Origin of the sequence: Rhizomicrobium electricum, assembly GCF_011762045.1 — a bacterium.
Lineage (GTDB): Bacteria > Pseudomonadota > Alphaproteobacteria > Micropepsales > Micropepsaceae > Rhizomicrobium > Rhizomicrobium electricum.
On record NZ_JAASQS010000006.1, the window covers coordinates 54,226 to 109,531 of the forward strand.

General features: G+C 63.9%; 57 protein-coding genes (2 of these 57 running past the window's edge). 30 read left to right on the forward strand and 27 right to left on the reverse strand.

Going from position 1 to position 55,306, the window contains the following annotated elements:
* From FHS84_RS12740 to olsB, 3 genes are all read left to right on the forward strand, one after another.
* Positions 1–2,113, forward strand: partial view of a PAS domain-containing hybrid sensor histidine kinase/response regulator gene (locus FHS84_RS12740; RefSeq protein WP_166934836.1) — the 3' portion only. 65 nt of this gene lie to the left of the window's left edge; 2,113 of the gene's 2,178 nt are visible here — the last part of the coding sequence; its start codon lies off the left edge, out of view; it ends in the stop codon at positions 2,111–2,113.
* Entirely contained in the window at positions 2,110–3,414 is a 1,305-nt protein-coding gene (locus FHS84_RS12745; RefSeq protein ID WP_166934838.1) for an AmpG family muropeptide MFS transporter, read from the forward strand. The genes FHS84_RS12740 and FHS84_RS12745 overlap by 4 nt, the downstream gene beginning before the upstream one ends.
* Positions 3,415–3,501: 87 nt before the next feature.
* Positions 3,502–4,344, forward strand: coding sequence for a l-ornithine N(alpha)-acyltransferase (olsB, locus tag FHS84_RS12750; RefSeq protein ID WP_166934840.1), 843 nt, complete (start codon positions 3,502–3,504; stop codon positions 4,342–4,344).
* A 61-nt stretch (positions 4,345–4,405) separates the two neighbouring features.
* On the opposite strand, the gene gshB is transcribed toward olsB, so the two are convergent.
* From gshB to rsmI, 3 genes are read right to left on the reverse strand one after another with little or no spacing between them, the layout of a single operon-like run.
* Complete coding sequence (gene gshB / locus FHS84_RS12755) at positions 4,406–5,356, reverse strand: glutathione synthase (protein ID WP_166935409.1); 951 nt, start codon at positions 5,354–5,356, stop codon at positions 4,406–4,408.
* A 58-nt stretch (positions 5,357–5,414) separates the two neighbouring features.
* Complete coding sequence (locus FHS84_RS12760; protein ID WP_208393849.1) at positions 5,415–5,786, reverse strand: YraN family protein; 372 nt, start codon at positions 5,784–5,786, stop codon at positions 5,415–5,417.
* A complete protein-coding gene (rsmI, locus tag FHS84_RS12765) occupies positions 5,770–6,687 on the reverse strand; it encodes a 16S rRNA (cytidine(1402)-2'-O)-methyltransferase (RefSeq protein ID WP_166934845.1) in 918 nt (305 codons plus the stop codon). Before rsmI ends, FHS84_RS12760 begins: the two co-directional genes overlap by 17 nt.
* On the opposite strand from rsmI, the gene FHS84_RS12770 reads away from it, so the two are divergent.
* Positions 6,675–7,913, forward strand: a complete 1,239-nt coding sequence (locus FHS84_RS12770) for a penicillin-binding protein activator (RefSeq protein ID WP_166934847.1) — start codon at positions 6,675–6,677, stop codon at positions 7,911–7,913. The genes rsmI and FHS84_RS12770 overlap by 13 nt on opposite strands.
* On the opposite strand, the gene hemW is transcribed toward FHS84_RS12770, so the two are convergent.
* From hemW to rph, 3 genes are read right to left on the reverse strand one after another with little or no spacing between them, the layout of a single operon-like run.
* Positions 7,910–9,052 (reverse strand): radical SAM family heme chaperone HemW, encoded by a 1,143-nt coding sequence (hemW, locus tag FHS84_RS12775; protein WP_166934849.1) that lies wholly within the window; start codon positions 9,050–9,052, stop codon positions 7,910–7,912. The genes FHS84_RS12770 and hemW overlap by 4 nt on opposite strands.
* Entirely contained in the window at positions 9,049–9,648 is a 600-nt protein-coding gene (rdgB, locus tag FHS84_RS12780; protein WP_166934851.1) for an RdgB/HAM1 family non-canonical purine NTP pyrophosphatase, read from the reverse strand. The genes hemW and rdgB overlap by 4 nt, the downstream gene beginning before the upstream one ends.
* A complete protein-coding gene (rph, locus tag FHS84_RS12785) occupies positions 9,645–10,355 on the reverse strand; it encodes a ribonuclease PH (protein WP_166934853.1) in 711 nt (236 codons plus the stop codon). The genes rdgB and rph overlap by 4 nt, the downstream gene beginning before the upstream one ends.
* 111 nt (positions 10,356–10,466) lie before the next feature.
* Here rph and hrcA point away from each other — a divergent pair, with 111 nt between their 5' ends.
* Genes hrcA through dapB form a run of 3 tightly spaced genes read left to right on the forward strand, consistent with a single transcriptional unit; the run spans position 10,467 to position 12,927 of the window.
* A complete protein-coding gene (gene hrcA / locus FHS84_RS12790) occupies positions 10,467–11,525 on the forward strand; it encodes a heat-inducible transcriptional repressor HrcA (RefSeq protein ID WP_208393850.1) in 1,059 nt (352 codons plus the stop codon).
* Positions 11,526–11,534: 9 nt separating this feature from the next.
* Positions 11,535–12,104 carry a nucleotide exchange factor GrpE gene (gene grpE, locus FHS84_RS12795; RefSeq protein WP_166934855.1) on the forward strand — a complete coding sequence of 190 codons (570 nt, stop codon included), beginning with the start codon at positions 11,535–11,537 and terminating at the stop codon, positions 12,102–12,104.
* Position 12,105: 1 nt separating this feature from the next.
* Positions 12,106–12,927, forward strand: coding sequence for a 4-hydroxy-tetrahydrodipicolinate reductase (dapB, locus tag FHS84_RS12800; RefSeq protein WP_166934857.1), 822 nt, complete (start codon positions 12,106–12,108; stop codon positions 12,925–12,927).
* On the opposite strand, the gene FHS84_RS12805 is transcribed toward dapB, so the two are convergent.
* Positions 12,879–13,763 (reverse strand): methylated-DNA--[protein]-cysteine S-methyltransferase, encoded by an 885-nt coding sequence (locus tag FHS84_RS12805; RefSeq protein ID WP_166934859.1) that lies wholly within the window; start codon positions 13,761–13,763, stop codon positions 12,879–12,881. The two genes, dapB and FHS84_RS12805, sit on opposite strands and share 49 nt — an antisense overlap.
* Before the next feature lie 113 nt (positions 13,764–13,876).
* Between FHS84_RS12805 and nth the strand changes: the two genes are divergently transcribed.
* Positions 13,877–14,581 (forward strand): endonuclease III, encoded by a 705-nt coding sequence (nth, locus tag FHS84_RS12810; protein ID WP_166934861.1) that lies wholly within the window; start codon positions 13,877–13,879, stop codon positions 14,579–14,581.
* Here the strand turns inward: nth and FHS84_RS12815 are convergent.
* On the reverse strand, positions 14,541–14,897 hold the full coding sequence (locus tag FHS84_RS12815) for a hypothetical protein (RefSeq protein ID WP_166934863.1): 357 nt from the start codon (positions 14,895–14,897) through the stop codon (positions 14,541–14,543). The genes nth and FHS84_RS12815 overlap by 41 nt on opposite strands.
* Positions 14,898–15,028: 131 nt before the next feature.
* Between FHS84_RS12815 and FHS84_RS12820 the strand changes: the two genes are divergently transcribed.
* Positions 15,029–16,018, forward strand: a complete 990-nt coding sequence (locus FHS84_RS12820) for a PfkB family carbohydrate kinase (RefSeq protein WP_208393851.1) — start codon at positions 15,029–15,031, stop codon at positions 16,016–16,018.
* A gap of 795 nt (positions 16,019–16,813) precedes the next feature.
* On the opposite strand, the gene FHS84_RS12825 is transcribed toward FHS84_RS12820, so the two are convergent.
* Positions 16,814–17,746 (reverse strand): alpha/beta hydrolase, encoded by a 933-nt coding sequence (locus tag FHS84_RS12825; protein ID WP_166934867.1) that lies wholly within the window; start codon positions 17,744–17,746, stop codon positions 16,814–16,816.
* A 563-nt stretch (positions 17,747–18,309) separates the two neighbouring features.
* On the opposite strand from FHS84_RS12825, the gene FHS84_RS12830 reads away from it, so the two are divergent.
* Positions 18,310–19,038, forward strand: a complete 729-nt coding sequence (locus FHS84_RS12830; RefSeq protein WP_166934869.1) for a hypothetical protein — start codon at positions 18,310–18,312, stop codon at positions 19,036–19,038.
* A 24-nt stretch (positions 19,039–19,062) separates the two neighbouring features.
* Here FHS84_RS12830 and FHS84_RS12835 read toward each other — a convergent pair whose 3' ends face one another.
* From FHS84_RS12835 to FHS84_RS12845, 3 genes are read right to left on the reverse strand one after another with little or no spacing between them, the layout of a single operon-like run.
* On the reverse strand, positions 19,063–19,674 hold the full coding sequence (locus FHS84_RS12835; protein WP_166934871.1) for a Smr/MutS family protein: 612 nt from the start codon (positions 19,672–19,674) through the stop codon (positions 19,063–19,065).
* Entirely contained in the window at positions 19,671–20,843 is a 1,173-nt protein-coding gene (gene mltA / locus FHS84_RS12840) for an MltA domain-containing protein (protein WP_166934873.1), read from the reverse strand. The genes FHS84_RS12835 and mltA overlap by 4 nt, the downstream gene beginning before the upstream one ends.
* A gap of 1 nt (position 20,844) precedes the next feature.
* Complete coding sequence (locus FHS84_RS12845) at positions 20,845–21,498, reverse strand: Tim44/TimA family putative adaptor protein (RefSeq protein WP_166934875.1); 654 nt, start codon at positions 21,496–21,498, stop codon at positions 20,845–20,847.
* A 171-nt stretch (positions 21,499–21,669) separates the two neighbouring features.
* Between FHS84_RS12845 and secB the strand changes: the two genes are divergently transcribed.
* Complete coding sequence (gene secB, locus FHS84_RS12850; RefSeq protein ID WP_166934877.1) at positions 21,670–22,152, forward strand: protein-export chaperone SecB; 483 nt, start codon at positions 21,670–21,672, stop codon at positions 22,150–22,152.
* 72 nt (positions 22,153–22,224) lie between these two features.
* On the opposite strand, the gene dnaQ is transcribed toward secB, so the two are convergent.
* Genes dnaQ through FHS84_RS12875 form a run of 5 tightly spaced genes read right to left on the reverse strand, consistent with a single transcriptional unit; the run spans position 22,225 to position 25,803 of the window.
* Positions 22,225–22,926: a DNA polymerase III subunit epsilon gene (gene dnaQ / locus FHS84_RS12855; RefSeq protein WP_166934879.1), complete on the reverse strand. Its 702-nt coding sequence runs from the start codon at positions 22,924–22,926 to the stop codon at positions 22,225–22,227.
* Positions 22,919–23,539, reverse strand: a complete 621-nt coding sequence (gene coaE / locus FHS84_RS12860) for a dephospho-CoA kinase (RefSeq protein ID WP_208393852.1) — start codon at positions 23,537–23,539, stop codon at positions 22,919–22,921. The genes dnaQ and coaE overlap by 8 nt, the downstream gene beginning before the upstream one ends.
* Positions 23,532–24,386: a shikimate dehydrogenase gene (aroE, locus tag FHS84_RS12865; protein ID WP_166934881.1), complete on the reverse strand. Its 855-nt coding sequence runs from the start codon at positions 24,384–24,386 to the stop codon at positions 23,532–23,534. Before aroE ends, coaE begins: the two co-directional genes overlap by 8 nt.
* A complete protein-coding gene (locus tag FHS84_RS12870) occupies positions 24,383–24,979 on the reverse strand; it encodes a Maf family protein (protein ID WP_166934883.1) in 597 nt (198 codons plus the stop codon). The genes aroE and FHS84_RS12870 overlap by 4 nt, the downstream gene beginning before the upstream one ends.
* Entirely contained in the window at positions 24,976–25,803 is an 828-nt protein-coding gene (locus FHS84_RS12875) for a pyruvate, phosphate dikinase/phosphoenolpyruvate synthase regulator (RefSeq protein WP_208393853.1), read from the reverse strand. The genes FHS84_RS12870 and FHS84_RS12875 overlap by 4 nt, the downstream gene beginning before the upstream one ends.
* A 261-nt stretch (positions 25,804–26,064) precedes the next feature.
* Here FHS84_RS12875 and hemE point away from each other — a divergent pair, with 261 nt between their 5' ends.
* From hemE to FHS84_RS12905, 6 genes are all read left to right on the forward strand, one after another.
* The gene (gene hemE / locus FHS84_RS12880; protein WP_166934887.1) at positions 26,065–27,090 is read left to right on the forward strand and encodes a uroporphyrinogen decarboxylase; all 1,026 of its coding nucleotides are present in this window, start codon (positions 26,065–26,067) and stop codon (positions 27,088–27,090) included.
* The gene (hemH, locus tag FHS84_RS12885) at positions 27,087–28,106 is read left to right on the forward strand and encodes a ferrochelatase (protein ID WP_166934889.1); all 1,020 of its coding nucleotides are present in this window, start codon (positions 27,087–27,089) and stop codon (positions 28,104–28,106) included. The genes hemE and hemH overlap by 4 nt, the downstream gene beginning before the upstream one ends.
* Positions 28,103–28,546 carry a protoporphyrinogen oxidase HemJ gene (gene hemJ, locus FHS84_RS12890; RefSeq protein WP_166934891.1) on the forward strand — a complete coding sequence of 148 codons (444 nt, stop codon included), beginning with the start codon at positions 28,103–28,105 and terminating at the stop codon, positions 28,544–28,546. The genes hemH and hemJ overlap by 4 nt, the downstream gene beginning before the upstream one ends.
* 184 nt (positions 28,547–28,730) lie before the next feature.
* Complete coding sequence (rho, locus tag FHS84_RS12895) at positions 28,731–29,987, forward strand: transcription termination factor Rho (RefSeq protein WP_166935415.1); 1,257 nt, start codon at positions 28,731–28,733, stop codon at positions 29,985–29,987.
* Between the two features lie 78 nt (positions 29,988–30,065).
* Positions 30,066–31,448: a M1 family metallopeptidase gene (locus FHS84_RS12900; protein ID WP_166934893.1), complete on the forward strand. Its 1,383-nt coding sequence runs from the start codon at positions 30,066–30,068 to the stop codon at positions 31,446–31,448.
* A 55-nt stretch (positions 31,449–31,503) separates the two neighbouring features.
* Positions 31,504–31,716, forward strand: coding sequence for a hypothetical protein (locus tag FHS84_RS12905; protein WP_166934895.1), 213 nt, complete (start codon positions 31,504–31,506; stop codon positions 31,714–31,716).
* Positions 31,717–31,720: 4 nt separating this feature from the next.
* On the opposite strand, the gene FHS84_RS12910 is transcribed toward FHS84_RS12905, so the two are convergent.
* Both FHS84_RS12910 and FHS84_RS12915 read right to left on the reverse strand, forming a co-directional pair.
* Positions 31,721–32,692, reverse strand: a complete 972-nt coding sequence (locus FHS84_RS12910; RefSeq protein ID WP_166934897.1) for a quinone oxidoreductase family protein — start codon at positions 32,690–32,692, stop codon at positions 31,721–31,723.
* 112 nt (positions 32,693–32,804) lie between these two features.
* Positions 32,805–34,862, reverse strand: coding sequence for a thioredoxin domain-containing protein (locus FHS84_RS12915; RefSeq protein WP_208393854.1), 2,058 nt, complete (start codon positions 34,860–34,862; stop codon positions 32,805–32,807).
* A 144-nt stretch (positions 34,863–35,006) separates the two neighbouring features.
* Here FHS84_RS12915 and mnmE point away from each other — a divergent pair, with 144 nt between their 5' ends.
* The 5 genes from mnmE to FHS84_RS12940 all read left to right on the forward strand — a co-directional run bounded on the left by mnmE (position 35,007) and on the right by FHS84_RS12940 (position 40,600).
* On the forward strand, positions 35,007–36,326 hold the full coding sequence (mnmE, locus tag FHS84_RS12920) for a tRNA uridine-5-carboxymethylaminomethyl(34) synthesis GTPase MnmE (protein WP_166934901.1): 1,320 nt from the start codon (positions 35,007–35,009) through the stop codon (positions 36,324–36,326).
* A 79-nt stretch (positions 36,327–36,405) separates the two neighbouring features.
* On the forward strand, positions 36,406–38,292 hold the full coding sequence (gene mnmG / locus FHS84_RS12925) for a tRNA uridine-5-carboxymethylaminomethyl(34) synthesis enzyme MnmG (RefSeq protein ID WP_166934903.1): 1,887 nt from the start codon (positions 36,406–36,408) through the stop codon (positions 38,290–38,292).
* Positions 38,282–38,911 carry a 16S rRNA (guanine(527)-N(7))-methyltransferase RsmG gene (gene rsmG, locus FHS84_RS12930; protein WP_166934905.1) on the forward strand — a complete coding sequence of 210 codons (630 nt, stop codon included), beginning with the start codon at positions 38,282–38,284 and terminating at the stop codon, positions 38,909–38,911. Before mnmG ends, rsmG begins: the two co-directional genes overlap by 11 nt.
* Entirely contained in the window at positions 38,901–39,725 is an 825-nt protein-coding gene (locus FHS84_RS12935) for a ParA family protein (protein ID WP_166934907.1), read from the forward strand. Before rsmG ends, FHS84_RS12935 begins: the two co-directional genes overlap by 11 nt.
* Positions 39,726–39,742: 17 nt before the next feature.
* Positions 39,743–40,600 (forward strand): ParB/RepB/Spo0J family partition protein, encoded by an 858-nt coding sequence (locus FHS84_RS12940; protein WP_166934909.1) that lies wholly within the window; start codon positions 39,743–39,745, stop codon positions 40,598–40,600.
* Positions 40,601–40,645: 45 nt separating this feature from the next.
* Here the strand turns inward: FHS84_RS12940 and hisA are convergent, their stop codons facing one another.
* On the reverse strand, positions 40,646–41,383 hold the full coding sequence (gene hisA / locus FHS84_RS12945; protein ID WP_166934911.1) for a 1-(5-phosphoribosyl)-5-[(5-phosphoribosylamino)methylideneamino]imidazole-4-carboxamide isomerase: 738 nt from the start codon (positions 41,381–41,383) through the stop codon (positions 40,646–40,648).
* The gene (gene hisH, locus FHS84_RS12950; protein ID WP_166934913.1) at positions 41,380–42,030 is read right to left on the reverse strand and encodes an imidazole glycerol phosphate synthase subunit HisH; all 651 of its coding nucleotides are present in this window, start codon (positions 42,028–42,030) and stop codon (positions 41,380–41,382) included. Before hisH ends, hisA begins: the two co-directional genes overlap by 4 nt.
* A gap of 227 nt (positions 42,031–42,257) precedes the next feature.
* On the opposite strand from hisH, the gene FHS84_RS12955 reads away from it, so the two are divergent.
* Complete coding sequence (locus FHS84_RS12955; RefSeq protein WP_208393856.1) at positions 42,258–42,452, forward strand: type II toxin-antitoxin system RelE/ParE family toxin; 195 nt, start codon at positions 42,258–42,260, stop codon at positions 42,450–42,452.
* A gap of 8 nt (positions 42,453–42,460) precedes the next feature.
* A complete protein-coding gene (locus FHS84_RS12960; RefSeq protein WP_166934917.1) occupies positions 42,461–42,748 on the forward strand; it encodes a HigA family addiction module antitoxin in 288 nt (95 codons plus the stop codon).
* Between the two features lie 136 nt (positions 42,749–42,884).
* On the opposite strand, the gene lepA is transcribed toward FHS84_RS12960, so the two are convergent.
* The gene (gene lepA / locus FHS84_RS12965; protein WP_166934919.1) at positions 42,885–44,687 is read right to left on the reverse strand and encodes a translation elongation factor 4; all 1,803 of its coding nucleotides are present in this window, start codon (positions 44,685–44,687) and stop codon (positions 42,885–42,887) included.
* A 165-nt stretch (positions 44,688–44,852) separates the two neighbouring features.
* Between lepA and FHS84_RS21570 the strand changes: the two genes are divergently transcribed.
* Complete coding sequence (locus FHS84_RS21570) at positions 44,853–45,995, forward strand: hypothetical protein (protein WP_208393857.1); 1,143 nt, start codon at positions 44,853–44,855, stop codon at positions 45,993–45,995.
* A gap of 4 nt (positions 45,996–45,999) precedes the next feature.
* Positions 46,000–46,953, forward strand: a complete 954-nt coding sequence (locus FHS84_RS12975) for a hypothetical protein (protein ID WP_166934921.1) — start codon at positions 46,000–46,002, stop codon at positions 46,951–46,953.
* On the opposite strand, the gene FHS84_RS12980 is transcribed toward FHS84_RS12975, so the two are convergent.
* The 5 genes from FHS84_RS12980 to rpmI all read right to left on the reverse strand — a co-directional run bounded on the left by FHS84_RS12980 (position 46,919) and on the right by rpmI (position 52,347).
* Entirely contained in the window at positions 46,919–48,106 is a 1,188-nt protein-coding gene (locus FHS84_RS12980) for an MFS transporter (protein ID WP_166934923.1), read from the reverse strand. The genes FHS84_RS12975 and FHS84_RS12980 overlap by 35 nt on opposite strands.
* 49 nt (positions 48,107–48,155) lie before the next feature.
* Positions 48,156–50,546, reverse strand: coding sequence for a phenylalanine--tRNA ligase subunit beta (gene pheT, locus FHS84_RS12985; protein WP_166934925.1), 2,391 nt, complete (start codon positions 50,544–50,546; stop codon positions 48,156–48,158).
* Positions 50,543–51,613: a phenylalanine--tRNA ligase subunit alpha gene (gene pheS / locus FHS84_RS12990; protein ID WP_166934927.1), complete on the reverse strand. Its 1,071-nt coding sequence runs from the start codon at positions 51,611–51,613 to the stop codon at positions 50,543–50,545. The genes pheT and pheS overlap by 4 nt, the downstream gene beginning before the upstream one ends.
* Positions 51,614–51,789: 176 nt before the next feature.
* Positions 51,790–52,140, reverse strand: coding sequence for a 50S ribosomal protein L20 (gene rplT, locus FHS84_RS12995; protein ID WP_166934936.1), 351 nt, complete (start codon positions 52,138–52,140; stop codon positions 51,790–51,792).
* The gene (gene rpmI / locus FHS84_RS13000) at positions 52,141–52,347 is read right to left on the reverse strand and encodes a 50S ribosomal protein L35 (RefSeq protein WP_166934938.1); all 207 of its coding nucleotides are present in this window, start codon (positions 52,345–52,347) and stop codon (positions 52,141–52,143) included.
* 200 nt (positions 52,348–52,547) lie between these two features.
* Here rpmI and FHS84_RS13005 point away from each other — a divergent pair, with 200 nt between their 5' ends.
* The 4 genes from FHS84_RS13005 to FHS84_RS13020 all read left to right on the forward strand — a co-directional run.
* Entirely contained in the window at positions 52,548–52,937 is a 390-nt protein-coding gene (locus tag FHS84_RS13005) for a VanZ family protein (RefSeq protein ID WP_166934940.1), read from the forward strand.
* Between the two features lie 39 nt (positions 52,938–52,976).
* Complete coding sequence (gene mscL, locus FHS84_RS13010; RefSeq protein ID WP_166934942.1) at positions 52,977–53,393, forward strand: large conductance mechanosensitive channel protein MscL; 417 nt, start codon at positions 52,977–52,979, stop codon at positions 53,391–53,393.
* 92 nt (positions 53,394–53,485) lie between these two features.
* A complete protein-coding gene (locus FHS84_RS13015; RefSeq protein ID WP_166934943.1) occupies positions 53,486–54,826 on the forward strand; it encodes a hypothetical protein in 1,341 nt (446 codons plus the stop codon).
* Between the two features lie 18 nt (positions 54,827–54,844).
* A protein-coding gene (locus FHS84_RS13020; RefSeq protein WP_166934945.1) for a GAF domain-containing protein crosses the window boundary here: on the forward strand, positions 54,845–55,306 show its 5' portion. It continues 9 nt past the right edge of the window; the window shows 462 of its 471 coding nt (coding positions 1–462); it begins with the start codon at positions 54,845–54,847; the stop codon falls past the right edge of the window.

Genomic DNA, 55,306 nt, shown 5'->3' on the forward strand with positions numbered 1-55,306 from the left:
GTGCGACCTGGTCGTGCACGGCCGCCCGGTCTGGTTCCAGCCCTGGTCGCTCGGGATGCTGGTGGCGGTCGTTCTGGCCTATGTGCTGCACAGTTTCGTCTCGATGCGGACCCATTACGAAACGGCCGAGCGGCAAACGCAGCAGCTTCACGCTACGGCAACCCGGTTGCAGAAATCGCTGGCGGCGGTATCCGCGGCCAACGCCCAGCTCAACCAGAGCGAAATTCGCTACAAAGGTCTGGTCGATGCCCAGGGCGACGCCATTTTCCGCCGGGCGCCGGACTCGACCCTGACCTACGGCAATGATGCCTTCTTCCGGCTGTTCGGTCTCAATCCCCAAACCGCCATCGGCAAACCGTTCGCGCCGGAACTGCACCCGGACAGCCGCGCCCCCTATTTCGGTTCTTTCGGTGGTCTCGAGACCGGCCATGCCCGCGCCCGCTACGACCAATATGTGCGCACGGCCTACGGCTGGCGCTGGCTCGCCTGGGAAGATTACGCTATTCGCGACAGCCTCGGCCGGCTGGTGGAAGTCCAGAGCGTCGGCCGCGACATCACCGACCGCAAGGCGCTGGAAGAGGCCCTGACCGACGCCCGCGACAAGGCGGAAGCCGCCTCGCGCGCCAAATCCGGCTTCCTCGCCACCATGAGCCACGAAATCCGCACGCCGATGAACGGCGTTCTCGGTATGGCGCGGCTGTTGCTCGAAACCGAGCTCAAGCCGGAGCAGAAGACCTATGCCGAGGCGATCAAGCAATCGGGCGAGACCCTCCTCACCCTGATCGGCGACATCCTCGATTTCTCCAAGATCGAGTCCGGCAACCTGAGCCTGGAAGAGGAAGAGACCGAGATCCGGCCGCTGATCGAAGGGGTCACCGAACTGCTCTCGCCCCGCGGTCACGCCAAAGGCATCGAGCTTGTCGCCGTAGCGGCGCCCGACGTGCCGGTTGCCATCCGCTCCGACCGCATGCGGCTCAGGCAAATCCTGATCAATCTCGTCGGCAACGCGGTGAAGTTCACCGAGACCGGCGGCATCAGCATCAGGGTTTCGCGGCTGGTGCGCGACGAACGCGTTTTCCTGCGCTTCGAAGTGCGCGACACCGGCATCGGCGTACCGGAAGCCAAGCGCAAAGAAATTTTCGAGGAATTCGTCCAGGCCGACTCCAGCCACGGCCGCAAGTTCGAAGGCACCGGCCTCGGACTGGCGATTTCGCGGCGGCTGGTCAAGGCCATGGGCGGCGAGATCGGTCTCGATCCGGCTCCCGGCGGCGGCAGCCTGTTCTGGTTCACCGTGCCCGCCATCGGGGCGCCCGCTACGCCCGAATTCGGTCAGGCGCTGGCCGGCAAGCGCGTCGCCGTGCTGTCGCGCAATTCGATCCTGCGCGAAGGCCTGATCGGCCAGCTCGAAGCGGCCGGCGCCGAACCGGTCGCTTTGACCGAAGCCGGCTTGCGCGAGGCCGATGTGCTTCTGATCGACGGCGGCCCCGAACCCGATCCGCGACCCGTTGCCCCACCGATGCCCTCGGTGGCGTCCTATCTTTTGCTGTCGCCGGCCGCCCATGCGGCAAGCGCCGAAGAACACCTCAACGGCTTCGACGGCTTCCTGGTCAAGCCGGTGCGCCAAGGCACTTTGATCGCCCGCATCGCCAATCGCATGCCCGCAGCGGAGCCGGCGCACACCGCACCCAAACCGGAGCCGACGGCCGACGGCAGCGGCTGTCACGTTCTTTTGGCGGAAGACAACCCGATTAATGCGCTCTTGATCAAAGAGCTGCTCAAGCGCCGCGGCCACACCTGCACCCATGTTGCCAACGGCGAAGGCTTGGTCTCGGCGATGCGCGGAGGCGATTTCGACCTCGTCCTCACCGATATTCACATGCCGGGCATGGATGGCGTTGAGGCGACGAAGGCGATCCGCGAGCTGGAAAGCAAGCACGGCCGGGCGCGCACGCCGATCATCGCCCTCACCGCCGATGTGCTCGAAACCGGACGCCGGGCTTGCCGTGAGGCGGGTATGGATGGTTTTCTCACCAAACCCGTCGAACCAACCCAGCTGGACGACATGTTTGCAGCCTTTTTCCCCGATCGCTTCCCCGGACGCTCCGTAGCATGAGCGAAAAATCCCGGCGTCCGCTTGCCGTTTATTTCGAACGGCAGAACCTCATCATGCTCGCGCTCGGCTTTTCGAGCGGCTTGCCGTTCCTCCTCGCGGGCAACACCCTCGGCTATTGGTTGCGCGAAGAAGGCACTTCGCTCGCCGCCATCGGCTTCATTACCTGGGTAGGGCTGGCATACACCTTCAAGTTCCTGTGGGCGCCGCTGATCGACCGGACGTTTGCACCGTTCTTGATGCGCTTCGGCCGCCGTCGTTCCTGGATGCTGTTCACCCAGGCCATCATTCTCGCAGCATTGACCCTGATGGGCTTCTACGGGCTCAGCCACGGGCTGGTGTTTCTCGGCGTTCTGGCGGCGGTGGTGACGTTTACCTCGGCCACGCAGGACATCGTGGTCGACGCCTGGCGCATCGAAACCGCCCGCGATGCCGAAGAACTCGGCATCCTCACATCGGCCTATACGTTCGGCTATCGCTCCGCGCTGCTGGCGGCGGAAGCCGTCATTCTCCTTTTGGCGACGCGCATCGGCTGGAATTCGTCTTATGCGGTCTACGGCCTCCTGATGCTCGTCGGGGTCGTAGCCTGTCTTTGCGCGGCCGAACCGGCCAAGTCGCTGGCGCGCAAGACCCTGCCCGTATTGTGGAGCTGGCGCGGCGCTTTCGATGCGATCGTCGGACCGTTCATCGCTTTCTTCAAGGCCCACGGAGCCGGTGCCGCAATCGTGACGCTGGCCGCCATCAGCCTGTTCCAGCTTCCCAATTTCCTGATGGGGCCGATGGCCAATCCGTTCTATCACGACCTCGGCATGACCAAGGATACGGTCGGCGCGGTGCGCGGCACCTTCGGGCTTGCCGCGGTGTTCGTCGGCGTCGCGACCGGCGGGTTCCTGGTGCTCAAGCTCGGAAAGGTCTGGGCGCTGGTGGTGGGCGGCTCAACCCAGATCCTCGGCACCATTGCCTACGCCGTTCTGCCGTATCACCACGATCCCGTGACCTTCGCGGCGATCATGGCGCTCGATAATTTCGGAATTGCAGTGGCAGGTGTCACACTCGTCACCTATATGTCTAGTCTGACCTCGATCGGCTACACCGCCACCCAGTATGCGTGGCTGAGTTCCGTCTACACGGTGTTCGGCAAGCTTCTGAAAGGTTTCACCGGGGCAATGGTGGACGGGATCGCCGCGCACATCGGCCTCATGCAGGCTTATGCCGTGTTCTTCATCGGCGCCGGTTTGTTGGGCATTCCGGCCATTCTGCTGTTCCTGTGGCTTGCGTCACAGCGCCGCCCGCAGGCAACGTAAACCACGTCGGTAGTTCCCCGGTTTGTCTTGGCCACTGCCCTGAAGTAAAATCCGATTTTCCGCGTCGACGCCCAGGAAGCGCACGTCATGGTGAACATCTACGAAGCTGGTCCCCTCGAAGGACGCATTGCCCATTGGCCGGTTCTTGCCGCCGCGGGCGTGCTGGAAGTCCGCTTGGCCGAAACCGATATGGAAGTCGAGGCCGCCCAACGGCTGCGTTATCACGTCTTCTATCAGGAGATGAGTGCCATCCCGAGCCCGGAGATGGTGCAATCGGGACGCGACTTCGACCATTTCGATGACGTCTGCGATCATCTTCTGGTGGTCGACCGCTCGGTGATCGACGACGACGGCCAGCCGGCCGTGGTCGGCACCTATCGCCTGATGCGCGACGTCGATGCCAAGCGCGCCGGCGGTTTCTACACCGGCAGCGAATACGACATCTCGCCGATGCTCAACGGCTTGCCGGCGAACACCAAGCTGCTCGAACTCGGCCGTTCGTGCGTCTTGAAGGAATACCGCTCGCGGCCCGGCGCCATGCAGCTTCTGTGGCGCGGCATCAGCGTTTATCTCGCCCGCTTCTCGATCGAGGTGATGTTCGGCTGCGCATCGTTCGCCGGCATCGATCCCAAGGCGTTGGCGCTGCCGCTCAGCTATCTCTACCACTTCCATCTGGCGGCGCCCGAAATCCGCGTGCGCGCCAATCCGAGCCTTTACGTCGACATGAACCTGATGCCGAAGGAAGCGATCGATCCCAAGGAAGCGCTGCGCACACTGCCGCCGCTCCTCAAGGGTTATGTGCGCGCCGGTGCGGGTATCGGTGACGGCGCCGTGGTCGACCGCCAGTTCGGCACCACCGACGTGTTCATCTATTTCCCGGTCAAGAGCCTCGAAGGCCGCTACAGCCGCAAATTCGAAGTGAAGCAGTAGAGCCCTTTGCCCGATAGTGTTTGTCATGGCCGGGTCGTTCCCGGCCATGATGCTCTCGGGATTATCCCTTCCGCCGCAGCTCGATCGCATCCCAGATCAGCGCCGCGCCGTCGGGACCGCCAAAGCGTTTGATTTCCTGGATGCCGGTCGGCGAGGTGACGTTGATCTCGGTGAGATAATTGCCGATCACGTCGATGCCGGTGAAGATCAGTCCGCGCGCCCGAAGCTCGGGGCCGATCGCAGCGCAGATTTCAAGGTCGCGTACGGTGGGTTCGACCGGTTCGGGACGGCCGCCGACATGCATGTTGGAGCGCGCCTCGCCCGCTGCCGGAACGCGATTGATGGCGCCCGCATATTCGCCGTCGACGAGGATGATGCGTTTGTCGCCCTGGCGCACCTGAGGCAGATAGCGCTGCACCATGATCGGCTCGCGATAGAAGGCGGTGAACATTTCGAGCAACGAGCCGAGGTTTTCGTCGTCGGGCTTCAAGCGGAACACGCCGGCGCCGCCGTTGCCGTAGAGCGGCTTCAGGATGATGTCGTGATATTCGGCACGGAAAGCCTTGATCTCCGCCGGATCGGAGGTGATCAGCGTCGGCGGCATCAAATCCTTGAACAGGGTGACGAACAGCTTTTCCGGCGCATTGCGCACCTCGCGCGGATCGTTGACCACCAGCGTCTTGGGGTGGATGCGTTCGAGCAGATGGGTGGTGGTGATGTAGCCCATGTCGAACGGCGGGTCCTGCCGCAGCAGCACGACATCGGCATCGGAAAGATCGTAGCGGAAGGGTTCGCCCAATTCGAAATGGTCTCCCGCCACCGGCTGAACCTGTAACGGGCGCACCACGGCCGATACGATCCCGTCGCGGAACGTCAGCGCGCTCGGGTTGTAATAGTAGAGCTTGTGGCCGCGCGCCTGTGCCTCCAGGGCCAGCGCAAAGGTGGAATCGGCCGCGATCTTGACGGTCTCGATCGGGTCCATCTGGATGGCAACGGTGAGCATGGCGGCGATCCTCAGCAAGCGCGTCTTGTATAGATTGGTGCGGCCCCGCTTGGGAACAAGGCCTGAATTAAAGGCAGTCCTCCGGCCGCCAAGCATCCTTAAAATGCCGCGGCAACCGGCCGGGGAGAACGGTCACGACGTCGAACCGCGCCAGCTCGGGCCGGCCGGAAAGCCATAAGGCGGCAGCACGGGCGATGCGGCCGCGCTGGCGCGGGCCGACAGCCTCGGTGGCGAGGAACTGGTCGGGACGCGCTTTCACTTCGACAAAGCAGACAATGCCGGACGGCGTGCGGGCGATCAGGTCGATTTCGCCGGCCCTCGTCTTCACCCGGCGGCCGAGGATGCGATAACCCTTGCAGACCAGAAGCGCGAGCGCGAACAGTTCCGCGGCGCGCCCGCGTTTCTCCGAGGTCCGTCCGGTTTCAGTCCGCTTGCGCATCATCCTTCTTCTTGGCCAGGGCGCGCGAATAAACCTCTTTGCGCGGCGCCTTCAGCATTTCGGAAATCAGATCGACCGCCGCACGCACCGGCATGAAGGCAAGCGCTTTGTCCAGCGCGGCATCGACGGCCGTAAAATCGGTTTCGGCTTCGCCGGCGGGACCCACCAATAGCGTGATCTCGCCTTTGGGCTGATCCTCGGCGGCATAAGCGGCCGCCAGTTCGTTCAAAGATCCGCGCCGCACTTCTTCGTGCAGTTTGGTGAGTTCACGCGCCACCGCGGCAGGACGGTCGCCGAGCACGGCCGCGAGATCGGCGAGCGACTCCGCCAACCGGCCGGGGGACTCGAAAAAGATCAGGGTGGCGCGCAAGGCCTTCCATTCGGCGGCAAAACTGCGCCGCTCGCCGCTTTTGGGCGGCAGGAAGCCGGCGAACAGAAAGCGGTCGGTCGGCAGTCCCGCCAGCGCGAGGCCCGTCAGCGGTGCCGAAGGCCCAGGAATGGCATGGACGGGAAGCCCTTCCGCGAGCGCTTCGCGCACCAGCTTGTAGCCGGGGTCGGACACCAGCGGCATGCCGGCGTCGGAGACCAGAGCGACGCGCATGCCCTGCCGTAGTTTGGCCAGAAGTTTGGGGCGTTCATGGGGGCCGTTATGGTCGTTGTAAGCCACCAGCGGGCGCGAAATCGCGAAGATGGCGAGGAGCTTGGACGTCACTCGGGTGTCTTCGGCGGCGATGACGTCGACACCCTTGAGCACATCCAGCGCCCGCAAGGTGACATCCCGCGCATTGCCGATCGGCGTCGCCACGACATAAAGCCCCGGCGCCAGTTCCGGGGAAGGTTGTTTGGGGGCCTCGGAATGCTTAGGCTCGCCGGCTTGAGGAGCTTTCCATGTTTTCGTCATTGCTCAAATCCTATACCCGCCCGGCCGTCCGGCGCCTTTGTGCCATTGCCGCGTGCCTCACGATAGGCGCCTGTGCCACCCAGTCGGCAAATCCGGTTGCGAAAGTGGTACCCGAGCCGCCGCCGGCACCCCACCAGCTTGCCGCCGAAGCCCCCAATTTCCTCAAGCTCCCCAATCTGCCGGCCGGCACTACCCCGGTGCGGGTCGGCGTCATCCTGCCGTTCGACAATGCCAGCGCCGGTACCCGCACACTCGCCAAAGCCATGATGCAGGCGGCGGAACTGGCCCTTTACGATTCCGGCAACCGCAGCATTGTCTTGATGACGGCGGAAGACAGCGGCGCTCCCGGCGATGCCGCCGCCGCGGCCACCAAGCTCCTCAATGAAGGCGCCGAGATCATCATCGGACCCTTGTTCTCCGGTTCGGTCGAAGCCGTGGCGCCGATCGCGCGCGATCGCGGCGTGCCGGTGCTGGCCTTCTCGACCGATCGCAAGGTAGCGGGAAATGGCGTTTATCTTCTCAGCTTCCAGCCGGAAACCGAGGTCAGACGGATCGTCGCCTACGCCGCGAGCCAGGGCCGCACCAAGATCGGCGCCCTGATCCCGCAAACCGCCTATGGCGATGTGGTCGAGCAGTCCTTCCGCGAAGCGGCGAAAGAAAGCCATGTGTCGGTTTGCGCCGAAGCCCGCTTCTCGCCCAGCGCCGGGGCCTTGACCGAACCGGCCGCCGCCATCGCCAAGGCCGGTTGCGACGCTATTCTGGTGCCGCAAGGCGGTTCGCTGATGCGCGGTCTGGCGCAAACCCTGGCTTATTCCAATGTCGATCTTGCCAAGGTGAAGCTGCTCGGCACCGGGCTGTGGCTCGAGCCCGTCAGCCAGAAAGAAGGTCTGCTTGCGGGTGCGTGGTTCGCAGCACCACAGCCTTCCACCGACGATGCCTTCAACGCCAAATACCGCGCCACGTTCGGCAGCGAACCGCCGCAACTGGCCTCACTCGCTTATGATGCCGTCTCGCTGGTGGCGCTGCTGGCCAGCGGCACGCCCTATCACCGCTTCACCCAGCGCGCCATCACCGATCCCAACGGCTTTGCCGGCGTCAGCGGCATTTTCCGCTTCAAAACCGACGGCAGCATCGATCGCGGCTTGGCGGTTCTGGGCGTCGAACCGGCCGGTTTCACGCTGGTCAATTCGGCACCGGTGACGTTCCAGGCGGGTCCGCGGAGTTAGTCGATAAGCGCAGCGATGACGGCGTTCAGAACCAGCATACCGGCCGGCGTGACGCGGAGGCGCGTGCCATCAAACGCGACCAAGCCGGATGATGTGAGATCGGCGATGCGGGCCGGTGACGGTGCCGTGCCCCAGCGCTTTTCGTAATCGCCGAGATCGAGGCCTTCGACCAGGCGCAAATTCATCAGCAGATGTTCGCGGGCCGCATCGGCGGGCGCGATTTCATTCCATTCGACAAAGCCATGGCCATCGCGCGCGACACGCTCGCGCCAGCGTTCCGGCACCCGCTCGCACGCCGAGGCAAAGCGTTTGCCGCCAAGCTCCAGCCGCCCATGCGCACCGGGACCGAAACCAGCATAAGCGCCATAACGCCAGTAGAGCAGGTTGTGCCGCGCTTCCTCGCCGGGACGGGCATGATTGGAAACTTCGTAGGCGGGAAGCCCGGCGGCCGCAGTGATCTCCTGGGTCGCTTCGTAAAGCGCGGCGGCGAGATCTTCGTCCGGTATCGCAAATTTGCCTTCGCGATAGAGCGTGGCGAAGCGGGTCTTCTCTTCTATGGTGAGCTGGTACAGCGATAGATGCGATGTGTCGAACGCCAAAGCTTCGGCGAGTTCGTTTTTCCACGCCGCTACACTCTGATTGGGACGGGCATAAATCAGATCGAGCGACACCCGGTCGAAGGTCTTTTGCGCCAGCGCCAGTGCCGCTTTGGCTTCGGCAAGATTGTGCAGACGGCCGAGGAATTTCAGGTCGGCATCGTTCAAAGCCTGAATACCAAGCGAAATACGATTGATGCCGGCGGCACGGTAATCGGCAAAGCGCGAGGCGTCGGCGCTCGCCGGATTGGCTTCCAGCGTGATCTCGACATCGTTCGCCCACGGCCATAGCCGCCGGGCTTGTTCGAGAATTTTTGCGATACTCACGCCGTGCGTCAGGCTGGGGGTGCCGCCGCCGAAGAAAATCGTCTCCACGACCGGCCGCGCGTCGCCCTGCAACGCGGCGACATGGGCCATTTCAGTCCGGATCGCGTCGCACCAGCCGGTTTCGTCGATCACCGGACGAACGTGGGAATTGAAATCGCAATACGGGCACTTGGCCGCGCAGAACGGCCAATGGATATAAAGGCCGAAGCCCGTCATGCCAGCACGGCCGCAGCGAATTTCTTGAACGCGTTGGCGCGGTGGCTGATGGAATGCTTCAGCGCGGGATCGATCTCGCCGAAGGTCTCGTGCATGCCGTTGGCAACGAAAATCGGGTCGTAGCCGAAACCGTTCGAACCACGCGGCGGAAATTCGAGATGGCCGTGCACTTCGCCTTCGAACACTTCCACCTTGCCGTCCGGATCGCTGAGCGCCAGCGAACAGACGAACTTGGCGGAACGATCCGTTTTGTTCAGTTCCGTCAGCAGCCGCGCGACCTTGGCCATCGCGAGCGTGAAATCGCGCGTCTCGCCCGCCCAGCGCGCCGAATAAATGCCGGGCGAACCATCGAGCGCGGCCACCGCCAATCCGGAATCGTCGGCCAGCGCATAGGTCTTGGTCGCCAGCGCGGCAGCACGGGCTTTCAGGATCGCATTCTCGGCAAAGGTGGTTCCGGTTTCTTCCGGTTCCGGCAGCCCAAGTTCGCCGGCGCCCTTGACGGTGATCCCGTAGGGGGCGAGCAGATCGAAAATCTCGCGGACCTTGCCTTTGTTGTGGCTGGCGACGACGAGGGTGCAACCCTTCGGCAGTTTCATTCGCCCAAAGCCTCTTTCTGCTTGGCGACCAATTCGCCGATGCCTTTGCGCGCCAGGCCGAGCAGCGTCGCGAACTCTTCGTCGGAGAACGGCGCGCCTTCGGCGGTGCCCTGAATCTCAACCAATCCACCGGCGCCGGTCATGACGAAATTGGCATCGGTCAACGCCGTCGAATCCTCGGAATAATCGAGGTCCAGAACCGGTTTACCGGCGACGATCCCGCAGGAAATCGCCGCGACATGATCCTTCAGCACCGGCTTGGTCACGGCGCCGGTCATTTTCATGAATTTGACCGCCTGGGCGAGGGCGACATAGCCGCCGGTGATCGAGGCGGTGCGGGTGCCGCCATCGGCCTGCAGCACGTCGCAATCGATGATGATCTGGCGTTCGCCCAAGGCGGCGAGATCGACCACCGCCCGTAAGGAACGGCCGATCAGGCGCTGGATTTCCTGGGTGCGGCCCGACTGTTTGCCGGCGGCGGCCTCGCGGCGCATGCGGGTGTTGGTGGCGCGGGGCAGCATACCGTATTCGGCCGTCACCCAGCCCTTGCCCGATCCGCGCAGGAAGGATGGCGTGGTTTCCTCAAGCGACGCGGTAACCAAGACATGGGTGTCACCGCATTTGACCAGACAGGAACCCTCGGCGTGCTTGGCAAAGCCCGGAACCAGAGTGATGTCACGGAGTTGGTCGGGAGCCCGTTCACGCATATGCACACCTTGAAAGTTCGATTGCAGGCCGTTACCTAGCGACTTGCAGCGGTAAAGTGCAACCGCGCCCGGTCACTGCGGCAATTTGCAGTCGATTCAAGGACTTAAACCATGAGTTCGCCGATGATGAGTGCCTCCCAACTGGCGGACCGCCAGCGCGAGGTCTTTCGCCATCTGGTGGAAGCCTTCCTGAACACCGGCGAACCGGTTGGATCGCGCACCCTGTCGCAGATCCTGCCGATCGCCCTGTCGCCGGCCTCGATCCGCAATGTCATGGCCGATCTGGAGAGTTTGGGCCTGCTTTATGCCCCCCACACCTCGGCCGGACGGGTGCCGACCGAGCGCGGTTTGCGCCTGTTCGTCGACGGCCTGCTGCAGGTCGGCGACATGGGGACCACCGAGCGCGACGATATCGAAGCCAAGCTGGCCGGATCGGACCGCGGCGTCGAGGAGCTGCTGACCCAGGCGACCACGTTGTTGTCGGGCCTGTCGCGCTGCGCCGGCGTGGTAGTGGCAGCCAAGCAGGACGCCGCCCTCAAGCACATCGAATTCGTCGCCCTGGCGCCAGGCAAGGCCATGGTCATCATGGTCACCGAGGACGGCCAGGTCGAAAACCGGATCATCAACACCCCGCCGGGTCTGCCGGTATCGGCGCTGGCGGAAGCGAGCAACTACCTGTCGGCGCGTCTGGCCGGACGCACCATCGACGATGCCCGCAGCGGCATCCTCACCGAACTCGAAACCGAACGGGCCGAGCTTGACGTCCTGACCGCCAAGATCGTGGCGGAGGGTCTTGCCACCCTGTCGGATCCGGCCGAAGGCGACGAGAAAGTTCTCATCGTCCGCGGCCAGTCGCATTTGCTGGAATCCCTAGAAGCGCAGAGCGATCTCGAACGCATCCGCACCCTGTTCGACGATATCGAACGCAAGAACGAACTCATCCGGCTGCTGGAACTGGCGCGCGAAGGCGACGGCGTCAGGATCTTCATCGGCTCGGAAAACCGCTTGTTCAGCCTGTCGGGCTCGTCCATCGTGGCGGCGCCCTACGTGAACAGCAAAGGCAAAGTCGTCGGCGTGATCGGCGTACTCGGTCCGACGCGCCTCAATTACGCACGCATCATCCCGATCGTGGACCATACGGCTCGCGTGATCGGGCGTTTGTTGGGATAGGATTGTCACATGGCAGAAGAAAACGAACCGCAAGAAGCCCCCGAGGCCCCGGCACCCGACGAACTGGAGCAGTTGCATGCGTTGGTGCAAGCGCTGAATGCCGAGAATAGCGAACTCAAGGATCAGCGCCTGCGCGCGCTCGCCGAACTCGAAAACACCCGCCGGCGTGCCGAGCGCGAAAAGCAGGATGCCAGCCAGTTCGCGGTGACGCGCTTTGCCCGCGATATGCTGACGGTCGCCGATAACTTTTCCCGCGCGCTCAAGGCCTGTCCGCCGGAATTGCGCGATGCAGCCGATCCGCAAGTGAAGGGCGTGATCGACGGCGTCGAAGTGACCGAACGCCAGCTCCTCACCACGCTGGAACAGCACGGCGTCAAGATCATCGACACCACCGATGCCAAGTTCGATCCCAATCTGCATCAGGCGGTCGCCGAAGTGCCGGGCGAAGGCAAACCCGCCGGATCGATCGTGCATGTGATCCAGACCGGCTACACCATCAACGGCCGTCTCTTGCGCCCTGCGATGGTCACCGTGGCGCGCAAGGAAGATACGACCCCAACCGTCGATCAGCAGGCTTGATATGAGCGATATCCGCATCGTGGTGGCAGGCGCCGCCGGACGCATGGGCCGCACGCTGGTGCGGATCATCACCGAAACCAAAGGCTGCGTGGTCTCGGGCGCGTTCGAAATGAAGGGCCATCCTTTGCTCGGCCAGGATGCGGGGACGCTCGCGGGTGTCGGTGCGTTGGGTGTTGCGGTGACCGACGATCCGCTGGCGGTCATCGCCAAAGCCGACGCGCTGGTCGATTTCACCGGCGCCAAGTCGTCGGTGGAACTGGCTGGCCTCGCCGCGCAGGCGCGGATCGTCGACGTGATTGGCTCGACCGGATTTTCCGCCGAAGACGATGCCAAGATCGAGGCCGCTGCACGCCATGCGGTCATCATCAAAAGCGGCAATATGAGCCGGGGCGTGAATCTCTTGGCCGCGCTGGTGAAGCAGGCGGCGAAATCGCTGCCGGGATTCGATGTCGAAATCGTCGAGATGCATCACAACAAGAAAGTCGATGCGCCATCGGGCACCGCGCTTCTGCTCGGCGAAGCGGCGGCGGCAGGCCGCGGGGTTTCGCTGGCCGATAACGCCGTGCGCGCACGCGATGGCGTCACGGGTGCACGGAAGCCCGGAACCATCGGCTTTGCGGCGCTACGCGGCGGCACGGTGGTCGGCGAACACCAGGTCATCCTGGCGGGCGAACACGAACGGGTCGTGCTCGGCCATATCGCCGAAGACCGCTCCATCTTCGCCCAAGGCGCCGTGCAGGCGTGTCTGTGGGGTCAGGGCAAGAAGGAAGGCCTTTACAGCATGACCGAAGTCATGGCCGACGTGCTGGGCCTGTCTTCTTGATCTAGCTTGGCGGCCTCAACCGCCAGCATGGCGCGTTTGCGTTCCATGCCCCAGTGATAGCCGGTGAGCGCGCCGCTCGCTCCGAGCACGCGGTGACACGGGATCAGCCACGAAATCGGATTGCGTCCGACCGCAGCGCCGACCGCGCGACAGGCGGTGGGATTGTGCAAGTGTTCGGCGATGGCGCCGTAACTTGAAAACGTGCCGCTCGGGATGGCGAGCAAGGCTTCCCAGACTTTGATCTGAAACGGCGTGCCCATCAGGTAGAGCGGCAGCACCTCACGGCTCTCGCCGAAAATCCGCGCCACCAGTTTTGCGGCGCGCGCATCGTTGCGGCGGTAGTCCGCTTTCGGCCAGCGGGCGCTGATATCGGCGAACATCGCCGCTTCGTCATCACCGAAGCCGAGCGCACAGACGCCCTTGTCGGTTGTCGCCACGATGGCGAGCCCGAACGGCGAAGAGGCAAAGCCGTAATCGATGGCGAGCCCGGCGCCGGCCTTGGCGTAGTCGCCCGGCGTCATTGCTTCGATCTTCAAACACAGATCATGCAGCCGCGACGGGCCTGACAGTCCCGCCTCCAGCGCCGCCGCCAAAACGCTCGCACCTTGCGCCAAGTCGCGCTTGGCGTGATCGAGGGTCAAGTGGCCGACAAAGGCTTTGGGGCTGACGCCGACATGGCGGGTGAACAGCCGCTGGAAATGGAACGGCGACAGACCGACCGCCGCGGCCGCTGCGTCCAGGCTGGGCTGGTCCTGATAGCGGGCGGTGAGAAACGCGATGGCGTCGGCCATCCGCTTCATGTCGTCGGTGCGGGTCATCGGAACGATTGTGATCATGGTCGCGAGCCTGACGCAATCGGGCCGGGCCGGCGACCCGTTTCTTGCTCGGCGGTTGCGGAACCGGCGGCGTTGGGCGTTAATCCCGGCCGCAAAATCACGTCCGGTCCGCCATGCCGAAATCCGCCTTTACGAAAGCCGAAGTCGACGCCTTTTTCGCCGCTCTGAAGAAGACCAATCCCGATCCCAAGACCGAACTCAATCACATCAACCCGTTCACACTGCTGGTGGCGGTGGTGTTGTCGGCGCAAGCGACCGACAAAGGGGTCAACAAGGCGACGGAAGCGCTGTTCAAGGTGGCCGACACGCCGAAGAAAATGGCGGCGCTCGGTGAAGAGGGCCTGATCCCGTATGTGAAGACGATCGGGCTCTACAAAGGCAAAGCCAAGAACGTCATCGCGCTGTCGAAGCTGCTGGTCGCAAACCACGGCGGCGAGGTGCCGCAAAACCGCGAAGCGCTGGAGGCGCTACCGGGCGTCGGACGCAAGAGCGCCAACGTCGTGCTCAATGTCGCGTTCGGCGAGAAGGTGATCGCCGTCGACACCCATATTTTCCGCGTCGCCAACCGCACCAAACTGGCGCCGGGCAAGGATGTGCGCGAGGTCGAAGACGGGCTGATGGCGGTGGTGCCCGACAAATATCTCTTGGGCGCCCATCACTGGTTGATCCTGCATGGGCGCTATACCTGCGTCGCCAAGAAGCCGCACTGCCCCACCTGCGTGGTGCGCACCCTCTGCCGCTTCGAAGACAAGACGGTCGAGCCGCCCCTCACGCCGGTCAAGAAACCGGGGAAGCTGGTTTCCCGCGCAAAACGCTGAGGCAGCCCGGATCGGCGGCCATGGTGCGCCCGCGCGGCACCGTCTCGACATGGCGGACGCGGGTGGTGCCGCCTTCGGCATAGAGGAAGAAGAAGGCGCGGCACTGCGGGCTGTCATAACGCCACAGCTCGGAGCCGTTCTCCCGGCGCGAAAACGCGGCCCGGCCCAGCATGGCCTGAAGCTGCGGACCGGTGAGGCCGATCAGCTCGCGGGGCTCCCCGGCCGGCGGAGAAGCCGGCAGCGGCGTGCGCGCGGGCTGCGGCGTGGTGGTGCAGGCCCCGAGCAGCAAAACAAGGGCAATGGCCAGCCTTTTCATGGGAGCTCCTTTTCGGCCCCCCTCATACACCATCGCCCGCGGCTTTCGGAGGTGAACACGGCGCAATGTTTGGGCTTGCGTCACCCCCCCGACCTCTTTATGCGGGCGAGGTTTTGATCCGGGAGCGGGCTGTGACGAAAACCTATGACGTGCTGGGACTGGGCAATGCCATCGTCGATGTGCTGGCCCCGGTCGACGACGCTTTCGTCCTGACCCATCAGGTGGTCAAGAACGCCATGATGCTGATCGACGAATTCCGCGCCGAGCAGCTCTACAAGGCGTTCGGCGAGAAGGTCGAAGCCGCCGGCGGTTCGGTCGCCAATTCGATGGCGGGCCTCGCCTCGTTCGGCGGCCGCGGCAAGTTCGTCGGCAAGGTCAAGGCCGACCGGCTCGGCGCCGCGTTCGCCGAAAGCCTGATCGCGGGCGGCACCGATTTCACCACCATGCCGGCGACCGAAGGCCCCTCCACCGCCTGCTGCCTGATCGCGGTGCCGCCGGATGCCCAGCGCGCCATGAACACCTTCCTCGGCGCCAGCCGCGGCCTCGGCCCCGACGACATCGCGGCCGACGACATCGCCGCCTCGAGCATCGTCTATATCGAAGGCTATCTGTGCGATTCCGAAGTGTCGCTCGAAGCCGCGCACAAGGCGGCGACCATCGCCAAGCGGACCGGCACCAAGATCGCGCTCACCTTGTCGGACTCGTTCTGCGTCGGACGCTACCGCCAGGAATTCCTGAATTTCCTTGGCGAAGTCGACATCCTGTTCGCCAACGAGGAAGAAGCCAAATCGCTGTTCGAAGTGGACTCGTTTGACGAAGCCTTGCAGCGCTTCCAGGCCTGGAACGGCATCACCGCGTTGACCCGCGGCGCCAAAGGCTGCGTCGTCACCGGCAACAATGCGGTGCATGTGGTCGACGCGTTCCCGCCGGCCCAGGTGCTCGATACCACCGGCGCCGGCGACCAGTTTGCGGCGGGCTTCCTTTATGGCTTGTCGACGGGCCGCAGCCTCGCCGATTGCGGCAAGCTCGGCGCGCTGGCGGCGGCGGAAGTGATCTCCCACTTCGGCGCCCGTCCCGACGTGAAGCTGCAGACGCTGGCGCAAAAGCACGGACTGATCTAGGCGAAGCGCTCCATATACCAAAGGCGGAATCGAGAAATTCCGCCTTCAGCCTCAAGCCCGCCGCCGCCTCCGGAGGCCGTTTTCAGGCGGCGATCGACAGGCGCATTGGTCTCTTTCTGCGGAGTGCGTGAGCAAACCGGCCGCCTTGTGATACGGCCGATGCCGCCTTGGCGGTCTTGCACGGACTTACGTATCCTCGCGGGGGTCATGCCTTTGCAGCGCGTGCGGGCGCGATACTCCTGTATTTGCGCAGATCGTTTAGGCCACGCGACGGATCGGAAAAGTGTCTCCCATTTTTCCGGTCGCGCTTATCGGCCGAAGATCGTCCTCCATTGTCAAACACCGCATTTCGATGTGGGTATGCGGTGCCAACAGTTCAAGACGTGAGGAAAACTATTTTTCTGCACCTAGTTGCGCGACGCAGCCGCAATAATTTCCGGAAGATGGACGAATGAAACGCGTCACAATGATGAATTGGTGAATGCGGCGCGCGCTCTCTTTTCTGCCCCACGCGGGCGCACGAGTTTTCTGCGTTGGCACTCAGAACGCGGGGGGAAGTGCTGAGCGTAGCGAGGCAAAGGGGGGATCGTCCGTGCGCTGAATAAGCCCCCCTTTGCCCTTTTGCGCTCCGCGCCTTAACGGGCACTTCCCCCCGCGGTCCTAGTGCGAGTTGAGAGAACGTCGCGCCCGCGTGGGGCAGAAAAGATGAGTGCGCCCGTGGAGGGCAGAAAAGAGGCGTCGGCCGTCCGGCAGAGGACGGCCGTTCGCTGGCCTGTTCTTGAATTCTCTCCGACTCTATTTCGCTTTGCTCAGCATGCCGTGCATGGCGAGCCAGCGGGTGTAGGCGTCGAACCAACCGGTCGAGGTGGTCGGCTTCTGATACATGCCGAAGCCGTGGCCGCCCTGTTCGAAGAGATGGAATTCGACCGGCCGCTTCGCCGTGCGCCAGCTATCGATCAAGCCGTAGCCGCCATTGCCGAACAAGGGATCGTCGGCCGCAAGCGCCACGAACAGCGGCGGCGCGTCGGCGGGAACCGTCACCGGCGCCAGCGAGCCGTAGATGATGCCAATGAACGCGGGCTTGGCATCCTGGCCGGCGAGCGTCGTCGCCATCGTGAGCCCGGCACCGGCGGAGAAGCCGACCATGCCGATGCGGTCGGGATCGACATGCCACTCAGCGGCGCGGCTGCGCACCAGCGCGAAGGCGGCGCGCGCATCGGCGATCTGCGGCGCCAGACTTGCCGTCATGTCGACGTTGGGCGCTGCGGACGGCCGCGGCGCCTTGGCGATATTGGCGAACATGGCGGCGAGCGATTGGCCGAACTCGTCGAGGCCCGCCGGGGTCTGGCGCAGCCGGTATTTGAGCACGAACGCGGCCACGCCTTTGGCGGCAAGCGCCTTGGCGACATCCCAGCCTTCGTTCTGCATCGAAAGAGTCATGAAGCCGCCGCCCGGCGCGACGATCACCGCGGCACCGGTCGCCTTGGCCGGATCGGGCAGGAACGGCGTCAGCGTGGCCACCGTCACGTTGCGGGCGAAAACGCTGCCGTATTGGCTGTGCCAGGACTCCGGCACCGTGGCGCCCGGCAACGGACCGGTGCCGAGTTCGATGGCGCCCGGCTGCGCCGGAATCGCGATCGGCGCCATCTTGTCGTTCTGCGCCAGCGCGGGCGCGGCCAGCGCGAAAGCGAGCGCCACTAAGATCGAACCAACGATGCCTCGTGCCATGAAAGCCCCCTGTTTGTGCGATGTCTCACGCGGCGCAGAGAATACTCATACAATAGGAAGCGACACAACCGCGGTAAGCGATGTCACGTCGGGCGCGGGGGGAAGTCCGCGCGAAGCGCGGGAAGGGGGGATTACTGCGGGCATCACTCTCTCGCGCAAAATCACCCCCCTTCGTCATCCTGCGCCTACGCGCAGGCTGACACTTCCCCCCACGGTCCTAGTGCCGGTGTGAAAAATCTCGCGCCCGTGGAGGGCAGAAAAGAGGGGTGCGCCTGCGTAGGGTAGAAAAGAAAACACGCGAAGATGCGGCGTTTCCCAGCCTGTCATTCCCGGCTGAGCCAAGGCGCGTCAGCGCCAGGCGAAGGGAAGGGAACCCAGGAGCCGAAACACACTCAGCGAAGAAGAACGAGCGAAGATCACCGCTGGCAGCGCGCCGTTGACACGACCTGGGTCCCCTTCCCGTCGCCGCGCTGCGCTAGCTCCGCCGGGGATGACAGTATCGAGATTGCACCAAGATGCTAAAAAACACATTCTTGCTTGTGAAAAAGCGCAGGAGGGGTGCCATGGATTGGTGGAATCTGATTACGACATTAGTTGGCGCGATAATCGGCGCTGTAGTAGCTGGTGTGATCTCGTACATTATTGCGCGCCAGAGCGCCCGAGAAACGTTAGCACTACAGAAACAAGAACGAGTCGACCGAGAAAAATCAAAAGCGCATAGCCTTACCGTAAAGATGATGCGCTTGACCAATTCCCTCGCGGGATTTCACAGCGCCATCGAAAGCTCTATACGCGAAGCAGAAAGACAAATCCCAGATGCACCTCTCTGGTGCAAAGTGAGACCCGTTGTGGGAACTGAAGACACAATGCTGCATCTCCTGCCCGATGAACTTGCTCTTTTTGTAGCGGCACGAGAATTTGATTTCATGAATAGAGCGATCATGTTGAACGATAGGTACAACTCATTTGTACTCGGCTGTCGCACATATTCAGCAGAACGTACACGCCTGACAGACGAATTCGGTGCTGAAATGGTAGGGAAATTTGGCACTACTCATTTCACCAAAGAACAATATGAACGAGTAGCACCACGTGTTGTTGTGGTCGACGCTCTTGCAAACGAAATCCGATCTACGCTCAATGAATTATTTGCCGAAGCAATCAGCCTCATTACGAAGTTCACACCGATCATGAGGAAATACTTTGGCGACCAAACGTTTCCGGAGCTCGCCATTTTGGAACCAGCTAAGGCACTAGCATCTGGACAAATTTGCCCAAAAGCAAAAGCGTAGACCGCCGAGTACGAGTCGTTGCCCTCACCCTCGCGCCGGTTTGCGCAGGTAGACGTACAAGGCGCCTTCGCCGCCGTGGCGTTTGTGGGCCCAGCGTTTGTCGGCGATGAGTTTCGCCATCGGCGCTTCGTCGAGCCAGCGCGGCACCATCTGTTTGAGCACGCCGCGGCCGGCTTCGCCTTTGCCGGTGACGATCAAGACCAGCCGGTCGCCGCGGCGATGGGCGGCGGTGAGGAAGGTGATGAGCGTGCCGTGCGCCGCCGCTTCGGTCATGCCATGCAGATCGAGCTTGGCGGCGGGCGCGATCTCGCCCTTTTCCAGTTTCTTCTTGGTGGCGCCATCAAGTCCGGTGGGCTTGGCGGCGAGCTTCGGATGCGGTTTGGGCGGCGGCGCTTTCGGCGCGGCAGGAATGATTGCCGGGCGCGGACGCAGGCCGATCGCTTCGAGGAACAGCAGCACTTCGTCGTCGCTGGCCTGGCGCTTGCCGTTGACGATTGTCGGTTTTGCTTTCGAGGGCGCCTGTTCCGCAGCCTTTTTTGCGACCGCCTTTATCGCTGCGCGCACCGTTCTGACCGGCAGGCGTCCGGACAGCGCCGCGAGAAAAAGCTCGCGTTCTTCCGCCGTAACCTTTCTCATTGGAGCGTTCCGGCGCGCGCCAGGCGCTCCACCACCGGTTTCGGCAGCAACGCATAGAAGCGGCCCGGCTGGTTCATGGTCCCGGCTTGCTCTTCGGCTTTTTCGCCGTAACCGAAATAGACGTCGCCGCGCACGATATTGCGAATGGCGCCGCCGATGTCCTGGGCGATCAAGACGCGCCCGAGCGGGGCGGGTCCGGCGACGAAGAACGGTGTGCCGAGGCCGTGAATGCGGGTGTCGACCGCGACGCTGGCTTTCGGCGTCAGCGGCACGCCTTGCGCCCCTTTGGCGCCAAGCCGCGGATCGCCGAGCTGTTCTTCGGAGAAGAAAATATACGAGGCATCGCTGTTCATGACCTCGGCGGCTTCGGCCGGATGCGATTTCAGCCAGGCGCGGATGACTTGCAGGCTCATGCCGTCCTTGGGCACGCCGCGGGCGATCAGGGTCTTGCCGATGGCGGTGTAAGGCTGGCCGTTCTGGGCGGCATAGGCGACGCGGGCGGTCGTGCCGTCGTCGAAGGTGACCCGGCCCGAGCCCTGAATATGCAGGAAGAAGAGTTCGACCGGATCGTCGGTGTAGAACAGGATTTTGGCATTCAGGCCGTGGGCTTCGATGTCGGCACGGGCCGGATACGGCACCAGCTTCATGCCGTCCAGACGCCCGGCAAGGCGCTCGCCTTTGAGCGCCGGGCGGAAGGCACCGAGATCGACCTGAATGAGATCGTCGGGCTTGGCGTAGACCGGAATTTGGAAAGCGCCGTGACGGGTGCGGCTGCCTTTGATCTCGGGTTCGAAATAGCCGGTGAAGCGGCCTTGCGCGACCCGGCCCGCGGTCACCGCCACCGGCTGGAACCACTGCTCGAAAAACCGGCGGGCGTCGGGCGCTTGCGCGGCGGCGGCGCACGGCGCGCGCCAATCGGCCAGCGTGCCGCCATAGGTTCCCATCGGCTCGGTGTCAGGCTTTTTCGCCAGCGCCACGCAGGATTGCTGAAACGCGCCCAGCGCCGCGCGCGGATCGGTGGCCGCCCAGCCGTCGAGTTCGGCAAAGGAGACTTTGCTCAGCTTCAGCGGTCCGGGCTGGGGGTGGAGGTACCACCAGATCCCGGCGCCGCACGCCAAAACGAGAAACAGAAGACCGAGAACGAGCGCCGGTGTTCGCGCTCGCGCCACCTCAGCGCGGCTCGCTCGAGGTCGCGACCAGCGTCCAATTGGGATCGCGCGCCCGCACGTCGCGGGTGAAGGTCCACACGTCGGTGACGTCCTGCACCGCGCTGGCATCGCCTTCGATCACCTTGCCGTCCTTGTCGGCGGTGGACGAGATCAGCCGCGAACTGAACGCCAGCGTGATTTCGGCGACACTGTTCTTGAGCGCGGCGGCGATGATCTTGACGTCGGAAAATCCGACCAGGGTCAGGGTGGCTTTCTGACCGGCCGCCTCGCGCGCCGCAATGGCACCGTCGAAAGCGGCGAACACTTCGTCGGACAGCAGCGGCTTCAGGATCGCCCGGTCGCCGCTCGCATACGCCGTCAGGATCATTTCATAGGCGGCGCGGGCCCCCTTGAGAAACTGATCCTTGTCGAAGCCGCGATCGGCCAGCCCGATGTCGAACAGGCCCGACGCCACCGGATCGGTGGGCCGCTCGGGCGAGATATGGCTGAGCTTGGGCGCGGCGCCGACCGTGTCCTCAGCCTCGCGCAGACGGTAGTCCTCCTGCGGCGGGCGCTCGTGTCCCGTCCGCCGACCGAGCACGGTGTAAAGGCGGAATAACAGGATGCCTGCCACGGAGGCGATCAGAATAACGGTCAACAATTGGGAGTCAGCCATGTCCATCTCCGCGGGATACGCGGGTGCCGTAAACTACCGCCCCCGCGGGGGAGGGTCCATAGATAGGGCGTCAAAATGGCAAAAGTACGGACCGGACCGGCGTTTTCCTTGAATTTGCCGTACATTCCATGCTAGCGCCGCGGCCGCGATAAACGAAACGACAGGTTTACCATGGCCGACGAAACTCCCCCGCAAGGCACCAACGGTTCGGATCAGGACGCCCCCCGCGTCCAGGTGGTCGGCCAGTACATCAAGGATCTCTCGTTCGAGAACCCCGGCGTGATCAGCGGCCAACAGGCCCGCCCCCAGATCGAACTCAATGTCGACCTGCAGGTCCGCCAGCTCGAACAGGAGCATTACGAAGTCGAACTCAAGCTGCGCGTCAACGCCAAGGCGGACGAGAAGGCACTGTTCCTGCTCGAACTCGTCTACGGCGGCCTGTTCCAGCTCCACAACATTCCGGAAGAAGTGCGCCAGCAGGTGCTCTTGATCGAAGCGCCGCATATCCTGTTCCCGTTCGCCCGCCGCATCGTCGCCGATGTGGTGCGTGACGGCGGTATGCCCCCGCTGATGATCGAGCCGATCGACTTCGCCGCGCTCTATCGCGCCAAGCTCGCCCAGATGCAGGGCCAGCAGCCGGTCGCGCAGGCTTAATTTCGTTCAAACGCCACTAAGGCTTCCGCGCCACAAGGCGCGGCGGCCGGTCGGCCGCTGGACGTAAGATGATCAATTCGTCGGTGCGGAGGCTGCGTTCCAGATCGCGGCCTCGCCCAATTCCTTCTTGACGAACGCGGCGTGCGCTTCGCGCTCTTCGGGCGTGATCAGCGACGGCAGCGGTTCGGGGCGCAGCCGCACCGTGCGGGCCTCTTCCGCCATTGCGGCCGTCACGTCGGCCGGCGCCAGGATGAAGCGCTTCTGCCGGCCACCCAACAATTCGAGATAGACCTGCGCCAGAAGATCGGAGTCGATCAGCGCGCCGTGCTTGGTGCGCGAGGTTGCGTCGATGGCAAAGCGCTTGCAGAGCTCGTCGAGCGAAACGCGCGAGCCGGGAAACTTGATCCGCGCCATTGCCAGCGTGTCGATCGCCCGCGCATCGGGCAAAATCGGATGGCCGGCACGCGACAGCTCGAAATTGAGGAATTTCATGTCGAACGCGGCGTTGTGGATCACCAGCGGCGCATCGCCGATGAACTCCAGGAACTCGGCCGCGATGTCGGCGAACACCGGCTTGTCGGCCAGGAACGACGCCGACAGGCCGTGCACCTTTTCGGCCTCCTCCGGCATGTCGCGCTCGGGATTGATGTAGACGTGATATTCGGCGCCGGTGGGAAAGTGATCGACCAGCTCGACGCAGCCGATTTCGACGAGGCGATCGCCGCTCGCCGGATCGAGGCCGGTGGTTTCGGTATCGAGAACGATTTCACGCATGGGTCTGTTCTTGCAATCGCCGCCACTTCAGTTCGTCGACGATCTTACGGACTTGGGCGCGGGCGTGGTCGAACCCTTCACTGGTGTCCACAACAAAATCGGCCAGGGTGCATTTTTCGAGGTCGGGCATCTGGCGGGCGAGAATCTGCGCCAGCTTCTCCTCGGTCATGCCGGGACGGGCGAGCGCGCGCTGGCGTTGAATCTCGGCCGGGGCCGACACCACCACCACCACGTCGACCCGTGAATCGCCGCCGGTCTCGAACAGCAGCGGAATGTCGAGCACGATCAGTTCGGCATAGGGGTGGGCGGCGATGAATTCGCGCTGCTTTCTGGTCACCAGCGGGTGGACGATGGCTTCCAGCCGGGGAAAGCCGTCGGGGTCTTTGGCCAGCGCCGCCATCAGCGCGACGCGGTCGACGGCCCCGTCGCGGGTGGTGCCGGGAAACGCCTGTTCGATGGGCTGCACAGCTTCTCCACAAGGCCCGTACAGGCTGTGGACGGCGGCGTCGGAATCGTAAACCGGGATGCCGAACTCGGCGAACATGGCGGCGGTCGCCGTCTTGCCCATGCCGATCGAGCCGGTCAGTCCCACCACAAGCGGACGCTCAACCACCTTGCAACGCCTTCACAAGCTCGGCGCGCAAGGCCGCGGTCACTTCCGGGCGGACGCCGAAAAACGCTTCGAACGACGGCACCGCCTGATGCAGCAGCATCCACAATCCATCCACCGTCTTCAGCCCCCGTGTGCGCGCTTTGGCGAGGAGACCGGTTTCGAGCGGATTGTAGACGGCATCGAACACCGCCGCACCGGCCGGCAGATCGTCGAGACCGAGATCGAGCGACGGGGTCTGTTTCATTCCGGCGCTGGTGGTGTGGACGATCAGAGCGACGTCGCGGCCGGACCAGGCGTCGTACCCGGCCCCGCTGAGCTTGGCGGCGGTTTTGCCGGCAAACGATGACGCCAGCGCCACGGCTTTGGCGGGAGTGCGGTTGAACAGGCGGATTTCGGCAACGCCGAGACCGTCGAGGGCATGGATCGCCGCCCGCGTGGTGCCGCCGGCGCCCCAGATCGCCGCGGTCTTGCCGCGCAGCGCTTCGGCCCCGAGATGTTGCGTCAGGGTGGCGGCGAGACCGTAGGCATCGGTGTTGCGGCCCTCGAGACCGTCCGCTGTGGTCACCAACAGATTGACCGCGCCGATGGCGGTTGCCGCCGCATCGTGACGGACGGCCAAGGCGAAGGCTGACTCCTTGTGCGGCACGGTGACGTTGAAACCCTTGAACCCGGCCCGCACCAAGCCGTCGATGCTGCGCGAAAAATCCGCGGGCGCGATGGCGAGCGGCACATAAGCGCCGTCGATGCCGTATTGCCTCAGCCAATGGCCGTGCAACGCCGGCGACAGCGATTGGCCGACCGGCCAGCCGATCACGCCTGCCAGCAATGCGGACCCCGTCAAACTCATGCCTCGATCAGCCCGTGATGACGCAGCGCCGCCAGCAGCGGCAGCAGCGGCAATCCCAGCACGCAGAAGAAATCGCCGCTGATGGATTCGAACAACTGAGCGCCGCGGCCTTCGAGCTGATAGCAGCCGACCGAGCCGAGCACGAGCTTGCCTTCGTTCTTGAGATAGGCATCGAGGAATTCGTCGGAGAAAGCGCGCATGCGCAGCGTGGCGCTTTCGCAGTAGCGCCAGACCGGCTTGCCGCCTTGCGCCAGAACGCAGGCGGTGACGAGCTGATGATCGCGGCCGCGCAGGAAGGCCAGCGTCTCGCGCGCTTCGGCGGTATCGCGGGCCTTGTCGAACACGCGGCCTTCCGAGATCAGCACCTGGTCGCAGCCGAGCACCAGCGCTTGCGGCGAGGCCTCGGACACATTGAGCGCCTTGGCTTCGGCGAGAGCGTCGGCAAACGTCTTCGCCGCGACACCGTCGCGGCGCAGCGTCTCCTTGATGGCGGATTCGTCGACATCGGGCGGGCGCACGCCGAACCGCACCCCGGCCTCGCGCAACAGACGGGCCCGGATGCCGCTCGACGAAGCCAGGATCAACATGGTCATCCCTGTTCCTCTTTCGCCAGTTTGTGTTCGGACAAGAGGTTCATGATGGCGGCAGCAGTTTCTTCGATCGACCGGCGGGTCACGTCGATCGACGGCCAGCCGTGGTATTCGTAAAGACGGCGCGTCGTCATCACCTCGCTGCGGACCTTGTCGAGATCGACATAATCGGTCTCGTTCTGCACGCCCATGGTGGTCAGCCGGTTGCGCCGGATGTGAACCAGACGCTCGGGGCTTACCCACAAACCCACGATGAGCGGCTTGGTGAAGGTCAGCAATTGTGACGGCGGAGGCATGCCGAGCACAAGAGGAACATTGGCAGCCCGGATACCCCGGATGGCCAGATATACACAGGTCGGTGTCTTCGAGGTGCGACTGGCTCCTATCAAGATCACTTCGGCGTGGCCGAGGTCGAGATTGGAGCCGTCGTCGTGCTCGATCATATAGTTGAGCGCCTCCATGCGGTGGAGGTACTCCTGATCGACTTCGTGCTGGCCGCCGCTGCGGGTGGTGGCTTCGGCGTTGAAGACGCGCTGCATCAGCCCGACCGGGCCTTCCATCACGTCGTAATTGGGCAGGCCCAACAGACTAAGCTGCGCGACAAGATCGTTGCGCAGTTTGGGATTGACGATGGTGAACAACACCAGGCCGGGGTTTTCCCGAATCCGATCACAGGCCCGCTGCAACTGGCGCTCGCTGCGCACCAAGGTATAGGCGTGCTGCTGGATGTCGACGCCATGAAATTGCGCCATGGCCGCCTTGGCGACCGAATGCAGCGTTTCACCCGTCGCATCGGAAATGAGATGGACGTGAAAGGGTCCACTCACAGATCTGCTCCTCAACTATCCACTTTCGCCGCCGGACTATGCGCATAACCGGGCCGCTGTTCAAACTGTGTGCCGTTAGGGCCGGCGAGTCACCAGCCCATGCACCGACCCGGCGGCGGCGGCCTCTCAAACCAGAAGCGCAAGCCTTTGAACTCGCCTATACTCTGCGCCGGGTTCGGAACCCATCCCCCGAGCCTTCCACAATTCACACCCCAAACATCATCTTCAGAATCTTTTAACTTATAGGAGTCTTGTAGTTTGATGTCCTTGTTCCTGGATGTGCTGGCTGGAAAAAAAGCCCGGACCCCGCCTCCGATCTGGATGATGCGTCAGGCCGGACGCTATTTGCCCGAATACCGGGAGGTGCGCGCCAAAGCGGGCTCTTTTCTGGGCTTGTGCGGCAATCCGGAACTGGCCGCGGAGGTCACGCTGCAGCCGATCCGGCGGTTCGATTTCGATGCCGCCATCATTTTTTCCGATATCCTGACGGTGATCATGGCTTTGGGCCATGCGGTGACGTTCGACGAAGGCCCCAAGCTACCGCCGCTCGAGCCTCACAGGGAGGCTGTCGCCGCTCTGCAGCGCGATCCGGCACGCTGGCGCCCGGTGCTCGCCCCCGTTTGCGAAGCGCTCGCCCTGGCCCGCGCTGGGCTCTCTCACGACAAGGCGCTGATCGGCTTTGCCGGGGCGCCGTGGACGCTGGCGACCTACATGGCCGGCGGCGGCAACGACGAGCAGAAAGCCGCGCGGTTGTGGGCTTATCGCGATCCCGAAAGCTTCGATGCCTTGCTCGCCTTGTTGGTGGATTGTGTATCGCAGCATCTGATCTGGCAGTTCGAAGCCGGTGCCGAGGCTGTGCAAATCTTCGACAGCTGGGCGGGCGGACTGCCGCCGGTGCTGTTCGAGCGCTGCGTGGTCAAGCCGACCCAAGCGATCGTGGAAAAGGTGCGGGCCGCCGTTCCGAATGCGCCGATCATCGGCTTTCCGCGCGGAACCGGACTGACCGGGCTTCTGGACTATGCCGAAGCGACCGGGGTGGACGGACTGTCGGTCGATCCCGCCATCGATCTTGGTTTGATCGCCGCCGCGGAGGGTCCGGTTCTGCAGGGCAATCTCGATCCGCTGGCGCTGGTGGCCGGCGGCGATGCGCTGCGCACGGGTGTGGAAAGCATTCTGAAGGCGACCAAACACGTGCCGTTCATCTTCAATCTCGGCCACGGCATCCTGCCCACAACGCCGATCGAGCATGTGCATGAATTGTTGAAACTGGTGCGAGGCACGCGGTGAAACTGGCGGTCGTCCTGTTCAATCTGGGCGGACCGGACTCGCCGGATGCGGTCGAGCCGTTCCTGGCCAATCTGTTCAGCGATCCGGCGGTGCTGACGATGCCGGGTTTCGTGCGCAAGCCGCTGGCGCGGTTCATTGCCCGCAAGCGGGCGCCGATCGCGCGCGAGATTTACGCCAAGATCGGCGGCCGCTCGCCCATCGTGGAAGAAACGCTGCTCCAGGCCGAGGCGTTGGAAAAAGCGATTCCGGAACACCAGACGCGGGCTTTCATCGCCATGCGCTGCTGGAAACCGTTCACGCACGAAGCCGCGGCGGCGGTGGCAGCGTTCCAACCCGATCACATCGTGCTGTTGCCGCTCTATCCCCAGTTCTCCACCACCACCACCGGATCTTCCCTTAAGGAATGGAAACGGGTGGCGGCTTTGGCGGGAATTACGGCGCCGACCACCACGATCTGCTGCTATCCCGATCTCGGCGGATTCATCGCCGCACTCGCCGCTAATATCGAAGACAGCGCCGCCGAGCCCCGCGCCGATGTGTCCTACCGGCTGCTGCTTTCGGCGCACGGTCTGCCGAAGCGGGTGATCGCGCGCGGCGATCCCTATCAAGCCCAGGTGGAACAGACTGCCGCTGCGCTCAAGGCGCGATTGTCGTGGGACGACGTGTCGATCTGCTATCAGAGCAAGGTCGGGCCGCTGGAATGGATCGGGCCCGCTACCGATGCGGAAATCCGCCGCGCCGGGGCCGAAGGCAAAGGCGTGGTGATCGCGCCGATCGCCTTCGTCTCGGAGCATTCCGAAACCCTGGTCGAACTCGACATCGAATACGCCAAGCTGGCGCGCGAATCCGGCGTGCCGGATTACCGCCGCGTGCCGACCGTCGGCGTGCGGGCAGAATTCATCGCCGGACTGGCCCAATTGGTGCGCCAGTCGATCGACAGCGTAAAAAACGGCAAAGGCGCAGGCAAAACCTGTCCCTTGACCGCGGCACGCTGTCCGCGCACGGGGACGGCATGAAAGCCTGGCTGCTCGAGCATTACCTGACGCTCAAGGCGTTTCACATCATCGCCGTGATCGCCTGGATGAGCGGGCTGTTCTATTTGCCGCGGCTGTTCGTCTATCACACCGAAACCCGTGTGGGCGCGCCGGACTATCTGCGTTTTGCGGTGATGGAGAAAAAACTCCTTGCCGCCATCATGGCACCGGCGATGGGATTGACCTGGATTTTCGGTCTTTCCTTGGCGTGGGCGGGCGACTGGTGGCAGGCGGGCTGGTTCCACACCAAGCTCGCTCTGGTCCTCGTTATGACCGCGATTCACATCACCAACATCCGGTTCGCCAAGGATTTTGCGTCGGGGCGCAACGTACGGACCGGGCGGTTCTTCCGCCTCTGGAACGAGCTGCCCACACTCCTGATGATCGCCATCGTCATCTTGGTGGTGACAAAAGCTTTCTAAGCCCTGTTTGCATTAGGCGCGAACCACGGTATAAATAGCCAGTTCTCCCATTGAACCCCACCTGATCGGCCGCTTCCTGCGGGCCGTCACGGCATTCAGCCGGGGTTGTTCTCCACATCGCTCCCGCCTTGCCGCGGGTATTCCAGGTGCTACTTCCATGACGGTGCAAAACGGCCTGCAAGCCATGAAGCTGCAGGATCTCAAAGCGAAAACCCCAACCGATCTGCTCGCCTTTGCCGAGGAACTCGAAATCGAGAACGCCTCGTCGATGCGCAAACAGGACATGATGTTCGCCATTCTGAAAGAGCTGGCGGACCGCAATGTCGAAATCACCGGCGCGGGCGTTTTGGAGACCTTGCAGGACGGTTTCGGCTTCCTGCGCTCGCCCGAATCCAACTATCTCGCCGGACCCGACGACATCTACGTGTCGCCGTCGCAGATCCGCCGCTTCGGTCTTCGCACCGGCGATACCGTCGAAGGCCCGATCCGCAGCCCCAAGGACGGCGAACGCTATTTCGCGCTGCTCAAGGTCTCGGCGATCAATTTCGAAGATCCCGAGAAGATCAAGCACAAGGTCCACTTCGACAACCTGACGCCGCTCTATCCGACCCGCTGGCTGAAGATGGAAATCGAAGACCCGACCATCAAGGACAAGACCGGCCGCGTCATCGACATCGTATCGCCGCAGGGCATGGGCCAGCGCGCCCTCATCACCGCCCCGCCGCGGACCGGCAAGACCGTCATCCTGCAGAACATCGCCCGCGCCATCAGCGCCAATCACCCCGACGTCTATCTGATCGTTCTGTTGATCGACGAACGTCCGGAAGAAGTGACCGACATGCAGCGTACGGTGAAGGGCGAGGTCATTTCCTCGACCTTCGACGAACCGGCGACGCGCCACGTCCAGGTCGCCGAAATGGTGATCGAGAAGGCCAAGCGCCTGGTCGAACACAAGCGCGACGTCGTCATCCTGCTCGACTCCATCACCCGCTTGGGTCGCGCCTACAACACCGTGGTTCCGTCGTCGGGCAAGGTGTTGACCGGCGGTGTCGACGCCAACGCCCTGCAGCGCCCCAAGCGCTTCTTCGGCGCGGCGCGCAACATCGAGGAAGGCGGCTCGCTGACCATCATCGCGACCGCCTTGATCGATACCGGCAGCCGCATGGACGAAGTGATCTTCGAAGAGTTCAAGGGCACCGGCAACTCGGAAATCATTCTCGACCGCAAGGTCGCCGACAAGCGCGTGTTCCCGGCCATCGACATCCTGCGTTCGGGCACCCGCAAGGACGAGCTGCTCACCGACAAGGGCACGCTGTCGAAGATGTATGTCCTGCGCCGCATCCTGGCGCCGATGGGCACCGTCGACGCCATCGAGTTCCTGCTCGACAAGCTGCGCGGCACCAAGAACAACGGCGAGTTCTTCGACAGCATGAATACCTGACGTAGCGGGATTGCAGTTTTGCGATCTCCGTAAACTAGCGGACCGCGCTTATCTCTCCTGCGAGAAGAGGGGGACGATATGCGCGGTCTTTGCGTTTTGTGTGCCGTGGGCTTGCTGAGTTCGGGTGCCTGGGCGAGCGAAGCCCGCATCTATAGTCTCGATCTGAAATACGATCCGGGTTCGGGCCGGGTGGCGGCGACGGCCGATATCGTGCTGAAGCCCGAGCCGGGCGCCAAGACCGTCACGTTTTACCTGCACGACGAACTCAAGGTCGCTCGGGTCGCCATTGGCGGCAGGAAGGCGGCGTTCCGCCAGGCGGTCGTGCCTTACGACTACAGCTACGACACCAAAGCCAACAAAATCGTGGTCGAAGCGGCCGGACGCGATCTGGCGCGCGGGCTCTCGGTCACTTACGCGGGACGATTCTCGCCCTCGGCGGCGCGCTCGCCTTCGGACTATATGCGCGGCGATCGCGACGGACTCTATCTGCGCTCCTATGCCTATTCGCTGTGGTTTCCGGTGTTCGCCGAAGCCAATGCCAGCTTTCCGGCGGTCGATTTCGATTCCGTGACCATCACCGCGCCGGCCGAACTCCGCGCCGTGTTCGTCGGCGAAGAAACCGGCCGGGTCGAAAAGAACGGACTAGCGACATCGACGTGGACCGCCAAAGCCGTCGGCCCTTACGACGCGCAACTGACCCTCCGCCGGTTTGCCGTCGCGCATTGCGGCGGCCTTGCCGCCTATCACCTGACCGATACCGCCTCGAGCGATGCGGCGGGCCGCGTCTGCGACGAGGCCGGCAAGCTGCTGGCCTACTACACCAGCCATTACCGCGAGACGGCAGGAAACCGCTCCATTCTGCTCGTCCAGGAACCGGCCTATGGCGACATCGCCGGCGCCAATATGATCGGACTGGCCGACCAACGCTGGCGCGAGATCAAGCGCGACGGCGACGAGATCGAAACCCTGGCGCACGAACTGGTGCATGCCTTCGTGCAGACGCCGACCGCCAAATCCGATCCGCTTTATGTATTCGAGGTCGAAGGGTTCCCGAGCTACTTCCATTTGCCCGCGCTGGCTTCGGTTTTGGGCGAAGACTGGTACGCCCGCCAGCTCGACCGGATCGAGAAGCTTTATCGCGAGCGGCGCGACACCGGGAAAATGGGCGGCGAAAAAATGCCGCCGGAAAAACCGATCCTGGCGATCGGGGCGGAAGAGCTTGGAACCTATAAAGATGTGTTCGTGCTCAACGACCGGGCGCTGCTGTTCTGGGATTATCTGCGCCGCAAAATGACGCCGCAGGATTTCGATGCGCTGGTACGGGCGTTGACGGCGTCATCGGAGGTCACGGCAAAGAGCTTCTTCGCTCTCGTCGCCAAGTACGCACCGGCACTCGAAGCCGATGCGTATGTGTGGCTCGAAACCAGCGCGTATCCGGAAAAATTCCGCCGGAATTTTTAACAAAGCGGCCAACTTTTCCCCCGATACTGCGGAGCGTGCGAAAGGGGGTTTTGCCATGGCAATCTGCCGCTTCGGCCCAACCTGCGATGTCTTCGTCGATTTCGGCGAAGAAGGACGTGTGGAATGCGTTGCTTGCCGTCTCGACGGACGCACGACGCATATCGCCTTGGACAAACAGGCGATGAAAGCCCATCTCGAAGATCACGTGTCGGCCGGACACAAAGTGCCCGACGCGGTGTTCGAGGATCTCGACCGAAACGCGTGGTAGCCCGTCAGGGTACCAGAATGGTTGCACCGGTGGTCTTGCGCGAATGCAAGGCCTCGTGCGCCTTGCGTGCATCGGCCAACGCGAAACGCTGGTTGACCGCGATCTTGACGGCGCCCGAGGCGATGACGGCGAACAGATCGTCGGCCATGGCCTGAAGCGCGTCCGGCGCGGCGGCATAGGCGAACAAGGTCGGCCGGGTCAGATAGAGCGAGCCCTTCTGCGACAGGATCGCCGGCGAGAACGGCGGCACCGCGCCGGAGGAATTGCCGAAACTGACCATCATGCCGCGGGGCGCGAGACAATCGAGCGAACCGTCCCAGGTGTCCTTGCCGACCGAGTCATAGACCACCGGAACACCCTTGCCGCCGGTCGCTTCGCGGACCTTGGCGACCCAGTCGTCCTGATTGAGATTGAGCACCTGGTCGTAGCCATTGGCCTCGGCCAGCGCGATCTTGTCGTCCGATCCGACCGTGCCGATCACCGTGGCGCCGAGATGCTTGGCCCATTGCCCGGCGATCAAGCCGACCCCGCCGGCCGCGGAATGGAACACGATGGTCTGGCCGGGCTGGACCGCAAAGGTCTGCTTCAGCAGATACTGCGCCGTCAGGCCCTTCAGCATCCCCGCCGCGGCGGTGTCGAAACCGACCGAGTCCGGCAGCTTGACCAATTTGCCGGCGTCAACCAGATGCGCCTCGGCATAGGCGCCGACCGCGGCGGTGCAGTACGCCACCCGGTCGCCCGGCTTGAAGGTGCTCACTCCCTCGCCCACGGCTTCGACGGTTCCCGCCGCTTCGGTTCCGAGCCCGGTCGGCAGCGGCAACTTGTAAAGGCCGGAGCGATGGTAGGTGTCGATGAAGTTGACGCCGATGGCCGCCGCGCGCACCAGCACCTGCCCCGGACCGGGCGAAGGCAATTCCACATCCTGAAGTGTGAGAACCTCAGGGCCGCCGTTTTTCAGGATGCGAATGGCTTTCATCGGATTCCTCGTTTGCGTCGTTCTGCAAAATTGCCACCGACTGGCACCGGCCTGCAAAGCAAAACGCCCGGCCATCGCTGACCGGGCGTTGCTGGATACAAAAACGTCGCCGCTACTGCGGACGCTGGCCCGGCTGTTGCGGACGCGGCGGCAGTTGCAGCACCTGGCTCAGGGTCACCGGGTTCGAGATCGGCGCCGAGCAGTTCTGATGCTGGCAGACGTACGCGGTCGGCTGACCGTTCTCCATCGTCTTGCCGCGAGCCGGATGGCCTTCGGGCAGATCTTCCGACGGATCGACCACCATCAACAGCCGGTTCGGCAGGCTGCGGCCGAGCACGGCGGTGACCAGCTCGCGGGTCTTCGGCGCGTCATGCGGTCCGACGATCACGATCTGCAAACCGGCGATCAGGGTTTCGAGCCCGTTGAGGTAGGAGCCCATCGCCATGAACGAACGGCCGACCTCGCCGGCGAAGGTGCCGACGATATCGCCGCCGCGGTCGCGATACGCGACGTCGCCGGTGGCCAGATAGAGTTTGGCGTTGACGGTGATCATGGTTCCGTTGGCCGAGGGAACGGCGGCATCATAGACGGTGCGCACGCGCTGGATCAGCGCCGCATCGTCGGCCGCGGTCAGGCAATAGCCGCCCGAGGCCGCATCCCAGAAGGACTCGTTCAGGGTGCGCGTCCAGCGCTTGGCCCAATCGAGGTATTCCTTCTTGCTGGTGGCTTCGAACAGCGTCAGCGCGGCGCGCGCCATGTGGGCATAATCGTCGGCGAACGCGGCATGGCCGCGCTTGCCGTCGCGCCAGGAGTGGAACAGACGGCCGCCTTCGGCCATCGCCGAAGTGATGAAGGCAAACGCCTTCTCGGCCGCGACCAGCCATTCGATATTGCCGTAGGTCGCGCCGGCATTGGCGAGCGCCGCGATCATCATGCCGTTGGAATCGGCCAGCACTTTGTCGTCGCGCAGCGGCGCTTTGCGGGTCTGCTGGCGGGCGGCGAGCAAGAGTTCGCGCTGACGCTTGAGCAATGCTTCGTCGGCATCGGCCAGCGGATAGGGGAAGCCGCCGGTGCGGGCGATGATGTTCTTGCCGTTGAACGGGCCTTCGGCCTGGATGGCGTACACTTCCTTGAAGCGCTGCGAGAAGGTGCCCATCAGGGTGGCGTCGATTTCCGGCGCGGTCCACAGATAGTAAGCGCCCTCTTCGCCGTCGACATCGGCATCGAGGCTGGCGGCGAAGGCATCGCCCACCATCATGTCGCGCAGCACCCAGCCGATGGTCTCTTCGACGCGGGCCTTGTACAGCGGCACGCGGTTATGGACGCCGATGGTGGTCAACAGATCGACCATCAGGGCGTTGTCGTACAGCATCTTCTCGAAGTGCGGAATCAGCCAGCGCTCGTCGACCGCATAGCGGTGGAAGCCGCCGCCGACATGATCGTAGACGCCGGAAAGGCACATCGTGTCGAGGGTGATCTGCACGAGCTGCGGGAACTGCATCGCGCCGGTCCTGAGGAACGAGCGCCACAGGGTTTCGATCAGGGCCGCATTGGGGAATTTCGGAGCGCCGGTGACGCCGCCGTAAAAGACGTCGAAGCGTTGCGCCACGTGGACCGACAAAACGTCGATCAGGCGCGGATCGAACGGTCCGCGCAGATCGCGCGTCCAGATCGCGCCGACCGCATTGTTGATGTTGGCGGCATCGGTGGCGACGACGTCGGACTGTTCCTTGTACTTCTTGGCGACGTCTTCCAGCACGCGCTTGAACGGCGGCTGGCCGAAACGTTCTTCGTTGGGGAAATAACCGCCGACGAAGAAAGGCTCGCCCTTGGGATTGAGGAAGATGGTGAGCGGCCATCCGCCTTGATACCCCATGGTCTGGGCCGCCGCCTGATAGAGCTGATCGATGTCGGGGCGTTCTTCGCGGTCGACCAGCACCGGCACGTAATTCTCGTTGATGAAGGCCGCGGTGTCGGCGTCGGAGAAACTCTCCTTGTTCATCACATGGCACCAGTGGCAGGCGGTGTAACCGATCGACAGAAGGATCGGCTTGCCCGACGCTTCGGCTTCGGCCAACGCTTCCTGGCCCCACGGGGCCCAATGAACGGGATTGTCCTTGTGCAAGAGCAGATAGGGACTGGTTTCCTCGGCGAGACGGTTGGTGCTCATCTTCTTCTTCCGGTGATGCGCTGGCGCGCGCATTGTTGCGGGACTGATTTGAACCAAGATTTACGCGCCGAACCAAGCGCTCACAAGCTGCCAGGGGGTCGCCTGGGCCTGGGGCAAGAGGATTGGTGAATTTCGGAGGACCTCATGCGGCGGGACGACACGATTTTCGCGACGGCGAGCGCACCCGGCCGGGCCGGCGTGGCGGTCGTGCGGGTGTCGGGACCGGCGGCGCGCTTCGCGGTCCAGACCGTCAGCCGCAAAGCCCCGCCGCCGCCGCGCCGGGCGGCACTGAGGGCCTTGCGGTCCGGGGCCGGCGAGATTTTCGACCGCGGACTGGTGCTGTGGTTCCCGGCGCCCGACAGTTACACCGGCGAAGATGTGGCCGAGTTCCACATTCATGGCGGCCGGGCGGTGCTGGCAGCGCTGATCGAAGCCTTGGCGGCGATGCCGGGCTTGCGCGCGGCCGGTCCCGGCGAGTTCACCCGGCGCGGCGTCGAGAACGGCAAGCTCGATCTCACCCAGGCCGAAGCGATTGCCGATCTCGTCGATGCCGAGACCGAAGCCCAGCGCCGCCAAGCCCTGCGGCAATATGACGGCGCCCTCGCCCGCTGCAGCGACGGCTGGCGCACGGACCTCACCAAGGCGCTGGCCTGGGCGGAAGCGGCGATCGATTTCTCCGACGAGGAACTGCCCGAAGAGGTGATGGCCGATGCGCGCCAGACCGCGGCGGTAGTGAAAGACGCGCTGATTGCGCAACTCGGTGATGCCCATCGCGGCGAGCTGGTGCGCGAAGGTCTGTTCGTGGCGGTGGTGGGCGCCCCCAACGCCGGCAAGAGTTCGCTGGTCAATGCCTTGGCCGGCCGCGACGTCGCCATCGTTTCGGAAACCGCCGGGACTACCCGCGACGTGATCGAAGTGCGCCTGAACCTCGGCGGCTATGCCGTAGTGCTGGCCGATACTGCCGGGCTGCGCGCGGCCGCCGACCATATCGAAGCCGAAGGCGTGCGCCGGGCGCTGCAGCGGGCCGAAACCGCCGACCTAGTGGTGCTGGTGAAGGATGGAAGTGCGCCTGATAACGCCCTGGATTATAACGATAAGTTAGACAGCAAAACTGTCCTAACTGTGTGGAACAAGGCGGATTTGCCGTGGCCGGCAGCGCAGCAAGGCCTAACGCTGTCGCTCCAAACCGGCGACGGCCTTCAAACGGTGGTGGACGCCATCACGGCGGCGGCGCGGGACAAGCTGGAAGCCGGCGGCGAGGCCCCTCTCCTCACCCGCGCCCGGCATCGCGAAGCGCTGGAGGAAGCCGCGGCCGCTCTCGCCCGCGCCGAGACCCAGGACGCACCCGAGCTGTTCGCCGAAGACCTCCGCCTCGCCGTCCGCGCCATCGGCCGCATCACCGGCCGGGTCGATGTCGAAGACCTGCTGGACGTGATCTTCCGGGACTTCTGCATCGGCAAGTGAAGTGGCGTTTCACGTGAAACAAGCCTGAATGATTCCTGAGACTTGCCCACAGGGGCCCGGTCCCGTACTAGACCCGGCCATGGGATACGACGTCATCGTGATCGGGGGTGGGCATGCCGGCTGTGAAGCCGCGGCGGCCTCCGCGCGCGCCGGCGCCAAGACCCTCCTCCTCACCCATCGCCGCGCCACCCTTGGCGAGATGAGCTGCAACCCCGCCATCGGCGGCGTCGGCAAAGGCCACCTCGTCCGCGAGATCGATACCGCCGACGGGCTGATGGGCCGGGTGGCCGATGCAGCCGGGATCCAGTTCCGCATCCTCAACCGCCGCAAAGGTCCGGCCGTCCGCGGGCCGCGGGCCCAGGCCGACCGCGCCTTATATAGAAGTGCGATGCAGGCCGCCCTCGCCGCCACCGCCAATCTCGATATTCGGGAGGCGGCGGCCGAAGATCTGGTTCTCAAGGACGGCCGGGTCGTCGCGGTGGTGACCTCCGATGGCGATACCCTCCCCGCCGGGGCCGTGGTTCTCACCACCGGGACCTTCCTGAAGGGTCTGATCCACTGCGGCACTCTCACCTTTCCGGCCGGCCGCGCCATTGCCGGCAAAGCGGGCTTCGATCAAGACGGCACCGAAAAACCCTCGGTCGGTCTCTCCGATACTCTGCACGGCATCGGCTTCAAGATGGGCCGCCTCAAGACCGGCACTCCGCCCCGTCTCGATGGGACTTCCATCGATTGGCCGAGCCTGGAGGTGCAGCACGGGGACGATCCGCCCTCGCCGTTCTCCTTTCTGACCCGGACGGTCCCCAATCCGCAGGTCGTCTGCCATATCACCCGCACCACCGAGGCCACCCACGAGGTCATCCGGTCCAATCTGGATCGCGCACCCCTCTATTCGGGCCAAATCCACGGCCGCGGACCCCGCTATTGCCCCTCGATCGAGGACAAGGTCGTCCGCTTTGCCCATCGGGCCAGCCACCAGATCTTCCTCGAGCCCGAAGGTCTCGATGACGACACCATTTATCCCAACGGGATCTCGACCTCGCTGCCGGAAGACGTCCAGCACGCGCTGTTGAAGACCATTCCGGGTCTTGAAAAGGTCCGGGTCCTGAGGCCGGGTTATGCCATCGAGTACGACTATGTCGATCCGCGCGAGCTGAAGCCTTCGCTGGAGACCAAACGGGTGTCCGGACTGTTCTTCGCCGGTCAGATCAACGGCACCACCGGCTATGAAGAAGCCGCCGCCCAGGGTTTGATGGCCGGATTGAATGCGGCCAGGGCCGTTTCGGGGTCGGACGCGGTCGTTCTGGACCGGGCCTCAGCCTATATCGGGGTCCTGATCGACGATCTCGTCACCAAAGGGGTCACCGAGCCGTACCGGATGTTCACCTCACGGGCCGAATACCGGCTGACCTTGCGGGCCGACAATGCCGATCAGCGGCTGACGCCGGTGTTCGAAACGGCCGGATGCGTCGGTTCGGAGCGGTCGCAGGTGTTCGCGAGCAAGATGGCGAGCCTGGGCGAGGCGAGGGGGGTGATGGAAGGGCTGTCGCTGACCCCCAACCAGGCCCAGAAGTATGGCATCGCGGTTCGTCTCGATGGCACGCGGCGCACGGCGCATGACCTCCTCAGTCTTCCGGGGGTCGATTTCCACGCTCTGACCGCGATCTGGCCGGAACTCGGCCGGTTCGGCGGTGAAATCGCCGAGCAATTGGAAATCGATGCCCAATATGCCGGGTATCTCGACCGTCAGGAGGCCGATATCGCGGCCTTCAAGCGGGACGAGGCACTGGCGCTGCCGGAAAGTCTCGATTACGGCCAGGTCTGCGGACTGTCGACCGAAGTCCGCCAGAAGCTGACCAACATCCGGCCGGCCACGCTGGGGCAGGCGTCCCGGATCGACGGCGTGACCCCGGCGGCGCTGACGCTGGTCCTGGCCCATGTGAAGGCGAAATCCCATGCTGCCTGATGCGGCGTCGTTCGGACCCGAAGAATTCGCCGAAGCAACCGGCGTTTCACGTGAAACGCTGGACCAGCTTCAGGCCTACGCCGATCTTCTCGCCGCCAGCCCCCATAATCTGGTCTCCGAAGCCAGTCTGAAGGAGGTCTGGCACCGCCATTTCCTCGACTGTGCCCAGCTCGTGCCGTTGATCCCGCCGGAAGCCCGGACTTTGGCCGATCTCGGCAGCGGGGCCGGGTTTCCGGGACTGGTGCTGGCGATCCTGCTGCGCGAGCGGCTCAAGGTCAGCCTGTTCGAAGCGACCCATAAGAAGGCGGACTTCCTGGCCTCGGTGGCGGAGCGGGTCGGGGTAAAGGTCACCATCCGCAACGAGCGGATCGAAACCGCCAAGCCGCAGCGCTTCGACGTCATCACGGCGCGCGCCTTTGCGCCCTTGCCCGAACTTCTCGGCTATGCACAGAGATTGGCGGGACCCAAGACGATTTGCTTGTTTCTCAAAGGCCAGAGCCACACCGCCGAATTGACTGCAGCGGAACGGACCTGGAAGATGAATATCCGGAAACACCCAAGCCAAACCCATCCGCTTGGCGTGGTTCTGGAGATCCGGGATTTGATCCATGTCTCCTGATAGCCCCGCCAAGAAACCGCGCGTCCTGGTGATTGCCAACCAGAAAGGCGGGGTCGGCAAGACCACCACGGCGATCAATCTCGGCACCGCTTTGGCCGCGGTCGGCGAACCGACGCTGATCATCGACATCGATCCGCAAGGCAATGCCTCGACCGGCCTCGGCATGGCGCGGGCCGAGCGCAAAGTGTCGATCTACGATGTTCTGACCGGGCAGGCGCCGCTGGCGGACGCCATCCATCCGACGCGGATTCCCAAGCTCTCCATCGTGCCGGCGACGGTCGATCTGTCGGGCGCCGAACTCGAACTGATCGATGCCGAACGGCGCAATTACCGGCTCAAGGACGCGATCGAGGATTATTCCGTACACGGACAATCTCCGTTTTCCTATGCGCTGATCGATTGCCCGCCGTCGCTGACGCTTCTGACGGTGAACGCGATGGTGGCGGCCGATGCGGTGGTGGTGCCGCTGCAATGCGAGTTTTTTGCGCTCGAAGGCCTGACCCAGCTCCTCAACACCATCGAGCTGGTGCGCGAGAATTTGAATGCCGATCTCGAGCTGCAAGGCATCGTGCTGACCATGTTCGACAAGCGCAACAAGCTGTCGGATCAGGTCGCGGCCGATGTGCGCGGGCATTTGGGCGACAAGGTCTACAACACCGTGATCCCGCGCAACGTGCGCATTTCCGAAGCGCCGAGCCACGGCCTGCCGGCCCTGGTCTATGATCTCAAATGCCCCGGCAGTCAGGCTTACATCAAGCTGGCCGGCGAACTGATCCAGCGCGAGCGCGTCCGGGCGATGGCCGCGGCAGAATAACGATGACGGAGAGTGAGATGGCAGAAGACGTCCGCCCGCGTGGGCTTGGCCGGGGCTTGTCGGCCCTGATCGGGGAAGACGCGCCGCGCTCCGGCAACCGCGCCCCGCGCCAGGTGCCGACCGCCTTCCTGCGCCCCAACAAATTCCAGCCGCGCAAGACCTTCGTCGACGACGACCTCAACGACCTGATCACCTCGGTCAAGGACAAGGGCATTCTGCAGCCGCTGCTGGTCCGCCCGATTGCCGGCGAGCCGAACGCCTACGAGATCGTCGCGGGCGAACGGCGCTGGCGCGCCGCCCAGGCCGCCAAACTGCACGAAGTGCCGGTGATCGTGCGCGAGCTCACGGACGGGCAGGCGCTCGAATTCGCCATCATCGAAAACGTCCAGCGCTCCGACCTCAACGCCATTGAAGAAGGGCTGGCCTATCAGGAGTTGATGGACCGGTTCTCCTACACCCAGGACCAGATGGCCGACGCCGTGGGCAAAAGCCGGCCACATATCGCCAATACCATCCGGCTGCTCAAGCTGCCGGAGTCGGTGCGGGTGCTGGTGCGGGACGGCAAGCTGGCGCCGAGCGCCGCGCGGACCCTGATCGGCGATCCCGATGCCGAAGCGCGGGCGCTCGAAATCGTCGCCGGCGGACTGAATGTGCGTCAGGCCGAACAGCGTTCAAAAGAGAAAAAGCCGGGCAAGAAGGCCGCCGCCAAGCCGGCCGCGGAAGACCCCAACATCAAAGAGCTGGAAGTCAGCCTCGCCAACATCTTGGGGCTCAAAGTTCAGATTGTGGATAAAGGTGAGGCGGGCGAAGTCCGGATTCTCTATAAAACCCTGGAACAGCTCGACGATCTCATCCTGCGGTTGAAGAAGTACTGATAACAGACTTATCCACAACACAATATATAGGAATATGACGAGAACCTATATGTTGTGTTCACTCTCGCAGAGCTTGAGCGCCATCGCCGGATTGATACGGCCGTCGTAAAGCGCGCGGCCGACCACCACCCCCTCGATATTGGGCTCGTTGACGGCAATCAGGTCTTCGATGTCGCCGATGGCCGAGACGCCGCCGGAGGCGATCACCGGAATGGATAGGGAACGCGCCAAAGCTGCCGTTGCGGCAACATTGACGCCGGTGAGCAGGCCGTCGCGATCGACGTCGGTATAGAGAACCGCCGCGACCCCGGCATCCTCGAAACGCTTGCCGAGATCGACCGGCGACAGGTCGGAGGTTTCGGCCCAGCCCTCGGTAGCGATCTTGCCGCCTTTGGCATCGGCGCCGACCACGATCTGCCCCGGAAAGGCGCGAGCCGCTTCCTTGACCAGCGCCGGATTGGTGAGCGCGACGGTCCCCAGGATGACGCGGGTGATCCCGGCCTCGAGCCAGGCGGCGATCCCCTTCATGTCGCGAATGCCGCCGCCGAGTTCGATCGGCAGATCGATGGCGGAGCGGATCGCGGCCACCGCCTCGGCATTGACCGAGCGGCCTTCGAAGGCGCCGTTGAGATCGACGCAGTGCAGCCATTGGAAGCCGGCGTCGGCAAAGCTTTTCGCCTGGGCGGCGGGATCGTCGTTGAACACCGTGGCGGTATTCATCAAGCCGCGCTGCAAGCGCACGCAGCGGCCGTCTTTGAGATCGATGGCGGGAAACAGGATCACGGCGTCCAGTCCAGGAAATTGCCAAGGAATGTCAGGCCCAAAGCCTGGCTTTTCTCGGGATGAAACTGGGTGCCGACGATATTGTCGCGGCCGATCACCGCCGCCACGACGCCGCCGTACTCGGTGGTGGCGAGAAGATGGGCCTTGTCGGCCGGCTTGTAGCAATAGGAATGGACGAAATAAGCGTGCGCGCCACCTTCGAGATCGGCAAACAGCGGATGCTTTTTGACGAAGCGCAGCTCGTTCCAGCCCATATGCGGGATTTTGAGCGCCGGATCGGCGGGGGTGAGGCGCACGACTTCGCCGGGAACCCAGCTTAACCCTTTGTGATCGCCGAACTCGCGGCCGACCGAGGCGAGGAGCTGCATGCCGACGCAGATGCCCAGAAACGGCGTCCGCTTGACCAGCACCGCCTCGCGCAAGGCTTCGACCATGCCGGGAAGCCGGGTGAGCCCGCCCATGCAGTCGGCAAACGCTCCGACGCCGGGCAGCACGATGCGTCCCGCTTCGGCCGCCACCGCCGGATCGGAGGTCACCACCACCTGCCGGTCGAGCCCGCGTTCCTGCGCCGCCCGCGCCAGCGCTTTTTCCGCCGACCTGAGGTTTCCGGAGCCGTAATCGATGAGGGCAACAAGCGACATGGACATTCCCTTTACGGGCGTTCCTTAGCCCAATCCGCCGCCGGGACCAACTGCGCGGTTTGGCCGAGGGAGGGGCAAGCACCATCCAAAACCGTGTAGAATTACGCTTGACGTAACGCGTAACGAATGACACACTCCCGGCCATGATCCTGGGCTATGGGGACGCCCGGACCGAGAGGTTCGCGCGAGGGGAACGGGTCAAGGCGTTCGAGCCATTCCGGCGCAGAGCCGAAATGGTGCTGGACCGGCTCGATATGGCGACATGTCTTGCCGATATCGCCGCGTTCCCCGGCCATCATCTGGAGAAGCTGGGTGGGGATCGCAAAGGCCAATGGAGTGTCAGGATCAACGACCAGTGGCGCATCTGTTTCCTCTGGGACGGCGGCGCTCCTGGTCCAAGCGGCGTTGAGATCGTCGATTACCATTGAGGTGTGATATGGCGCGTACCCCGATCCATCCCGGCGAACATCTGGCGGAAGCCCTGGCCGAAACTGGACTCTCGGCAGCGGAGTTCGCCCGCCAGATCAACGTCCCGACCAACCGCGTCACTGGCATCCTGAACGGCCAGCGCGCCATTTCCGCCGACACCGCCTTACGCCTCGGCCATTGGTTCGGCATGAGCGCCGAGTTCTGGCTCAATTTGCAGAAACTGTATGAACTGCGGCTGGCGGAGCAGGAGAAGGGCGAAGAGATCAGGAAACTGCCGAAGAGACGGGCGGCATGATAACCAGGCCTACGCGTCTCGACGCCGATGACTATCCGAAATCCATTTGAATCGGCGCATCCGTCTCCGCTCGTGCGAGCAAAATGGAAGGACAAATGGGACGCCATTCCGGCCGAATGGGCCATGACCGGCGTCCCTAATCCTGATCCATCTTCAGCGCGGCGATGAAGGCTTCCTGCGGGATGTCGACCTTGCCGAACTGGCGCATCTTCTTCTTGCCCTCTTTCTGCTTGTCGAGAAGCTTGCGCTTGCGGGTGATGTCGCCGCCGTAGCACTTAGCCGTCACGTCCTTGCGCAGGGCCGAGATGGTTTCGCGGGCAATGACCTTGCCGCCGATCGCCGCCTGGATCGGAATCTTGAACAGGTGGCGCGGGATCAGGTCCTTGAGCTTTTCGCACATGCCGCGGCCGCGCGATTCCGCCCGCTGGCGGTTGACGATCATCGACAAGGCATCGACCGGTTCTTCGTTGACCAGGATGCTCATCTTGACGAGATCGCCCTCGTGATAGCCTTCGAGGTGATAATCGAAGCTGGCGTAACCGCGGCTGACCGACTTGAGGCGGTCGTAGAAATCGAACACCACTTCGTTGAGCGGCAGCCGATAGATCACCATGGCGCGGTTACCGGCATAGGTGAGCTCGATCTGCTCGCCGCGGCGGTCCTGGCACAATTTCAGCACGGCGCCGAGATAATCGTCCGGCACCATCACGGTGGCGCGGATCCACGGCTCCTCGATTTTCTCGATCTTGGTCACTTCCGGCATGTCGGCCGGATTGTGCAGCTCGATCACTTCGCCGTCGGTCATGTGGATGCGATAGATCACGCTCGGCGCGGTGGCGATCAGTTCGAGATTGAATTCGCGTTCCAGCCGTTCCTCGATGATTTCGAGGTGCAACAGACCGAGGAAGCCGCAGCGGAAACCGAAACCGAGCGCGGCGCTGGTCTCCATTTCATAGGTGAAGCTGGCGTCGTTGAGATGCAGCCTCGACAGCGCGCTGCGCAAATCCTCGAACTGGGCCGCGTCGACCGGGAACAGGCCGCAGAACACCACTTGCTGCGCCGGCTTGAAGCCCGGCAGCGCCTCGTCGGCGGGCTTCTTGTCGTCGGTGATGGTGTCGCCGATATGGGTGTCGGCCACTTCCTTGATCTGGGCGGTGATGAAGCCGACTTCGCCCGGTCCGAGGTTGTCGGTCAAAACCTGCTTGGGCGTGAAATAGCCGACGCGCTCGACCTGATAGGCGGCGCCGGACGCCATCATGCGGATCTTCTGGCCTTTGTTCAGTTCGCCGTCGATCACGCGCACCAGAACCACCACGCCGAGATAGGCGTCGTACCAGGAATCGATCAGCAGGGCCTTGAGCGGCGCGCCGATCTTGCCTTTGGGCGCCGGCAGGCGGGTGACGACACCTTCCAGCACCGCCTCGATGTTGAGGCCGGTCTTGGCCGAGATCGCAATGGCGTCGGAAGCGTCGATGCCGATCACGTCTTCGATCTGCTGCTTGACCCGGTCGGGCTCGGCGGCGGGCAGGTCGACTTTGTTGAGCACCGGCACGATCTCGAGATTCATGTCGATGGCCTGATAGACGTTGGCCAGGGTCTGGGCCTCGACGCCTTGGGAGGCGTCCACGACCAGAAGAGCGCCTTCGCAGGCCGCCAGGCACCGGCTGACTTCATAGGCGAAGTCGACATGGCCGGGCGTGTCCATCAGGTTGAGGGTGTAGGTCTCGCCGTTCTTGGCCTTGTATTCGAGGCGGACGGTCTGGGCCTTGATGGTGATGCCGCGCTCGCGCTCGATCTCCATGTTGTCGAGCACCTGGTCCTTCATTTCACGGGTGGTGAGCCCGCCGGTGAACTGGATCAGGCGGTCGGCCAGGGTCGACTTGCCGTGATCGATATGGGCCACGATGGAGAAATTGCGGATGTGTGCGAGGTCGGTCATCGAAACTCTTTAATTGGGGCCCGTGCGGAGGCCGAGATCGGCTTGCTACGCTGCTCGAGGCGAGGGCTAAATACCTGCGACTTACCACCCTGTCGAGGCCGCGCAAAAAAGGCTAAGTTCCGCCGAAAAGGCGGGCCGGTTGCCGGGCCGTGCGGGAGGGGAGCCATGAAAATCACCACCATCGGGCTTTTGGCCGCGGGACTGATCGGTCCGGTGGCGGCTTTCGGCGGTGTTCTCGGCGATCTGGTCGGCGGAAACTCCGTCGCAGGCGAGTATGCCGGAACCTGGACCGCCCCACCCGGCAGCGACATCGACCATATCGTGGTGACGACCGGCTCGGGACCGGTGCGCATCCAGGTGTTCGGCCGGTGCGAAACCCGCGTCTGCAACTGGGGCGCGTTACCGGCCCGCGTGCGGACGGACGGACCCAATTCGGAGGTGGTGCGGTCGCTGGGAGCCGATTTCAACCTCGGCTTTGCCCTGCGACATATCACCCTTCACCGTCAGGCCGGCAATGCACTGCGCTTTGATCTGGTGACCGAGTTCACCGACGGATCCGAGCGCCACGATTACGAAACCGCCGGCCAGCTCGTTCCGGCCGGGACCGTGGTCGCAGCCGCCCCCGCAGCCGCAGCGCCCACAGTGGCACCCGCTGCAGCGCCCAACGCAGCGCCAGCACCGGCTGCAGCCGCCCCGGCGCCGCAAGCCGCTCCAGCAGCCGCCCCGAAAGCGGGCTCGGGGATTACCGCCCTGAACCCGCTGAACTGGTTCTCCAAACCGGAGACTCCGGCCTCGGTCCAGCCGGGTCCGGAAGACAGTTCCACGCCGGCGGCCGTCGGGGTCGCTGCGCCGGTCGACGACTGTTTCGCTGTCGACACCAGCCACGCCTACGTCGTCAACGCCAACGGCAACTGGAATGTGCGCGACTTCCTGCACGTGGTGCAGGGCTTCGGGCCGTACCGCGTGGCCGCCGAAAAAGGCCTCAGGACGATCGGCTACTACCACTTCGACGAGGTCTGCCACATCGGCCGCGGCGCCACCAACATGACCTTCTTCCGCGCCGCCGGCGAAGTCCCGCATCAGGCGATGCCGGGCGATAGCTGCGTCGACACCCATCCCGACAAGGTGACGGCGGCCAAGCGCGACGACGACTGGAAGGTGGTCGACGGCGATCGCGAGATTTTCAACTACGGCTCGGATCAGGCCGGCGCCGCCCAGGCCGCAGCGGTGATTAAGGCACTCGCTTTGTCACGCCAGTGCTATTACGACCGCGCCAATCTCACCGCTTCCTATTGGCTGTCGCGCTGACGTCATGGTTCGCATTGCGGTTCTCGGCCTGATGCTGTTTGCGGGCGCGGCGCATGCCGAAGCCACCGACTTCATCGGCAATTGGAAGACTCCCGATCCCAAGCCGGGCGGGATCACCCGCGTCGCCATCAATCCCAACGGCGGCGACCGGGTCGACGTGCGCGCCTATGGCGACTGCCATCCGAACGAATGCGACTGGGGCCTGGTGCAAGGCGACGTCTATTATGCCGATCCCAAGTCGGATCATGTGACGGTGATCGTCGCCACCTTCCATTTCGGCTTCGCCCATCACCAGATCACGTTCCGCAAAGGCAAAAACGGGCAGCTCCAGTTCGAGAAGCTGACCAAGCTCGACGACAATTCCGACCGCCACGCCTTCGTGCAGTCCGGCATCCTCAAGCCCACCACCTGGGTCGGGCCGATCAGCCAGACCTGGCAATCCGAGCCGGGCCTGACGACCGGCTGGGGCGGCGGCGCGCGCTCGGGCGCGGCGGGCACGCCGCACGAGGAATGCACCGTCTACGATGTGCGCGATGTGCGGGCGGTGAACGAGCGCGGATCGTGGTCGGTTAAAGCGGGCGGCAAAGTGTTGATCGCCACCGGCAAGGACGACAAGGCGGCGATGCTCGCCGAAGCGGCGTTCCGCTATTACCGGTTCGATCGTCTCTGCCGGTCGGGCGGCCAATGGAAACCCTATTGGCGCAGCGCCAAAGGTTTCGGCAGCGACCGCATGGGCGGGATCTATTGTTTGTCGTTCCATCCCACCACGGCGCATCTAGTGCGGTCGAAAAACAGCTGGAATATCGCCGACGGCGCCACCTCGCTGGTCGAGCTCGGCCCTTACAAGCCGCAAGCCGAAGCCATGCTGGGCATGATCCGCGCCAAGAAGCTGACCGGCGAATGCTTCATCGGTTCGCCCGACATCATGACGTTCTGGATCGCGGAGCCGACGCGTTGATGGCGCGCGCCAGCGGGAAAGCGGCGGCAAGCTGCGCAATCACTGCCACGGCGACAAGGGCCGGCAGCGAAATGTCGTAAAGCGCCCCCAGCAGGGCGCTGCCGGCAAACCATGCAGTGCCGAAGATCGCGGTGAAGAGGCCGAAGGCGCGGGCCCGCGCATGCAGCGGCACCAGGGTGGCGACACCGGCATTCATCACCGACTCGTGGACGCCGAGCGCGGTGCCCCAAGCCAGCGTGCCGACGAGTGCGCCCCACCAGCCGCCGAAAAACGCCAGCGGCGCCACGGCGACGCCGATCAGGATGCCGCCATAGACGACCCGCAATCCGGCGCGGTCGAACCAGCGTCCGAACAGAAGCGAGGCGGCGCCGTCGGCCAGCATGGCGGCGGCATAGAAAACGGCGATGGCTTCGCCGCCGAGCGTGCCGGCTTTGCCGAAATGATAGGAGATCAGCGTGAAATCGGCGAAGCCGAACGCGATCAGCGCACTGGCGGCGGCGTAAAACCAGAAGGCGCGCGGCAAAGCCTGGTCCGGTGCCGCATCGTGCGGCCGCGCGATCTTGCCGAGCGCGCCGTACTTCAAACGCATCGCGACCACCAGCGCGACGGTGGTCAGCGACGGAATGGCGAGCCAGACGAACGCGGCGCGGTAATCGCCATGCCGCGCCAAGACGAGCGCCGCGATCAACGGCCCGGCGCACGCGCCGATCTGATCGAGCGCCTCATGCAGACCGAAAGCCCAGCCATGTCCGATGGTCTCGCCGGCGCGCGACAGCATGGCATCGCGGGCCGGATTGCGGATCGCCTTGCCGGCGCGCTCGATGATGATGAGGCCTGCGGCCACCCACCAATTGCCCGCCAGCGCCATCATCGGCACCGCCGCCATCTGGATGATGTAACCGGTGAGCGTGATCGGCCAATAGGCGCGGGTTGAATCGGCGAAGCGGCCGGAGAACAGCCGCAGGAGATAGCCCGCGAGTTCACCGGAACCGGCAATCAACCCGACTGCAAGGCCGCTGGCGCCCAAACTCGCCAGGAACGGCCCGGCGATGCCGCGCATGCCTTCGTACGACATGTCGGCGAACAGGCTGACGATGCCGAAGGCGAGAACGAAGGACAGGGCTTGGCGATTGGTATAGGGCGAAACAGTCATGGCGCACAGGATTAGAGTATTTCCTGTGCGCCACTATGACAGGTTTCGATCAGGCCCGCAGCGTTCCGCCGGTGGCTTTGGCGACCGCCGCCACGATCTTCTGGCCGACGGTTTCGATTTCGGCGTCGGTCAAGGTCTTGTCCTTGGGCTGCAGCCGCACCGTGATGGCGAGCGACTTCTTGCCCTCGGGAACGCCTTTGCCTTCGTAGAGATCGAACACCGCGACCGATTCAACGAGATTGCGTTCGGCGGTCTTGGCCGCCTTCACCACGTCGTCGGCCGAAATGGAAGCATTCACGACAAACGCGAAGTCGCGTTCCACCGCCTGATAGGGTGACGGCGCATAGTTCGCCTTCTTGGCCTTCGATTCCGGTACGGCATCGAGGATCAGCTCGAACGCCGCGACCGGGCCGGTGAGGTCGAACGCGGCGACGACGGAAGGATGCAGTTCGCCGAACACCGCCAGCACTTTCGGACCGAGCGCCAGGGTGCCGGAGCGGCCCGGATGATACCAAGCCGGTGCCGTCGCCTTGATCGGTGCGGACATGGCGGATCCCATCGCCGCTTCGAGCGCCGCCAGCACATCGGCTTTGACGTCGAAGGCATCGGCGGGATGACTCGCTTTGGTCCAGGTGCGGATGCCCGAACCGACGCGAATGCCGGCCGCCACGGTCTGCTGGCCGCCCGGCATGCCGCTCTGGAACGCCGCGCCGATCTCGAACAACTGCAGATCGTTGAAGCCGCGCGCCTGATTGCGCATCGCCGCGGCAAGCAGCGACGGCAACGGCGAAGGCCGCAACGCATCCATCTCGGCTGCGATCGGATTGGCGATCTGGCGGGCGTCGTCGCCGCCGCCGAACAAAGCGGCATGGGCGCGCGGAATGAACGAGTAGGTCACCGTCTCGTTGAAGCCGCGCGAGGCCAGCGCCCGGCGGATCAGCCGGCGGCGCTTTTGCGACGGCGTCAGCACCGAACGCGCAATGGCGGTGGGACGGCTCATCGGTACCGACGGCACATGCTCGAGGCCGTAGATGCGCACCACTTCTTCGACCAGATCGGCGGCACCGTCGATGTCGCTGCGCCAGGACGGCGGCGCAACCAGCCAGCCGCTGCCGCAGTCCTTCAGCGCGAACCCGAGATGGCCGAGGATTTCGACGATGCGGTCCTTTTCGATCTTCAAGCCACCGATGCGTTCGACGATATCGGCCGCGAACGGAATTTCACGCTTCCATTCCGGCACCGCACCGGCCACGACGATGTCGGACGGCTCGCCGCCGCACCATTCCAGGATCAGCTTGGTCGCCAGTTCGAGACCGGGCACGACGAATTCGGGATCGACGCCGCGTTCGAAGCGGTAGCGGGCATCGGAATTGAGCTGCAGCTTGCGGCCGGTGGCGGCAACGCTGATCGGCTGGAACCAGGCCGATTCCACGAACACATTGACCGTGGTTTCGCTCGAACCGGTATCCTCGCCGCCCATCACGCCGGCAATCGACTGCGCCGCCGCCTCGTCGGCAATGACGCACATCTCGCCGTCGAGCTCATAGGTTTTGCCGTCGAGAGCGAGCAGCCTTTCGCCGGACTTGGCGAGGCGCGCCTGGACGTTGCCTTGCAGCTTGTCGGCATCGAAGACATGCAGTGGCCGGCCGCGATCGTGGCTGACGAGATTGGTGACGTCGACGAGGGCATTGATCGGACGAAGACCGATGGCCTTCAACCGTTCCTGTACCCAGAGGGGCGAAGGACCGTTTTTCACGCCGCGAATGACCCGGCCGGCGAACAGCGGGCAAGCGGGCTTCTGACCGGCGGGGAAATTCAGCGCGATGGATTTGGGCGACGGGAAGGTGCCCTTCACCGACTCCACCTTCGGCGTCTTCAGTTTGCCGAGACCGGCGGCGGCGAGATCGCGCGCCACGCCCCAAACGCTGGTGCAATCGCCGCGGTTGGGAGTGATGGAAATGTCGATCACCGGATCGGTGAGGCCGAGGGCGGTTGCCACCGGCTGACCCACCACCGCGTCCTCGGGCAATTCGATGATGCCGTCGTGATCGTCGGAGATCAGAAGCTCGCGGCCGGAACACATCATGCCGCGGGATTCGACGCCGCGGATGGTGCCGATCTTCAGCGCTTCGCCGGAAACCGGAATGACGGTGCCGGGCTGGGCGAACACGACCTTGATGCCGGCCCGCGCATTGGGCGCGCCGCAAACGACCTGGACCGGTTCCTTGCCGCCGGCATCGACCGAGCACAGGTGCAAGCGGTCGGCGTTGGGATGCTTGTCGGCGGTGACGACGCGCGCGACGACGAAGTCCTTCAGCCGCGCACCGGCGTCCTCGACGCTTTCGACTTCGAGGCCGATGGCCGTCAGCTTGTCGGCGATGGTTTGCGCGTCGGCGTCGGTTTCAAGATGATCTTTGAGCCAGGAAAGCGGGAATTTCATCGGGAAAGCCCTCCATCGAGGGTCGGTATGTCGAGCGCGGCGAAGCCGTAGGCCTTGAGCCAGCGCAAATCGGATTCGAAGAACGAGCGGATGTCGGGAATGCCGTATTTCAGCATGGCGAGACGGTCGATGCCGCCGCCGAAGGCGTAGCCTTGGTACTTGCTGCTATCGATGCCGCAATTCTCGAGCACGCGCGGATTGACCATGCCGGAGCCGGCCACTTCCAGCCAGTCGTTGCCGGTGCCGAACTTGATCTGGCCGCCGGAACGGTCGCAGCGGATATCCCATTCGAGCGACGGCTCGGTGAAGGGGAAATAGCTGGGGCGGGCGCGCAACTCGACTTTGTCGACCTCGAAGAACGCCTTGTAAAATTCCTCCAGCACCCATTTGAGATGACCGAGATGGGTGACCTCGTCGATCACCAGACCTTCGTACTGGTGGAACATCGGCGAGTGGGTGGCATCGCTGTCGACGCGATAGGTGCGGCCGGGCGAAATGATGCGGATCGGCGGCTTCTGGTTCAGCATCGTGCGCACTTGCACCGGCGAGGTGTGGGTGCGCAGGACGTGCTGGGAACCATCGGCCTGCTTGGCGACATAAAAGGTGTCGTGCATCTGCCGCGCCGGGTGATCGGGCGGGATGTTGAGCTTGGTGAAGTTGTAGTCGTCGTATTCGACGTCGGGGCCTTCGGCGACGGCAAACCCGAGATCGGCGAAGATCGCCACCACTTCGTCGAACACCTGGCTGACCGGATGCACGCTGCCGGCGGGCTCGGGGCGCACCGGCAAGGTGATGTCGACGCGTTCGGAGGCGAGCCGTGCGTTCAACGCGGCGGCTTCGAGTTCGCTTTTCTTGGCGACGATGGCTTTCTGCACGCGGTCGCGCAAGCCGTTGAACGCCGGACCGTTGACCTTCTTCTCTTCCGGGCTCATGGCGCCGAGCGATTTCAGAAGATCGGAAATGGTGCCCTTTTTGCCGAGGGCGGCAACGCGCACCGCTTCGAGCGCCGCTTCGTCAGCGGCGGCGGCGATGCCCGCCAGAATTTCTTTTTCGAGGATATCGGTCATGCTTGATCCCTTCGAATCCGTTTGACCACGCTGCCCGGCCAAAGCCAAGGAGCTTTTCGGCCAAACAAAAACCCGGCAAAGCGACATGGCTCTGCCGGGTTCTTGGTTCTAGATTTTTGGTCGCGCGACCGGACGGAAAACCGTTTCACACTTTTCCGGGTCGACGCTCCAAGAAATTAGGCGGCCTTCGCCTGGTCCACCAGAGCCTTGAACGCGGCGGGCTCACTGACGGCGAGTTCGGCGAGAACCTTGCGGTCCACGGTGATCTCAGCCTTGGCGAGCAAGGCGATAAACTGCGAATAGGTCAGGCCATGCTCGCGGACCGCAGCGTTGATGCGCTGGATCCAGAGGGCGCGGAAATTCCGCTTCCTGAGCTTGCGGCCGATATAGTTGTGCTGCAGCGAACGATCCACCGACTCGTTGGCAACGGTGATGGTGTTCTTGCGGCGGCCATAGAAACCTTTGGCGGCCTTTAAAACGCGCTTGCGGCGCAGACGGCTGGGTACGGCGCGAGGTGCACGAGACATTTAGATACCTCCTCCGTACGGCATCCAACGCTTCACGCGCTGGGTTTCCGAGCTCGACAGAACCGACGTTCCGCGCAGGGTACGGGTGCGTTCCGGCGTGTTGGAGATCAAACGGTGGCGCTTACCTGCCTGACCGGTCTTGACCTTGCCTTTGGCCGTGAGTTTGAAGCGCTTCTTAGCGCCCGACTTGGTCTTCATTTTGGGCATTTCGGTCTCCTTGGGACTTTCATCCCGGTTGCCTTTATGAGCCGCCACGGCATGCCCTTTTCGCCGGGCCGCTCTAAAGAGGGGGCGTCTTATACGAATCAGACCGCCAAAAGCAAGGCGGGGCCCCGCTTTCCAAGGTTTAACCCCAAATTGCCGCGGTGCATGGCAGAAGAGAGCGGCAACGGGGGAACCGGCACGCAATGCGAGATTTTCTGGTCAAGTGGCTGCCCCGGCTGGCCGTGCTCGTGTTCCTGCCGGCCATGGCGGTGGTGAGCTGGGGCGAACTGTCGACAACGGCCGCGGCCGCGGAAGCCAATTTCTGGGATAAGGGATTGCATTTCATCGCTTATTTCGGTCTGGCCGGAATCCTTTGCGTGGCTTTGAAAGGCGACCGGCGGGCGCTGACCGCGACCCTTCTGGTGGCCTTGTTCGGGGGCGTTCTGGAGATCCTGCAAGGCTTTGTCGGCCGCGACCCCGATATTTTCGACGAGATCGCCAATATCCTCGGGGCCGCCACCGGCGCCGGGACCGGCTGGTTCGCGCTCTGGTTGGTCCGTCCGAAAACGCTTGCCGCGCGAATGGGGAACTAGCACCTTGTCCGATGTGCAAATTCGACTTGGGATAATGCGATGTTCAAGGAATTCCGCCAGTTCGCCCTCCGCGGCAATGTGATCGATCTGGCCATCGGCGTGATCGTCGGCGCGGCGTTCACCTCGATCGTCAATTCGCTGGTCAAGGACATCATCACCCCGCCGCTCGGCCTGCTGACCGGCGGTCTCGATTTCACCAACATTTTCATCGTCTTAAAGGGCGAGCACTATGCCACTTTGGCGGATTCCGCCAAGGCCGGGGCGGTGACCCTCAATATCGGCGTGTTTCTCAACGCCCTGATCAGTTTCCTGATCGTCGCCTTCGTGCTGTTTCTGATTGTGCGCTCGGTCAACCGCCTGTTCGCCAAGCAGGAAGCTCCCGCCGCCCCGCCCGCCCCGCCGGAAGACGTGGCGCTGCTGCGCGAAATCCGCGATCTCCTGAAGCAGAAGAATTGAGCGGCGCCGTTTACCCCAAAACGAGGGGCTCGCTTGATTCCCCGGTCCACCCCGCGTAGGCAACGGAGTTCCTTTTGCGGCGGGACCGCTTCGTGACGCCCTCTTCCTTGCGTATCGATGCCGGGCTTTGGGGCCTCTTGGCCGCCGCGCTCGCCTTCGCGGCCGTTTTGATGATGCCGGCGGTTTTGACCGGCGGCGATCTCTACTGGCACATCGCGGCCGGGCGCTGGATGATCGACAACCAAGCGATCCTGCGCATCAACCTGTTCTCCTATACCGCGGCCGGCGATCCCTGGGCCAACCAGGACTGGCTTTCGGAACTGCTGCTGGCCGGGGCCTATGTCGGCGCCGGCTGGAGCGGAATCCTGGCCCTCACCGCGACGGTGGCGGCGCTGGCGGCCGGGTTCACCGGATTTTTCCTGGCGCGCGGCCGGCGGGCGGCAATCGCCGGACTGTGGCTCGCCCTCGCGCTCGTCACCGGCGCCGGAGCGGTGCGCGCGCTGCCGTTCTTTCTGGCGCTGCCATGCCTCATCGTGTGGACCGGTGTTCTGGTCCGCGCCGGCGAAAAAGGACCGCCGCTGCATCTTCTCCCGGTGATGCTGATCTGGGCCAATCTGTCGAGCAGCTTCATCCTCGGACTTCTCATTACCGGCGTCCTGGCGCTCGAAGCGATCGCGTTCGCGACCAAGGACCGGCTCACGGTGGCACGGGGCTGGGCGGTGTTTGCCGGATGCGCACTGCTCATCAGTCTCGTCACGCCGACCGGCGTGTTCGGCGTCGCACATGCGCTCAAGGCGTTGCGGCCGTCCGGGCCGGTCGAAGCCGTGCTGCCGCTGCTCGTCGCGCTGCCCGCCGCCGCCATGCTGCTGCCGCAGCGCCGGATGATTGTGCGCGTGATCTTTCTCGCCGGCCTTTTGGCATTGGCATTGACGAACGGGCCCGCCCGTCTTGCGTTGGCGGTAACGGCGCCGCTCCTCGCGGCAGGATCGTTTGAGGACGAACCGTTCAAACTGGCGTGGCGGCCGCTGGTGGCGCTGATTTTGGTGATCGTCGCCGCCGCGGCTTTTCGCATTGGTGTGCCGCTGACCCGCGGCGACGATGCCTTCTCGCCGCAAACCGCACTGGCCCAGGTGCCGGCTTCGCTCAAGCGTCAGCCGGTGCTCAACGAACGCAGCTTCGGCGGGTATCTCATTTTCCGCGAGGTCAAGCCGTTCATCGACAGCCGTTCGATCTACAGCGCAGTGTTCCGGCGGCGCTACCAACAAACCGCCGACGCCGGCTTGCTGGCGAAGACGCTGACGCGCTACCACATCCGCTGGACGATCCTCATGCCCGCCAATCCCGCCGTCAAAACGATGGACGCGATGGCCGGCTGGCATCGTCTTTATACGGATCAATGGGCGGTCGTGCATGTCCAGAACGACGCGCGCTGAGAAAGACGACACGCTGCGATGACGCAAACCAAGACGGCTCTCTACCGCGATCTGCTTCTGCAGGCGCAAGGCCTCGTGACCGGGATCGACGATCCGATCGCCAACGCCGCCAACATCGCGGCGCTGATCTGGTACGGCCTGCCCGATCTCAATTGGGCGGGCTTCTATTTCGCCAAGGACCGCGAACTGGTGCTGGGACCGTTCCAGGGCAAACCGGCCTGCGTGCGGATCGCCGACGGCAAGGGCGTGTGCGGCGCCGCCGCGGCGGCCCGCCAAACCCTGATCGTGCCCGACGTGCACGCCTTCGAAGGTCATATCGCCTGCGACAGCGCCTCGAACGCCGAAATCGTGGTGCCGCTGATCCGCAATGGCGCCGTCATCGGCGTGCTCGATCTCGACAGTCCGTTGCGGGCGCGCTTCGACGAGGCCGATGCGGCCGGACTCGAAGCTATCGCAGCGGTCTGGATCGCCGCCAGCAAG

Bases quoted from the DNA above. Each gene is read 5' to 3' on its own strand.
- FHS84_RS12815 (WP_166934863.1), bottom strand. From the start codon at position 14,897: ATGAAAAGGCTGGCCATTGCCCTTGTTTTGCTGCTCGGGGCCTGCACC.
- FHS84_RS12955 (WP_208393856.1), top strand. From the start codon at position 42,258: ATGGTGCTGGACCGGCTCGATATGGCGACATGTCTTGCCGATATCGCC.
- hrcA (WP_208393850.1), top strand. From the start codon at position 10,467: ATGAGTTCGCCGATGATGAGTGCCTCCCAACTGGCGGACCGCCAGCGC.
- hisH (WP_166934913.1), bottom strand. From the start codon at position 42,030: ATGTCCATGTCGCTTGTTGCCCTCATCGATTACGGCTCCGGAAACCTC.
- rho (WP_166935415.1), top strand. From the start codon at position 28,731: ATGAAGCTGCAGGATCTCAAAGCGAAAACCCCAACCGATCTGCTCGCC.
- rplT (WP_166934936.1), bottom strand. From the start codon at position 52,140: ATGTCTCGTGCACCTCGCGCCGTACCCAGCCGTCTGCGCCGCAAGCGC.
- FHS84_RS12770 (WP_166934847.1), top strand. From the start codon at position 6,675: ATGTTTTCGTCATTGCTCAAATCCTATACCCGCCCGGCCGTCCGGCGC.
- FHS84_RS12805 (WP_166934859.1), bottom strand. From the start codon at position 13,763: ATGATCACAATCGTTCCGATGACCCGCACCGACGACATGAAGCGGATG.
- mscL (WP_166934942.1), top strand. From the start codon at position 52,977: ATGTTCAAGGAATTCCGCCAGTTCGCCCTCCGCGGCAATGTGATCGAT.
- FHS84_RS12935 (WP_166934907.1), top strand. From the start codon at position 38,901: ATGTCTCCTGATAGCCCCGCCAAGAAACCGCGCGTCCTGGTGATTGCC.
- mnmE (WP_166934901.1), top strand. From the start codon at position 35,007: ATGCGGCGGGACGACACGATTTTCGCGACGGCGAGCGCACCCGGCCGG.
- FHS84_RS12915 (WP_208393854.1), bottom strand. From the start codon at position 34,862: ATGAGCACCAACCGTCTCGCCGAGGAAACCAGTCCCTATCTGCTCTTG.
- rsmG (WP_166934905.1), top strand. From the start codon at position 38,282: ATGCTGCCTGATGCGGCGTCGTTCGGACCCGAAGAATTCGCCGAAGCA.
- nth (WP_166934861.1), top strand. From the start codon at position 13,877: ATGCCGAAATCCGCCTTTACGAAAGCCGAAGTCGACGCCTTTTTCGCC.
- FHS84_RS13005 (WP_166934940.1), top strand. From the start codon at position 52,548: ATGCGAGATTTTCTGGTCAAGTGGCTGCCCCGGCTGGCCGTGCTCGTG.
- FHS84_RS12845 (WP_166934875.1), bottom strand. From the start codon at position 21,498: ATGGCTGACTCCCAATTGTTGACCGTTATTCTGATCGCCTCCGTGGCA.
- FHS84_RS12870 (WP_166934883.1), bottom strand. From the start codon at position 24,979: ATGACCATGTTGATCCTGGCTTCGTCGAGCGGCATCCGGGCCCGTCTG.
- FHS84_RS12975 (WP_166934921.1), top strand. From the start codon at position 46,000: ATGGTTCGCATTGCGGTTCTCGGCCTGATGCTGTTTGCGGGCGCGGCG.
- FHS84_RS12905 (WP_166934895.1), top strand. From the start codon at position 31,504: ATGGCAATCTGCCGCTTCGGCCCAACCTGCGATGTCTTCGTCGATTTC.
- pheS (WP_166934927.1), bottom strand. From the start codon at position 51,613: ATGACCGATATCCTCGAAAAAGAAATTCTGGCGGGCATCGCCGCCGCC.
- aroE (WP_166934881.1), bottom strand. From the start codon at position 24,386: ATGAGTTTGACGGGGTCCGCATTGCTGGCAGGCGTGATCGGCTGGCCG.
- rph (WP_166934853.1), bottom strand. From the start codon at position 10,355: ATGCGTGAACGGGCTCCCGACCAACTCCGTGACATCACTCTGGTTCCG.
- mnmG (WP_166934903.1), top strand. From the start codon at position 36,406: ATGGGATACGACGTCATCGTGATCGGGGGTGGGCATGCCGGCTGTGAA.
- FHS84_RS12830 (WP_166934869.1), top strand. From the start codon at position 18,310: ATGGATTGGTGGAATCTGATTACGACATTAGTTGGCGCGATAATCGGC.
- FHS84_RS12980 (WP_166934923.1), bottom strand. From the start codon at position 48,106: ATGACTGTTTCGCCCTATACCAATCGCCAAGCCCTGTCCTTCGTTCTC.
- hemJ (WP_166934891.1), top strand. From the start codon at position 28,103: ATGAAAGCCTGGCTGCTCGAGCATTACCTGACGCTCAAGGCGTTTCAC.
- FHS84_RS12960 (WP_166934917.1), top strand. From the start codon at position 42,461: ATGGCGCGTACCCCGATCCATCCCGGCGAACATCTGGCGGAAGCCCTG.
- lepA (WP_166934919.1), bottom strand. From the start codon at position 44,687: ATGACCGACCTCGCACACATCCGCAATTTCTCCATCGTGGCCCATATC.
- rdgB (WP_166934851.1), bottom strand. From the start codon at position 9,648: ATGAAACTGCCGAAGGGTTGCACCCTCGTCGTCGCCAGCCACAACAAA.
- dapB (WP_166934857.1), top strand. From the start codon at position 12,106: ATGAGCGATATCCGCATCGTGGTGGCAGGCGCCGCCGGACGCATGGGC.
- FHS84_RS12910 (WP_166934897.1), bottom strand. From the start codon at position 32,692: ATGAAAGCCATTCGCATCCTGAAAAACGGCGGCCCTGAGGTTCTCACA.
- FHS84_RS12745 (WP_166934838.1), top strand. From the start codon at position 2,110: ATGAGCGAAAAATCCCGGCGTCCGCTTGCCGTTTATTTCGAACGGCAG.
- pheT (WP_166934925.1), bottom strand. From the start codon at position 50,546: ATGAAATTCCCGCTTTCCTGGCTCAAAGATCATCTTGAAACCGACGCC.
- hemE (WP_166934887.1), top strand. From the start codon at position 26,065: ATGTCCTTGTTCCTGGATGTGCTGGCTGGAAAAAAAGCCCGGACCCCG.
- FHS84_RS12940 (WP_166934909.1), top strand. From the start codon at position 39,743: ATGGCAGAAGACGTCCGCCCGCGTGGGCTTGGCCGGGGCTTGTCGGCC.
- rpmI (WP_166934938.1), bottom strand. From the start codon at position 52,347: ATGCCCAAAATGAAGACCAAGTCGGGCGCTAAGAAGCGCTTCAAACTC.
- hemW (WP_166934849.1), bottom strand. From the start codon at position 9,052: ATGACGGGCTTCGGCCTTTATATCCATTGGCCGTTCTGCGCGGCCAAG.
- FHS84_RS12835 (WP_166934871.1), bottom strand. From the start codon at position 19,674: ATGAGAAAGGTTACGGCGGAAGAACGCGAGCTTTTTCTCGCGGCGCTG.
- secB (WP_166934877.1), top strand. From the start codon at position 21,670: ATGGCCGACGAAACTCCCCCGCAAGGCACCAACGGTTCGGATCAGGAC.
- dnaQ (WP_166934879.1), bottom strand. From the start codon at position 22,926: ATGCGTGAAATCGTTCTCGATACCGAAACCACCGGCCTCGATCCGGCG.
- rsmI (WP_166934845.1), bottom strand. From the start codon at position 6,687: ATGACGAAAACATGGAAAGCTCCTCAAGCCGGCGAGCCTAAGCATTCC.
- grpE (WP_166934855.1), top strand. From the start codon at position 11,535: ATGGCAGAAGAAAACGAACCGCAAGAAGCCCCCGAGGCCCCGGCACCC.
- FHS84_RS21570 (WP_208393857.1), top strand. From the start codon at position 44,853: ATGAAAATCACCACCATCGGGCTTTTGGCCGCGGGACTGATCGGTCCG.
- FHS84_RS12825 (WP_166934867.1), bottom strand. From the start codon at position 17,746: ATGGCACGAGGCATCGTTGGTTCGATCTTAGTGGCGCTCGCTTTCGCG.
- FHS84_RS12760 (WP_208393849.1), bottom strand. From the start codon at position 5,786: ATGCGCAAGCGGACTGAAACCGGACGGACCTCGGAGAAACGCGGGCGC.
- olsB (WP_166934840.1), top strand. From the start codon at position 3,502: ATGGTGAACATCTACGAAGCTGGTCCCCTCGAAGGACGCATTGCCCAT.
- FHS84_RS12900 (WP_166934893.1), top strand. From the start codon at position 30,066: ATGCGCGGTCTTTGCGTTTTGTGTGCCGTGGGCTTGCTGAGTTCGGGT.